This is a genomic window from Mycobacterium sp. E2989 (genome assembly GCF_001667595.1).
Classification (GTDB): domain Bacteria; phylum Actinomycetota; class Actinomycetes; order Mycobacteriales; family Mycobacteriaceae; genus Mycobacterium.
The window spans coordinates 1-55,575 of sequence record NZ_LZJX01000126.1; the positions used below are offsets into that span (position 1 = coordinate 1).

61 protein-coding genes (1 of these 61 only partly in view) are annotated in these 55,575 nt (G+C 68.5%); 30 read left to right on the forward strand and 31 right to left on the reverse strand.

Translation table 11 applies throughout. The annotated features are described in order from the left end of the window. Both A5680_RS22590 and A5680_RS22595 read right to left on the reverse strand, forming a co-directional pair. A partial coding sequence (locus A5680_RS22590) for an extracellular solute-binding protein (protein ID WP_067823405.1) occupies positions 1-822 on the reverse strand: 822 nt, incomplete at its 3' end. Between the two features lie 760 nt (positions 823-1,582). Then, positions 1,583-2,092 (reverse strand): MarR family winged helix-turn-helix transcriptional regulator, encoded by a 510-nt coding sequence (locus A5680_RS22595; protein ID WP_067823408.1) that lies wholly within the window; start codon positions 2,090-2,092, stop codon positions 1,583-1,585. A gap of 250 nt (positions 2,093-2,342) precedes the next feature. On the opposite strand from A5680_RS22595, the gene A5680_RS22600 reads away from it, so the two are divergent. From A5680_RS22600 to A5680_RS22635, 8 genes are read left to right on the forward strand one after another with little or no spacing between them, the layout of a single operon-like run. Beyond that, entirely contained in the window at positions 2,343-3,464 is a 1,122-nt protein-coding gene (locus A5680_RS22600) for a polyprenyl synthetase family protein (protein ID WP_067823642.1), read from the forward strand. Positions 3,465-3,492: 28 nt separating this feature from the next. Then, entirely contained in the window at positions 3,493-5,019 is a 1,527-nt protein-coding gene (gene crtI, locus A5680_RS22605) for a phytoene desaturase family protein (protein WP_067823645.1), read from the forward strand. After that, entirely contained in the window at positions 5,016-5,972 is a 957-nt protein-coding gene (locus tag A5680_RS22610; RefSeq protein ID WP_067823411.1) for a phytoene/squalene synthase family protein, read from the forward strand. The genes crtI and A5680_RS22610 overlap by 4 nt, the downstream gene beginning before the upstream one ends. Further along, on the forward strand, positions 5,969-6,292 hold the full coding sequence (locus A5680_RS22615; protein WP_067823414.1) for a lycopene cyclase domain-containing protein: 324 nt from the start codon (positions 5,969-5,971) through the stop codon (positions 6,290-6,292). The genes A5680_RS22610 and A5680_RS22615 overlap by 4 nt, the downstream gene beginning before the upstream one ends. Further along, positions 6,289-6,600, forward strand: a complete 312-nt coding sequence (locus tag A5680_RS22620) for a lycopene cyclase domain-containing protein (protein WP_067823417.1) — start codon at positions 6,289-6,291, stop codon at positions 6,598-6,600. Before A5680_RS22615 ends, A5680_RS22620 begins: the two co-directional genes overlap by 4 nt. Beyond that, a complete protein-coding gene (locus A5680_RS22625; protein ID WP_067823420.1) occupies positions 6,587-7,312 on the forward strand; it encodes a class I SAM-dependent methyltransferase in 726 nt (241 codons plus the stop codon). Before A5680_RS22620 ends, A5680_RS22625 begins: the two co-directional genes overlap by 14 nt. Continuing rightward, positions 7,309-8,838 carry an NAD(P)/FAD-dependent oxidoreductase gene (locus A5680_RS22630; protein WP_067823423.1) on the forward strand — a complete coding sequence of 510 codons (1,530 nt, stop codon included), beginning with the start codon at positions 7,309-7,311 and terminating at the stop codon, positions 8,836-8,838. Before A5680_RS22625 ends, A5680_RS22630 begins: the two co-directional genes overlap by 4 nt. Further along, a complete protein-coding gene (locus A5680_RS22635; protein WP_067823426.1) occupies positions 8,835-9,845 on the forward strand; it encodes a DUF5914 domain-containing protein in 1,011 nt (336 codons plus the stop codon). Before A5680_RS22630 ends, A5680_RS22635 begins: the two co-directional genes overlap by 4 nt. On the opposite strand, the gene A5680_RS22640 is transcribed toward A5680_RS22635, so the two are convergent. Next, a complete protein-coding gene (locus A5680_RS22640) occupies positions 9,821-10,051 on the reverse strand; it encodes a hypothetical protein (RefSeq protein WP_067823429.1) in 231 nt (76 codons plus the stop codon). The two genes, A5680_RS22635 and A5680_RS22640, sit on opposite strands and share 25 nt — an antisense overlap. Before the next feature lie 71 nt (positions 10,052-10,122). Here A5680_RS22640 and A5680_RS22645 point away from each other — a divergent pair, with 71 nt between their 5' ends. The 6 genes from A5680_RS22645 (at position 10,123) to A5680_RS22670 (ending at position 13,760) form a co-directional block, all read left to right on the forward strand. Then, positions 10,123-10,416 carry a lipopolysaccharide assembly LapA domain-containing protein gene (locus A5680_RS22645; RefSeq protein ID WP_067823432.1) on the forward strand — a complete coding sequence of 98 codons (294 nt, stop codon included), beginning with the start codon at positions 10,123-10,125 and terminating at the stop codon, positions 10,414-10,416. A 180-nt stretch (positions 10,417-10,596) separates the two neighbouring features. Next, on the forward strand, positions 10,597-11,019 hold the full coding sequence (locus tag A5680_RS22650; RefSeq protein WP_067823435.1) for a hypothetical protein: 423 nt from the start codon (positions 10,597-10,599) through the stop codon (positions 11,017-11,019). Between the two features lie 4 nt (positions 11,020-11,023). Next, a complete protein-coding gene (locus tag A5680_RS22655; RefSeq protein WP_067823648.1) occupies positions 11,024-12,472 on the forward strand; it encodes a DUF2867 domain-containing protein in 1,449 nt (482 codons plus the stop codon). 16 nt (positions 12,473-12,488) lie between these two features. After that, positions 12,489-12,704: a DUF2945 domain-containing protein gene (locus tag A5680_RS22660; protein ID WP_055403971.1), complete on the forward strand. Its 216-nt coding sequence runs from the start codon at positions 12,489-12,491 to the stop codon at positions 12,702-12,704. 19 nt (positions 12,705-12,723) lie between these two features. Then, positions 12,724-13,059 carry a DUF3140 domain-containing protein gene (locus A5680_RS22665; RefSeq protein ID WP_067823651.1) on the forward strand — a complete coding sequence of 112 codons (336 nt, stop codon included), beginning with the start codon at positions 12,724-12,726 and terminating at the stop codon, positions 13,057-13,059. 122 nt (positions 13,060-13,181) lie between these two features. After that, positions 13,182-13,760, forward strand: a complete 579-nt coding sequence (locus A5680_RS22670; protein ID WP_055403972.1) for a MarR family winged helix-turn-helix transcriptional regulator — start codon at positions 13,182-13,184, stop codon at positions 13,758-13,760. Here A5680_RS22670 and A5680_RS22675 read toward each other — a convergent pair. Together A5680_RS22675 and fni are read right to left on the reverse strand one after the other, a co-directional pair. Continuing rightward, positions 13,757-15,007, reverse strand: a complete 1,251-nt coding sequence (locus A5680_RS22675) for a glycosyltransferase (RefSeq protein WP_067823438.1) — start codon at positions 15,005-15,007, stop codon at positions 13,757-13,759. The two genes, A5680_RS22670 and A5680_RS22675, sit on opposite strands and share 4 nt — an antisense overlap. A 1-nt stretch (position 15,008) precedes the next feature. Then, entirely contained in the window at positions 15,009-16,040 is a 1,032-nt protein-coding gene (gene fni / locus A5680_RS22680) for a type 2 isopentenyl-diphosphate Delta-isomerase (protein WP_197281279.1), read from the reverse strand. A 162-nt stretch (positions 16,041-16,202) separates the two neighbouring features. Between fni and A5680_RS22685 the strand changes: the two genes are divergently transcribed. From A5680_RS22685 to A5680_RS22700, 4 genes are all read left to right on the forward strand, one after another. After that, a complete protein-coding gene (locus A5680_RS22685; RefSeq protein WP_067823441.1) occupies positions 16,203-18,293 on the forward strand; it encodes an MMPL family transporter in 2,091 nt (696 codons plus the stop codon). Next, entirely contained in the window at positions 18,290-18,769 is a 480-nt protein-coding gene (locus tag A5680_RS22690; protein WP_067823444.1) for a TspO/MBR family protein, read from the forward strand. The genes A5680_RS22685 and A5680_RS22690 overlap by 4 nt, the downstream gene beginning before the upstream one ends. A gap of 3 nt (positions 18,770-18,772) precedes the next feature. Continuing rightward, entirely contained in the window at positions 18,773-20,101 is a 1,329-nt protein-coding gene (locus tag A5680_RS22695; protein ID WP_067823447.1) for a deoxyribodipyrimidine photo-lyase, read from the forward strand. Positions 20,102-20,219: 118 nt separating this feature from the next. After that, complete coding sequence (locus A5680_RS22700) at positions 20,220-20,771, forward strand: DUF4333 domain-containing protein (RefSeq protein WP_067823450.1); 552 nt, start codon at positions 20,220-20,222, stop codon at positions 20,769-20,771. Positions 20,772-20,793: 22 nt separating this feature from the next. Here A5680_RS22700 and A5680_RS22705 read toward each other — a convergent pair whose 3' ends face one another. Then, positions 20,794-21,531 (reverse strand): acyltransferase, encoded by a 738-nt coding sequence (locus tag A5680_RS22705; protein WP_055403978.1) that lies wholly within the window; start codon positions 21,529-21,531, stop codon positions 20,794-20,796. 138 nt (positions 21,532-21,669) lie between these two features. Here A5680_RS22705 and A5680_RS22710 point away from each other — a divergent pair, with 138 nt between their 5' ends. Beyond that, positions 21,670-22,947 (forward strand): PQQ-binding-like beta-propeller repeat protein, encoded by a 1,278-nt coding sequence (locus A5680_RS22710; protein WP_197499832.1) that lies wholly within the window; start codon positions 21,670-21,672, stop codon positions 22,945-22,947. Beyond that, positions 22,862-23,356 carry a DUF6264 family protein gene (locus tag A5680_RS22715; RefSeq protein ID WP_231640304.1) on the forward strand — a complete coding sequence of 165 codons (495 nt, stop codon included), beginning with the start codon at positions 22,862-22,864 and terminating at the stop codon, positions 23,354-23,356. Before A5680_RS22710 ends, A5680_RS22715 begins: the two co-directional genes overlap by 86 nt. Here A5680_RS22715 and A5680_RS22720 read toward each other — a convergent pair. The 8 genes from A5680_RS22720 to ctaD form a co-directional block, all read right to left on the reverse strand. After that, positions 23,353-24,036, reverse strand: a complete 684-nt coding sequence (locus tag A5680_RS22720) for an esterase (RefSeq protein WP_067823456.1) — start codon at positions 24,034-24,036, stop codon at positions 23,353-23,355. The two genes, A5680_RS22715 and A5680_RS22720, sit on opposite strands and share 4 nt — an antisense overlap. Positions 24,037-24,105: 69 nt before the next feature. Beyond that, complete coding sequence (locus A5680_RS22725) at positions 24,106-25,302, reverse strand: class I SAM-dependent methyltransferase (RefSeq protein ID WP_197499833.1); 1,197 nt, start codon at positions 25,300-25,302, stop codon at positions 24,106-24,108. Beyond that, a complete protein-coding gene (locus tag A5680_RS22730) occupies positions 25,299-26,273 on the reverse strand; it encodes a class I SAM-dependent methyltransferase (RefSeq protein WP_067823463.1) in 975 nt (324 codons plus the stop codon). Before A5680_RS22730 ends, A5680_RS22725 begins: the two co-directional genes overlap by 4 nt. 10 nt (positions 26,274-26,283) lie before the next feature. Further along, positions 26,284-27,048 carry an enoyl-CoA hydratase gene (locus A5680_RS22735; protein ID WP_067823654.1) on the reverse strand — a complete coding sequence of 255 codons (765 nt, stop codon included), beginning with the start codon at positions 27,046-27,048 and terminating at the stop codon, positions 26,284-26,286. Further along, complete coding sequence (locus A5680_RS22740; protein ID WP_067823466.1) at positions 27,045-27,878, reverse strand: NUDIX hydrolase; 834 nt, start codon at positions 27,876-27,878, stop codon at positions 27,045-27,047. Before A5680_RS22740 ends, A5680_RS22735 begins: the two co-directional genes overlap by 4 nt. Beyond that, positions 27,875-28,720: an ABC transporter ATP-binding protein gene (locus A5680_RS22745; protein ID WP_067823468.1), complete on the reverse strand. Its 846-nt coding sequence runs from the start codon at positions 28,718-28,720 to the stop codon at positions 27,875-27,877. Before A5680_RS22745 ends, A5680_RS22740 begins: the two co-directional genes overlap by 4 nt. Positions 28,721-28,857: 137 nt before the next feature. After that, positions 28,858-30,096, reverse strand: coding sequence for a phosphoserine phosphatase SerB (serB, locus tag A5680_RS22750; RefSeq protein WP_055403986.1), 1,239 nt, complete (start codon positions 30,094-30,096; stop codon positions 28,858-28,860). 15 nt (positions 30,097-30,111) lie between these two features. Further along, the gene (gene ctaD, locus A5680_RS22755) at positions 30,112-31,872 is read right to left on the reverse strand and encodes a cytochrome c oxidase subunit I (protein WP_156675207.1); all 1,761 of its coding nucleotides are present in this window, start codon (positions 31,870-31,872) and stop codon (positions 30,112-30,114) included. Between the two features lie 203 nt (positions 31,873-32,075). On the opposite strand from ctaD, the gene A5680_RS22760 reads away from it, so the two are divergent. Both A5680_RS22760 and A5680_RS22765 read left to right on the forward strand, forming a co-directional pair. Next, complete coding sequence (locus A5680_RS22760; RefSeq protein WP_156675210.1) at positions 32,076-33,152, forward strand: iron-siderophore ABC transporter substrate-binding protein; 1,077 nt, start codon at positions 32,076-32,078, stop codon at positions 33,150-33,152. 115 nt (positions 33,153-33,267) lie between these two features. After that, entirely contained in the window at positions 33,268-34,308 is a 1,041-nt protein-coding gene (locus A5680_RS22765; protein WP_067823474.1) for an NAD(P)-dependent alcohol dehydrogenase, read from the forward strand. Here A5680_RS22765 and A5680_RS22770 read toward each other — a convergent pair. After that, on the reverse strand, positions 34,303-34,734 hold the full coding sequence (locus A5680_RS22770) for a DUF3349 domain-containing protein (RefSeq protein ID WP_067823477.1): 432 nt from the start codon (positions 34,732-34,734) through the stop codon (positions 34,303-34,305). The genes A5680_RS22765 and A5680_RS22770 overlap by 6 nt on opposite strands. Positions 34,735-34,886: 152 nt before the next feature. On the opposite strand from A5680_RS22770, the gene A5680_RS22775 reads away from it, so the two are divergent. Continuing rightward, on the forward strand, positions 34,887-35,456 hold the full coding sequence (locus A5680_RS22775) for a restriction endonuclease (RefSeq protein WP_082459906.1): 570 nt from the start codon (positions 34,887-34,889) through the stop codon (positions 35,454-35,456). Positions 35,457-35,523: 67 nt separating this feature from the next. On the opposite strand, the gene nrdF is transcribed toward A5680_RS22775, so the two are convergent. Continuing rightward, on the reverse strand, positions 35,524-36,498 hold the full coding sequence (nrdF, locus tag A5680_RS22780; RefSeq protein ID WP_197281278.1) for a class 1b ribonucleoside-diphosphate reductase subunit beta: 975 nt from the start codon (positions 36,496-36,498) through the stop codon (positions 35,524-35,526). A gap of 271 nt (positions 36,499-36,769) precedes the next feature. Between nrdF and A5680_RS22785 the strand changes: the two genes are divergently transcribed. Continuing rightward, complete coding sequence (locus A5680_RS22785) at positions 36,770-37,216, forward strand: SRPBCC family protein (RefSeq protein ID WP_055403991.1); 447 nt, start codon at positions 36,770-36,772, stop codon at positions 37,214-37,216. After that, positions 37,200-37,748 carry a TetR/AcrR family transcriptional regulator gene (locus tag A5680_RS22790; RefSeq protein WP_055403992.1) on the forward strand — a complete coding sequence of 183 codons (549 nt, stop codon included), beginning with the start codon at positions 37,200-37,202 and terminating at the stop codon, positions 37,746-37,748. Before A5680_RS22785 ends, A5680_RS22790 begins: the two co-directional genes overlap by 17 nt. Here A5680_RS22790 and A5680_RS22795 read toward each other — a convergent pair. Next, positions 37,723-38,292 carry a TetR/AcrR family transcriptional regulator gene (locus tag A5680_RS22795; RefSeq protein ID WP_067823481.1) on the reverse strand — a complete coding sequence of 190 codons (570 nt, stop codon included), beginning with the start codon at positions 38,290-38,292 and terminating at the stop codon, positions 37,723-37,725. The genes A5680_RS22790 and A5680_RS22795 overlap by 26 nt on opposite strands. 102 nt (positions 38,293-38,394) lie before the next feature. Between A5680_RS22795 and A5680_RS22800 the strand changes: the two genes are divergently transcribed. Next, positions 38,395-39,303: an SDR family oxidoreductase gene (locus A5680_RS22800; RefSeq protein WP_067823484.1), complete on the forward strand. Its 909-nt coding sequence runs from the start codon at positions 38,395-38,397 to the stop codon at positions 39,301-39,303. Here the strand turns inward: A5680_RS22800 and A5680_RS22805 are convergent. The 8 genes from A5680_RS22805 to A5680_RS22840 form a co-directional block, all read right to left on the reverse strand. Continuing rightward, positions 39,288-39,746: a universal stress protein gene (locus A5680_RS22805; RefSeq protein ID WP_055403355.1), complete on the reverse strand. Its 459-nt coding sequence runs from the start codon at positions 39,744-39,746 to the stop codon at positions 39,288-39,290. The genes A5680_RS22800 and A5680_RS22805 overlap by 16 nt on opposite strands. A gap of 38 nt (positions 39,747-39,784) precedes the next feature. Next, entirely contained in the window at positions 39,785-41,329 is a 1,545-nt protein-coding gene (locus A5680_RS22810; protein ID WP_067823658.1) for an NAD(P)/FAD-dependent oxidoreductase, read from the reverse strand. Positions 41,330-41,398: 69 nt separating this feature from the next. After that, positions 41,399-42,133: a TetR/AcrR family transcriptional regulator gene (locus A5680_RS22815; protein WP_067823662.1), complete on the reverse strand. Its 735-nt coding sequence runs from the start codon at positions 42,131-42,133 to the stop codon at positions 41,399-41,401. 57 nt (positions 42,134-42,190) lie between these two features. Continuing rightward, positions 42,191-42,712, reverse strand: a complete 522-nt coding sequence (locus A5680_RS22820; RefSeq protein ID WP_067823487.1) for a hypothetical protein — start codon at positions 42,710-42,712, stop codon at positions 42,191-42,193. Positions 42,713-42,734: 22 nt separating this feature from the next. Continuing rightward, positions 42,735-44,900 (reverse strand): class 1b ribonucleoside-diphosphate reductase subunit alpha, encoded by a 2,166-nt coding sequence (nrdE, locus tag A5680_RS22825; RefSeq protein WP_055403353.1) that lies wholly within the window; start codon positions 44,898-44,900, stop codon positions 42,735-42,737. Then, positions 44,870-45,322, reverse strand: coding sequence for a class Ib ribonucleoside-diphosphate reductase assembly flavoprotein NrdI (gene nrdI / locus A5680_RS22830; protein WP_055403352.1), 453 nt, complete (start codon positions 45,320-45,322; stop codon positions 44,870-44,872). Before nrdI ends, nrdE begins: the two co-directional genes overlap by 31 nt. A 44-nt stretch (positions 45,323-45,366) precedes the next feature. Beyond that, positions 45,367-45,606 carry a redoxin NrdH gene (locus tag A5680_RS22835; RefSeq protein ID WP_055403351.1) on the reverse strand — a complete coding sequence of 80 codons (240 nt, stop codon included), beginning with the start codon at positions 45,604-45,606 and terminating at the stop codon, positions 45,367-45,369. A 508-nt stretch (positions 45,607-46,114) separates the two neighbouring features. Then, complete coding sequence (locus tag A5680_RS22840; protein WP_231977683.1) at positions 46,115-46,675, reverse strand: NAD(P)H-dependent oxidoreductase; 561 nt, start codon at positions 46,673-46,675, stop codon at positions 46,115-46,117. Positions 46,676-46,768: 93 nt separating this feature from the next. Here A5680_RS22840 and A5680_RS22845 point away from each other — a divergent pair, with 93 nt between their 5' ends. Continuing rightward, complete coding sequence (locus A5680_RS22845) at positions 46,769-47,383, forward strand: TetR/AcrR family transcriptional regulator (protein WP_055403350.1); 615 nt, start codon at positions 46,769-46,771, stop codon at positions 47,381-47,383. Between the two features lie 3 nt (positions 47,384-47,386). After that, positions 47,387-48,430, forward strand: a complete 1,044-nt coding sequence (locus A5680_RS22850; RefSeq protein ID WP_067823490.1) for a DNA polymerase IV — start codon at positions 47,387-47,389, stop codon at positions 48,428-48,430. Here the strand turns inward: A5680_RS22850 and A5680_RS22855 are convergent. Further along, entirely contained in the window at positions 48,365-49,288 is a 924-nt protein-coding gene (locus A5680_RS22855) for an SDR family oxidoreductase (RefSeq protein ID WP_067823493.1), read from the reverse strand. The genes A5680_RS22850 and A5680_RS22855 overlap by 66 nt on opposite strands. 27 nt (positions 49,289-49,315) lie before the next feature. Then, positions 49,316-49,951: a TetR/AcrR family transcriptional regulator gene (locus A5680_RS22860; RefSeq protein WP_055403347.1), complete on the reverse strand. Its 636-nt coding sequence runs from the start codon at positions 49,949-49,951 to the stop codon at positions 49,316-49,318. Positions 49,952-50,065: 114 nt separating this feature from the next. Between A5680_RS22860 and A5680_RS22865 the strand changes: the two genes are divergently transcribed. Then, the gene (locus A5680_RS22865) at positions 50,066-51,547 is read left to right on the forward strand and encodes a cytochrome P450 (protein WP_067823496.1); all 1,482 of its coding nucleotides are present in this window, start codon (positions 50,066-50,068) and stop codon (positions 51,545-51,547) included. Positions 51,548-51,549: 2 nt separating this feature from the next. Here A5680_RS22865 and A5680_RS22870 read toward each other — a convergent pair whose 3' ends face one another. Continuing rightward, a complete protein-coding gene (locus tag A5680_RS22870; RefSeq protein ID WP_067823500.1) occupies positions 51,550-52,050 on the reverse strand; it encodes a homocitrate synthase in 501 nt (166 codons plus the stop codon). 291 nt (positions 52,051-52,341) lie between these two features. Between A5680_RS22870 and A5680_RS22875 the strand changes: the two genes are divergently transcribed. After that, positions 52,342-52,527 (forward strand): hypothetical protein, encoded by a 186-nt coding sequence (locus tag A5680_RS22875; RefSeq protein ID WP_055403359.1) that lies wholly within the window; start codon positions 52,342-52,344, stop codon positions 52,525-52,527. A gap of 46 nt (positions 52,528-52,573) precedes the next feature. Here the strand turns inward: A5680_RS22875 and A5680_RS22880 are convergent, their stop codons facing one another. The 3 genes from A5680_RS22880 to A5680_RS22890 form a co-directional block, all read right to left on the reverse strand. Next, on the reverse strand, positions 52,574-53,557 hold the full coding sequence (locus tag A5680_RS22880) for a sensor histidine kinase (protein ID WP_067823668.1): 984 nt from the start codon (positions 53,555-53,557) through the stop codon (positions 52,574-52,576). A gap of 107 nt (positions 53,558-53,664) precedes the next feature. Then, on the reverse strand, positions 53,665-55,095 hold the full coding sequence (locus A5680_RS22885; RefSeq protein WP_067823503.1) for a FadR/GntR family transcriptional regulator: 1,431 nt from the start codon (positions 55,093-55,095) through the stop codon (positions 53,665-53,667). Positions 55,096-55,128: 33 nt separating this feature from the next. Continuing rightward, positions 55,129-55,575, reverse strand: partial view of a thiolase family protein gene (locus A5680_RS22890; protein ID WP_067823506.1) — the end only. 747 nt of this gene lie beyond the right edge of the window; the window shows 447 of its 1,194 coding nt (coding positions 748-1,194); its start codon lies off the right edge, out of view — the gene reads right to left on this strand; the stop codon is at positions 55,129-55,131.

Here is a 55,575-nt window from a genome sequence, read left to right on the forward strand (position 1 = left end):
CTTGAAGGCGATCGCGGCGTCGAGGTGTTGACTCGTCGCGATGACGGCCAGCGGGTTCTCGATCTTGAACGTCTGCGACGGGGTGACGTGTTCGACCGGCTTGCCTTGCCGCTCAACGGCGATCGCCTCGTTCTCGTAGCTGATCAGCACGTCGCCACTGCCTTCCACGAAGACATCGGTGGCCAGCCGCCCCGAACTGGGCCGCAGCTTGACGTGTTCGTGAACCAGCTTGCTGATGAATTCGATGCCGGCTGCGGTATCCGTCCCGCCGCCGCTCTTGGCCGCGTACGGGGCAACCAGGTTCCATTTGGCCGAACCCGAGCTCAGCGGGCTGGGCGTGACCACCTCGATGCCGGGCCGCAGCAAGTCGTCCCAATCCCGAATATTCTTCGGATTCCCCTTGCGCACAACCAAAGTCACCACAGATCCGAACGGAATGCCTTTCCTGGCGTCTTTGTCCCAATCCGCGGAAACCTTGCCCGCCCTGACCAATCGGGTGATGTCAGGCTCGACCGAGAAGTTCACGACGTCGGCCGGTTTGCCTTCCACCACGCCGCGAGACTGGTCGGCCGAGGCGGCGTACGACGCGACCACCTGCACGCCCCTGCCCTCGGCCGAGCCGTTGAACGCGGAAATGATCTTGCTCCAACCGGGTTCGGGGACCGAGTAGGCGACCAGGGTGATCTTGGTGTTCGCGCCCGTCGGTCCGCCGCCGCCCACGGCATCGCTGGCACCCCCTCCACATGCGGTGACGAGCCCGATCAAACCGGCGAGGGCGGCGAGTCGCCGCCCGCGCCGGGCGCTGCTGGTGCTGCTGAACATTGATGGCCTTCCGGGGCGGAGCGTGATCCATGCGTCCCGTAGCTGCGGATGGGCGTCTCGACCGTCACCGGGGTGAAGTGATCCGGTCCGCGCGCGGGAGGGTCAGCAACGACAACAGCGCACGACCACCGAGCAAACATCCCGTGCGACGCGCATGGCCCGAAGCGTAACAATGCGCGGGTGGCTTCGCGGGTCGACAGGGGCGCCACGTGGCGGACGCGACCGCCATTAAGCCAGGCGACGTTTCGGGTGGCCGACGGCCCGTTTACCGACGCGTAACACCCACCCGGCGGCCGGACGGTTCAAAACGTGGACCCCGCCGGGCGTGCCTTCCAGCAACGCCAGCCCGCCGCAGCGTGCACGCGCAGCTCGGCGTGAACCCGAATTCGCAGGCAACACGATAAAGCCACAGCGTGAGGACGCCCCGGTGACCGCCGGACTCGCCGGGCGGGCCGGCCGAGCGCGCGGAGGCTCGACCGGCTGGCGGACGCGGGCGACGTCGCTCGGCGCGAACGCGGCGACGGCCGGGCCCCGATGGTTGCGGCGTCGTCCCTTGGGCGCGGACGCAAAAAAGTCACGATGATGGAAATGGACTTCAGACGTGCCAGCCGATCATGCGCGTTTGGTCCGACGGCTGTGGCGGCTGGTTCTGCGCGCGCCCCACCACCCTCACATCCGTTCGAGGGATTCGCGGACACTTTATTGGGCCGTGATTACCGGCGGGAGGCACCGCCCAACCGCCCGGCTCCAGGCGAAACGATCATGGCTCGGCGTCGCCCAGATCCCCTTGAAACCGGCGCATCGCGTCGATCAGCGCGCCGAGCACGCGATGCGCCGCGGCCAAATCGGTGTCGGGCAGCTCCTCGAGGGCAACATGGGTGTGTTCGCCGAGGGGACTGAAGAACGACCGGGCGGTGGCCAGACCGGATTCGCCGTGTCGCAAGACCACCTTTCGGCGGTCATCGGGGTGGGAATCCCGACGAATATGGCCGGAGTCGATCAGCCGATCCACCAGATAGGTGATGGCCGAACCGGACAGGCCCATCCGCTGGCTGAGGTCACCGGAGGTCATCGGACGTCCCGCGAGCTCCGCCACCGTGACGTACATCAGCGCGCGAAAGTCATTGGGCCGCAACCGGTGTGATGCCGCGAACTGCCGTCCGATCTGGTCTGATTCGGTTGATATCTCCCGCAGATCGGCGGTGATCAGCGACTCCAGCGCGTCGCGTCGGCGGCGCTGCTCATCAGCGTCCATAACGGTGTGCAGCATATCCCCGAACGCGGGGAAATTTCAGTTGGTTAATGGTTAATTACCTGAAACGCCTCCCCCGGCGGTCGCCCTAGGACTGGCGCAGCGCCATGCACTTCAGTAAGTTAATGTTTAAGTAACTGAAGGTGATGGGCGACCCGAGCGCGGACCGCGAGGCCGTTTTGCCGGTCCGAGCAGCGGGTATGACCGCGGTGTTTGGGCCGTCCTAACCTGGGAATGCCAGCCGTCCGGGAGGGAGCGCGTGGCCAAGATGGGTGCTTTGTCGTTGACAACCGCCAACGAGTCGCCGGCCCGCCCGGCGGAATGGGCCGGCACCGCCCCCTTCGAAGAGTGGCGTGCTGACGTGCGGCGGGGAGTTCTCGCCCACCTCGCCGACTTCCTCGAGCCGCGGCGATTCGAGCTGGGCGACACCCGCGTCGACGCCGCCGGCGAAATCTTGCTCGACTTCACCTCGGGCGGCAAGTGCCTGCGGTCGACCTTCGTGTACCTGGGATGGCTCTGCGGCGCCGCGCCCGGTGCCGCGGCGTTGCGCGCCGCCGCCAGTTTCGAGTTGCTGCACGTCTTTGCGCTGCTGCAAGACGACGTCATGGACGGTTCGGCCGAACGCCGGGGCCGCCCCGCGGCGCACCGGCAATTCGCCCAATGGCATCGCGAGCGCGGGCTATCCGGCTCGTCACGGCGGTTCGGCGAATCGGCCGCCATCCTGCTGGGCGACCTCTGCCTCATCTGGTCCGAGCAGATGCTGCGCGAGAGCGGCGTCGACGCCCGGGGTTTGCGCCGGGCGTGGCCCCGGTACGACACGATGCGCACCGAGTTGGCGGTGGGCCAGTTCGCCGACCTGACGAGCGACGTTCGGCACATGCCCACGCTGGAGGCCGTGCTGGATGTGGCGCGCCGAAAGTCGGGCAACTACACCGTGCGGCGGCCGCTGGAGATCGGCGCGACGATGTCCGATTGCGACGACCGGACGCTGACCCAGCTCGGCCGGTACGGCACCGCCGTCGGAGAGGCGTTCCAGCTGCGCGACGACGTGCTCGGCGTCTTCGGCTCGCCCTCGACCACCGGGAAGCCCTGTGCCGGAGATCTGTTGGAGCGCAAGGCAACCAGCGTCGTGGTGACCGCTCACCAGCTGGCCGATCCGCCGACCCGCGCCGAATTGACCGAACTGATGAACGGCCACATCCTTGGCGACGACGCGCTCGACCGATGGAAAGCGTTGATCGTCGCGACCGGGGCCCTGAACCTGATCGAGGAGATGATCAGCGACCGGGTCGCGGCCGCCCGCGAACACCTCGGCGACACCTCGATCGACGAGCCGGTCCGGGCCGCGCTGGACCACATGGCGACCGCCTGTACGGATCGTGCCGAATGAGCGCGATGAATTTGGGAGCATGGTAAAGATGCGGACCATCGAAGGACGCAGCGAGCACGTGGTGGTGGTCGGCGCCGGCCTGGCGGGACTGTCCGCCGCATTGCACCTGGCCGGCCGGGGCCGCACGGTCACCGTGGTCGAGCGCGAGCCCTGGCCCGGCGGGCGCGCCGGGCGGCTCGACATCGACGGCTACCGCATCGACACCGGGCCCACGGTCCTGACGATGCCGGACATCATCGACGACACTTTGGCGGCGGTGGGTCAAAGCTTGTCCGGCCGGTTGGAGCTGCTGCCGCTCGATCCGGCCTACCGGGCGGTGTTCGCCGACGGCAGCGCGCTCGACGTGCACACCGATCCGGAGCGGATGACGACCGCCATCGAAGAGTTCGCCGGCGTCGGTGAGGCAGCGGGCTACCGGCGGCTGCGCGAATGGCTCAAACGGTTGTACCGGATCGAGTTCGACGGGTTCATCGCCGCCAATTTCGATTCCCCGTTTTCGTTGCTCACACCGCAGTTGGCACGGCTGGTCGCGATCGGCGGTTTCCGCAAGTGGGATCGCGTGGTCAAGCGCCACCTCAGCGACGCCCGGCTGCAGCGGGTGTTCACCTTCCAGTCGCTGTACGCGGGCGTGGCGCCGCGAAACGCCCTGGCCGTCTACGCGGTCATCGCCTACATGGACACCGTCGCGGGGGTGTTCTTTCCGCGCGGCGGCGTCCGCGCGCTGCCCGATGCGTTGGCCGCGGCGGCGGCCGACGCCGGGGTCGAATTCCGCTACGGCGCCACGGTTACCGGGCTCGACCGCACCGCCGGGCGGGTGACGGCCGTGCGGACGGATCGCACGGATCCCATCGCCTGCGACGCGGTGGTCCTGACCACCGAGTTGCCGAAGACCTATGAACTGTTGGGACGCACACCGCGCCGACCCGTGCGGCTGCGGGCGGCACCGTCGGCGGTGGTTGCCCACCTGGGCTGCCGCCGCGCGGCGTCCGGGGCGGCGCACCATACGATCCTGTTCGGTGAATCCTGGGATCAGACCTTCACCGACATCATTCGCGATGGACGGCCGATGCGGGATCCGTCGCTGTTGGTCACCCGTCCCACGGCGAGCGACCCGACGCTCGCCCCGGACGGGCGCGACCTGCTTTACGTACTGGCCCCGGCGCCGAATCTGGATCGCGGCGCCATCGACTGGGGCGCTGTGGGCACCCCGTACGTCGACACCCTCATCGAGCATGTCTCCGCCCGGCTGCTGCCCGGGTTGGCCGACGACGCAACGGTTTTGGACGTCGTCACGCCGGCCGACTGGGCGCGCCAGGGCATGGCCGCGGGCAGCCCGTTCGCGCTGGCGCACACCTTCGGGCAGACGGGTCCATTCCGGCCGGCCAACATGGTCCGCGGCGTCGAGAACGCCGTGCTCGCCGGGTCGTCAACGGTGCCCGGCGTCGGCGTGCCCACCACGCTGATCTCGGGCCGGCTGGCCGCCGACCGCATCACCGGCCCCAATGCCGGCCGGGCCACGACGACGCACCACGACCTGAAAGCCGGGCTGACATGATCCGCAGCGAGTTGGACGCGGCCGGAATCGACGATCCGCGGCTGCGCGACGGGTACCGGCGCTGCCGGGAACTCAATGCCGCACACGGCCGCACCTTCTTTCTGGCCACCCGCCTGCTGGCGCCCGACCAACGACCGGCGGTGCACGCCCTCTACGGGTTCGCGCGGTACGCCGACGACATCCTCGACGACCTGAACCCGCAGCTGAGCACCGACGTTCGCGGCGCGCGCCTGCAGCAGCTGGCCGAGAAGTTCTTCGCCGGCGGAGACCATCTCGACGATCCCGTGCTCGCCGCGGTCACCCACACGGCCCGCCGGTATCGGATCGCGACCGAGTTGTTCGATGACTTCCTGGCGTCGATGCGGATGGACCTCACCATCACCGACTATCCCGACCGCGGTGCGCTCAACCTCTACATGCGCGGGTCCGCCGAAGCCATTGGGCTGCAGGTACTTCCGGTCCTCGGCACCGTCACGTCGGTCGAGGAGGCCGCGCCTTATGCCGCGGCGCTGGGCCGGGCGTTCCAGCTCACCAACTTCCTGCGCGATGTCGACGAAGACCTGCTGCGGCAGCGGGTCTACCTGCCGGCCGACGAACTCGCCGCCCACGGAGTCGATCGCGAGCTGCTGACCTGGTGCCATCAGCACCGCCGTACCGACCCACGGGTCCGCGAGGCGCTGGCGGCCCAGCACGAGATCGCCCGGGACACATACCGTTTCGCCGCGGAAGGCATCGCCACGCTCAGCCCGCGCTCACGGCCCTGCGTGGCGACCGCGGCGGCGCTGTACGCCGAAATCCTGGACCGCATCGAGGAAAGCGACTTCGCGGTGTTCGCCCACCGGGCCACGGTCGGCCGGGCCCGACGACTCCAGGTGGCCGGTGTGGGGCTGATACGGTCGTGGCGGGCGCGCAACAGTTCGCCCGGTGTTTCGGATGCCCCGGGGGCCGCATGACCGATCGCTGGCAATATCTGCTGGTTCTGGCGGCATGCCTGGCGATCACCGCGCCCCTGGAGATGTTCGGTCCCGGCGTCTACCGGCAGTGGCGGCGGCTCGCGAAGGCGGTCGCGCCGGTGACCGCGGTGTTCCTGCTCTGGGACGAGATCGCCATCGCCGCACACGTATGGACGTACGACGCCGCCTACATCACCGGCGTGAACATCCCGTTCCGGGTGCCGATCGAAGAGGTGCTGTTCTTCGTCGTCATCCCGATTTGCGCGCTGCTGACCTACAACGCCGTGAGCACCATCCTGGACCGGGTCCACCGCCGATGACCGGCCTGGGCTACACGGTGCCGGCCGTCGCGGCCGTATTGGCAGTCTGCGCATGGGAATTGGCGGTCCTGCGCACCGGCCTCTTCCGGCGACCGGCCTACTGGCTGTCGATGCTGATCATTCTCGGATTCCAGATTCCGGTCGATGGCTGGCTGACCAAGCTCAGCTCCCCGATCGTCCGCTACAACCCTCGCCAGATCACCGGCCTGCGCTTCCCGTTCGACATCCCGGTCGAGGACTTCTTGTTCGGCTTCGCGCTGGCCACCGCGGTGCTACTGCTCTGGGAACGCCAACGTGCGCGTCGGTGAAGCCCGGCCCACCCCCGGTGAATTGTCGGCCGCCTTCGACGCGGGGGCGACGGCATACGACCGGCTGGTGGGCTCCAGCCCCGGCTACCACGAACACCTGCTGCTGTCCGCGCGCCGCCTGCGAATCCCGGACCGCGGCAGGGGCTTACGGTTGCTCGACGCCGGGTGCGGCACCGGCGCGTCGACGGCGGCGCTGCTGGCCGTCGCCCCCGAGGCCGAGATCGTGGCCGTCGACGCGTCGCGGGGCATGCTCGATGCCGCGGCCGCGAAGGACTGGCCACCGTCGGTGCGGTTCGTGCACACCCCCGTCGAGCAGCTGGCGGAGCACGGCATCCGCGGGCCATTCGACGGCATCCTGGCCGCGTACCTGATCCGCAACCTCGCCGACCGGGACGGTCAATTGCGGAAGCTTCGGGCGCTGCTGCGGCCCGGCGCCACCCTGGCGGTGCACGAGTACTCGGTGCGCGATTCGCCGGTCGCCACCCGCATCTGGCACGCCGTGTGCTGGGGCATCATCATTCCCGCCGGGCGGTGGCGCACCGGGGACGCGACGTTGTACCGCTACCTGTGGCGCAGCGTGCTGCGGTTCGACGGCGCGGCGCGATTCCGCGAGCGCCTCGCCGATGCGGGCTTCACCGCGGTGCACAGCGAAACGATGCCCGGCTGGGAGGCCAACATCGTGCACACGTTCCTGGCGGACGCCCCGCTATGAACGTCACCGACCGCCGGCGCGAGACACGGTCGGCGCCAACCGGATTGCCCGACGCCGGCGCGCTGGCATCACGACCCCGGGTGGTCGTCGTGGGAGGCGGCATCGCGGGGCTGACCGCCGCCACCGGCCTGGCCGAACGCGGCGTCGCCGTCGAGGTGATCGAGCGGGAGGCCTACCTCGGCGGCCGGGTGGGCGGCTGGGCCGAGCACCAGGATGGCGCCACGCTGGCGATGAACCGCGGCTTCCACGCGTTCTTCCGCCAGTACTACAACCTGCGTGCCCTGCTCGGGCGCATCGATCCGCAGCTGCGGATGCTCACCGCCGTCGACGACTACCCCCTGATCGACGGCGCCGGCCGGCGCGACACCTTCCGGGGGCTGCCGCGCACCCCGCCGTGGAACGCGGTGGCCTTCGCCGCGCGCAGCCCCACCTTCCGGCTTCGCGACTTCCTGGCGATCGACGCCCGGGCTGCCGCGCCGCTGGCCGCGGTGTCGGTTCCGGACATCTACGATCGCCTCGACCACTTCGACGCGGCAACGTTCTTGAAGAGCATCCGATTCCCCGAGGCCGCAAGGCATCTGGCGTTCGAGGTGTTCTCGCGCAGCTTCTTCGCCGACCCGTCGAAGCTTTCGGCGGCCGAGTTGGCGACGATGTTCCACATTTACTTCCTGGGCTCCTCCGAGGGCCTGATCTTCGACGTGCCCACGTCGAACTACGACAGCGCCCTGTGGCAGCCGCTGCGGCGCTACCTCGAGGCTCGGGGCGTGCGCTTCCGGCTCGGGACCGGCGCCTCGCGCATCGACATCGAGACGGCGGGATCCTTCCGGGTGCAGACCGATTCGAGTGACGACGTGGAGGCCGACGCCGTGGTGCTGGCCACCGACGTGGCCGGCCTGCAGCGCGTCGTCGGTGCATCGACGGGGCTGGGCACCGATGACTGGCGCGCCCAGGTCGCGCAACTGCGCACGGCGCCGCCGTTCGCCGTGCATCGGTTGTGGCTCGATCGCCCGGTCGCGGACCGGCGACCGGCGTTCCTGGGCACGGCCGGTCACGAGCCGCTGGACAACATCAGCGTGCTCGAGCGTTACGAGCGCGAAGCCGCCGAGTGGGCGCGCGCGCACCGTGGATCGGTGGTCGAACTGCACTCCTACGCCCTCGATGCCGCGCCGTCGCGCGCGGCGGCGCTGCGCCAGCTGCACAAGGTGTACCCGGAAACCGCTGCGGCGCAGATCGTTTGCGAAAGGCTGCTGCACCGCAGCGATTGCCCGCTGTTCGCCCCCGGGTCCTATTCGGCCCGCCCCGCGGTGGTAACGCCGCAACCCGGGCTGTTGTTGGCCGGCGACGCCGTCCGCATCGACCTGCCGGTGGCGCTCATGGAGCGCGCCGCCACCACGGGTTGGTGCGCCGCCAACCATTTGCTGGGAGGATGGGGGCTGGCCGGGCACCCGTTGGTCACCGTACCCACCCGTGGCCGATCACCCCTGCTGCGATGGCTCGCCACCCGGGAAGGAGCCGCCCGACGATGAATATTCGCGAACAGCTACAGCAGCTGCGGCCCGCCGCGTGGCCCAAAGACTGGCCCCTGCAGGTGATCCCGCGCGCGCCGTGGGCCGAGCAACGCCCAACTTACCGGGAGGCGCAACCCGCGATCATCGAGGGGGCGCTGGAACGGGCCCGGCAACGGCCCACCGGAAACTGGTTCGCGTTCGCCGGCAGTGCCGACGTGCGGCCGGGGCGGCCGTTCGGCGCGCGGGTGGCCGGGGTCGAGATCGTCGCCTGGCGCGACGGCGACCACCGGCTCTGTGTGGGCCCCCGCAGTTGCCCGCACCTGGGGGCCGATCTGGCCACCGGGACAGTGCACGACGGCACCCTGATCTGCCGATGGCATGGGCTGGCCTTGGACGGCCACGGCCGCGAATTCGGTTGGAGCCCACTGCCAGGCCACGACGACGGGACCCTGGTCTGGGTGCGACTCGACAAAGCCGGCGGGGAGGCCCCGTTGCCGGAGCCCGTGATCCCGGCCCGGCCGGCCGGCGAGACGCTGGCCGCCGTTGCCCGCATGGCGGGGGTGTGCGAGCCCGACGACATCATCGCCAATCGGCTCGACCCGTGGCATGGCGCCTGGTTCCACCCGTACTCGTTCACGCGTCTCGAAGTGCTCACCACGCCAACCGAACACACCGATCGCTTCCTGGTGGCGGTGACGTTCCGGATGGGCCGCCTGGGCGTCCCCGTCATCGCGGAGTTCAGCTGCCCGGAGGCGCGCACCATCGTGATGCGCATCGTGGACGGCGAGGGAAGCGGAAGCACCGTCGAGACACATGCCACGCCAATGGGTTCGGGACCCGACGGACATCCCCGGACCGCCGTCCTGGAGGCGACCATCGCCCATTCGGACCGCCCCGGCTTCCGGCGTGCGTCACGCGTCGCCCCGCTGATCACGCCGCTGATGCGCCTCGCCGCAAGCAGACTGTGGCGCGACGATCTCGCGTATGCCGAACGCCGCTATCAGGTCCGCGCGGGGCTCGCCTGACCTGACTCCGTCGGCGGGCGCACCGCATCGGGCTGCGGCGCCCGGGACTTGCGGCGCCACATCGCCCACGTGCCCACCGACAGCACAATGGCCGACAGAACCAAGGCCGGCCACAGGGCGATCTGCGCGAGCCACAAATCCCGCTGTAGGCGCACGACTTTGCGCCGGCCGCGCCAGACGCGCTGGGGCATCTCTTTCACAGTCATCGCAGGCCACATACCCCACCATGGGCCGATTAAACGGGTTTGACAGCCGCCGCTGGGGGCTAGTCACCAGCATGAGCACTGAGTCGAGCGTTTCCCCCGAGCCGTCATCTCGATCCTTCACCCGACTAGCGGCGGCGTGGTGGGCGCTTGTCGTCGGCCTGTTGATCCTCATCGTTCTGCTCGTTTTCGTCGCGCAGAACACCGAATCGATAACGGTGCACTTCCTCGGTTTCCATTGGAACCTGCCGGTGGGTGTGGGCTACCTGTTGTCGGCGGTCGCGGGCGCGACCACGACGGTGCTAGTCGGCGCCGCCCGGATGATCCAGCTGCGCAGGGCCGCCAAGAAGCAGCTGCGTACGCTTTGATCCCCTCGCCCGCGCAAAGCAAAGCCCTTGCTTGACAAGCGCTCACGAGGGACCGCCCCTGGCGCAAACGCGTATTTGCCAGTAACTTAAATATTAAGTTAATTAACTTAATGGGCCCATTGCGGGGGATTCGGGCCTCGTTTCAGCGGGAATGCCACAGCCACGGATTGGGGAGGAACCATGGGCGACAACGGTGCAAGCGAAGCCGTCGCGCGGGCGGTGGGCAAGCTCACCGAGGCTCTGGAGACCGTCGAGCGCGCCCGGGGGCACCTTTACTCGTTCCACCAGCTGACCGGGCGCGCCGACCTGCAACTCGACGAAGCGGTCGCGCAGCTGCGCGACCTCGGACACTCCGATCTGGCGCAACACATCAGCCACGAATTGATCGGACGCAACGTGTTACCGGGCCGGTGGACGTTTCAGGTCGTCGACGACTACGACGACGGCTACTACCGGTGCTTCCAAGAAGTCGAGCACCTGGTGCGTAGCCGGCTCACCGGCGGCCGCCGACACCTCTACGAAGCGCAGCTGAAGGAGAGTCGGCGCACGCACGGCCACCCGGCCCACACCGCCGCCCCCACCGACCGCTCGGCGAAGGAGTGAATTGATGGATTGCGTCGTGTTCGGCGCCACGGGATACCTGGGCACGCGGCTCATCCCCCGGTTGCTCGAAAACGGGCACAGCGTGCGCGTTCTGGCGAGGGACCCCGCGAAGCTCGACGGGGTTTCCTGGCTCGATCGGGTGGAGGTCGTGCAGGGCGACGTCATCGATGCGGGCGCGGTGCGGCGGGCACTCGAGGGGCGCCAAGTCCTGTACTACCTGGTGCATTCGCTGATGCGACCCGACTTCGTCGACTTCGACGAGCGCGCCGCCCGCAACGTCGCCGAGTGCGCGGCCCAGGCGGGCCTGTCGCGCATCGTCTATGTCGGGGGCATCACGCCCGACGGGCAGGAGCTGTCCGATCATCTGGCGTCTCGCGCGCAGGTGGGCGAGCTGTTCCTGGCTTCGGGTGTGCCCGCCGTCGAATTGCGCGCCGCCGCCGTCATCGGGGCGGGCTCGGCCAGCTTCGAGATGCTGCGGTACCTCACCGAGCGGCTGCCGGTCATCGTCGCGCCGCGCTGGTTGCGCACCCGCGTCCAACCCATCGCCGTCCACGACGTGCTCTACTACCTGGTGCGCGCGGCGGAACTGCCCGCCGAGGTCAACCGGCCATTCGACATCGGCGGGCCCGACCGCTTCACCTACACCGAAATGATCCGCAAGTACGCCGTGATCGCGGGGTTGCCCAGGCGCCCCGCGGTGCCGGTGCCGTTGCTGACCCCGCGGCTGTCGGCGCCCTGGGTGGACCTGCTCACTCCCCTGCCCCGCCAGCTGGCCGTGTCGCTGATGGAGTCGCTGGAAAACGACGTGGTGTGCGCCGACCACGACATCGCCCGCTACATACCCGATCCCGACGGCGGGCTGACGCACTACGAGGAGGCCGTCGAACTCGCGCTGGCGCACGTGCGCGAAAAGGACCTGCGCACCCGGTGGTCCCGCGGCGACGCGAACGGCGCGCCTTCGCAGCCGCTGCCCACCGACCCGGAGTGGGCGGGTGGGTCGCTGTATGAGGATCTGCGCCAACGCGATGGCCGCACCGATGCCGAAACGCTTTGGCGGGCCATCCAAACCGCCGTCGCTCAGCGCAACTGGTCGGCGCTCCCGTTGGAATGGCCGCTGCGCGGCTGGATCAACGGGGCGCTGCGCATGGTCCGGCCGCGGCGCCACCCCCTCGACGGGCAGGAGCTGCATGAAGGCGAGGCCCTGGATTGGTGGCGCGTGGAGCGCATCGACGCGCCCCGGCGGCTTCGGCTGCGCGCCGACATCCCGCTACCGGGGCGATTATGGCTGGAGCTGTCCGCGACACCGGACGACAGAGGCGGCTCGCTGTACCGCCAGCGGGCGTTGTTCCAGCCGTATGGACTTGCGGGACAGCTTTTTTGGAACGCATCGGCACCCTACCGCGATGTGGTGTTCGGCGGCATCGCACGCGACGTCACGGCCACGGCGCATTGATGAACGGAGAAGCGACATGAGTGACCGGAAGTTTCACAAGGGCGACAAGGTCGAGTGGAAGAGCCACGGCAGCACCGTGCGGGGAACGGTCGAAGGCGAGATCACCTCGGACACCGAGGCCGCCGGACGCACCGTGCGCGCGTCCAAAGACGAACCTCAGTACAAGGTTCGCAGCGACAAGACCGGCGCGGACGCGGTGCACAAGCCGAGCGCGTTGCGCCCCGCGGACTGAACCGAACAGGCGATGGATGATGGCAGACGATGACGAGGCAACCACCTGGGATCGCTTCCGGGAAACGGTCAACATGACCCCGACCGAACTGGAGCACTGGCTTGCCACCGAGCAGTCGCGAAGTGTGGGCCAAAAGCGGGGCGGCGACGAGTCGACCGGTCACGCCAGCGGTCGGCGCATTGTCGACATACTCAGGGCCAAGCGGAGCGATCTCACCGGCGACGATTTCGCGCATATGCGCAAGGTGGTCGGTTATGCCAAGCGCCATTTGGCGCAACGCCCCACGGGCGATGTCGACGAGAGCGCTTGGCGGTACTCGCTGATGAATTGGGGCCACGACCCGACGAAGGAGTAACCCGCTCGGCGAATCACCGGCCGATCGGGCAGAAAATGCGAGACACTTGCCGGGGTACGTGGGTCGCGCGTAGCGATCGCCGATACGCTAGTCGGCGTATCTCGCAAGAAGGACACCGATAAGTGACCAAGCGCGGCGCCGTCGATCGGCGAATGAACCGAGCCGAACTCGAGAAATTGATGTCGGCCGACATGCGCGCACTCACGGCGCACTCGGACCGCATCGGCCGGCACTTCGCCCGTCAAAACGACGTCGGCGGCACCGACTTACACGCCTTGCTGCACATCATGGTTGCCGAAACGGCCGGAACACCGATGACGCCGGCGCAGCTGCGACAGCGCCTGGACGTGTCGCCCGCGGCCATCACCTATCTGGTGGACCGGATGATCGACTCCGGCCACCTCCGGCGCGAACCCGATCCCACCGACCGGCGCAAGACACTGCTGCGCTACGAGGAACCGGGCATGGCGTTGGCCCGCTCGTTTTTCACCCCGCTCGGGGCGGAATTGCACAAGGCCCTCGCCGACGTGCCCGACCGCGATCTGCTCGCGGCGCACCGGGTTTTCACGGCGATGACGGAGGCGATGGTCACCTTCGAGGAGCAACTCGGCGGAGCGGCCCGCAAGCCGCCCGAGAACGACACCAAACCGGCCAAAACCAGGCGCCGTGCCGTGTCCAAGACCGGCGATCGCCCGGCCTAGCGCACCGGCCGCCGGGCTGCGGGCCCCAGCACCCGCTGCTCGATCAGGTCGGCCCCGCGGGCAACACCCCCGGTTGCGGCGAATCCTTCGGCCACTCGCCGCGCGCCGTCCCGCATCGTCATCGCCGCGCGCACCTTCGCTGTCAACCGCGCCGGGCTGAGACGTTTGGCCGTCAGGCGGGTGCCGCAGCGAGCGACTTCCACCCGGCGGGCGACTTCGGCCTGGTCCCGCGCGAACGGCACGACGCAGACGGGCACGCCGCGGTCGAGGGCCTTCAGCGTCGTTCCCATCCCGCCGTGGGTGATGGCGCAGCCGGCCCGCTGCAGTACCGCACCGTGCGGGACGAAGCGGCATATGGTCGCGTTGGATGGTCGCGGCAGATCCGGGGGAATGCCCGCCGGGAAGGTCGCCACCACGTGGACGGGCTCATCGGCCAACGCGCGCAACGCAATTCGTCCCAGCTCGGCGTCGGACTGTCTGATCGACGAGGTGTTCACCAGCACCACCGGCCGCTCGATGGCACTCACCCAATCCGGCGTGACGGCCTCCGCGGGTTCGAATGCGCACGCGCCGATGTGGTGAACCAACCCGGCCCAGCCGGGATGCCGGTACTCGAAGGGCTCGCCGCCGACGGCCAGTAGCAGCGGCGCTCGCCGCAGGAAGCCGTCGACCGACGCGACGGGCGGCAGCCCCAGCTCGGCGCGAATGACGTTGACCCGCGGCAACATCGGCCGGTCGAACAGATGCCGCACGATCGGCCGCACGGAGGCGTCCCGCGCGTCGCCGAGCAGGCCCGGCAGCGGGCGCAGCCCCGGACCGAAGGGCGGCACGCCGCGAGACCGCAGGTACGGCGTGAACGGCGAGAAGACCAACCACGGGATGTCGCCGGCGTCGGCGGCCGACATCGCCCCCCAGCAGTTCGCGTCCACGATGATGACATCGGGTCGGACCGCATCCACCGCGCGCCGCAAATCCTGGACTTCGAGCACCGCACGACGGCAGAGCACGTCGATCGTTAACTTCAACACCCCCAGCGCGTTTCGCGCCCTCCAGTCTTCGCTGACGATCGCCTCGATGTCCGGGTCGACCGGACCGGCGTGGACGCCGACGGCGCACAGCGTCGGCACGCCCGCCGACATGGTGCGCGCGTGAACCTGGTGACCACGGCCGGCCAGCTCGGCCAGCAGCGCGCCGACCGGCAGCAGGTGACCCAGGGCCGGCGAGCCGTAGGCCAGTATCACCGCCATGTCAGGGCGACGGCGCGGGCGTGAGGTCGACGGAGCGCAGCCCCGAAAGGCTCGCGGCACCACAGCCGTGCAGACAGACCCGAAGCTCGTCGATGAACGGCTGCAGCCAATCGACCACTGCCCCAGCGGATTCGATCGCCGCGGGCAGCAGCGGTCGAGCCACGGCGACGACGTCGGCGCCCAGGGCGATCGCCTTGGCCGCGTCCATGCCGGTGCGAATGCCGCCGGAAGCCACCAATCCGATGTCCGGCAGCACCTCACGTACCTCGACGATCGCCCGCGCGGTCGGAATGCCCCAATCGGCCAGGTGCGGGTAACGAAGCTCGCCGTAGCGGACGAACTGCTCGACGCGTGACCACGAGGTTCCGCCGGCGCCCGCGACGTCGATGGCGGAAACCGGCAGGTCCCCGTCGGCCCCAACGAGTTCCGCGGCGGCCGCGCCGCCGATCCCGTGACCGACCTCCTTGAGCAGCACCGGGCAGTCGATCGCGTCGGCCGCATCCCGTAGCCTGTCCAGCGATCCGGAGAAGTCGGTGTCACCGTTGCGCTGCATCGCCTCCTGCAGCGGATTGGTGTGCACCGCAAGCGCATCGGCGCCCACCCGGTCGAGGGCCTTGGCGAGATCGGGCACGACGTCCTTGGTCAGCTGGGCCAGGCCGATGTTGCCGAACAACAAGACATCGGGGGCGACGTCGCGAACCGCGAAACTGGCCGCGGCCCGCTCCCCCATCGCGCTGTCCAGCATGATTCGTTGCGAGCCGAGCATCATCCCGATGCCGAGTTGCTGAGCGGCCGCCGCCAGATTCCGGTTGATCGTCCCGGACAGCTCGGCACCGCCGGTCATCGCACCGATCAGAAGCGGGGCCCGCAGGTTTCCACCGAGAAACTTCGTCGACAGGTCGATGTCCCCGAGGCTGGTCTGGGTCAGCGCGTTGTAGGGCAGTTGGTAGCGCTCCAACCCGGTGCTGACGTGCTCATAGTTCACCTGCTCGCCGAGGCAGACATCGATGTGCCGCCGCTTGCGAGTGGTCATCGGCGCCGGCTCGGACGTCACGGCCGGCACCTCGGCGCGGCTCACCCGCGCCCCCTCGCGTCCATAATGTCCATAGTGCCCCTTGTTGCGTACCGCCCAGCTTATGCGCGGCGATGCGAAATTTCAGTTGATTAATGTTTAACACACTGAAAGACTTCTCTCATGGTGTGGGATGGCGTCGCCGCGGCCGTAACCGGACGGCGCTCGTGGCTGTTCGCGCTGGGCGCCGCGCTCGCGGGCATCGTCTTCATCGTCCTGGTCGGCGCGAACGCCGCGGCCGGCCAGGCCCCGCTGTCGGTGCCGACCAGCTCGGATTCGGCCCGGGTCGACGCGATGGCCCGCCAATTCCCCGGTGGGGACCGGCTGCCACTGATCGTGGTGGTCAGCCGCGCCGACGGCGCCGCACTCCGCCCGGCCGACGTCGCCGCCGCCCAAGCGGCCCGCGATCGCGTGCAGGCCGCCGCGCAGCCGGGCGACGCCCCCGCACCGGCGCAGGTATCCGCCGATGGCAAGGCCGCCATCGGGGTGGTGCGCGTCTGCGCCGACCTGTCGGGGCTCGCGCTCGGCGACGCGGTCGCGAACCTGCGCAAGGCCGCGGCCACCGGCCTGCCGGCGGAGCTGCGCGCCCACGTCACCGGCGGCCCGGCGTTCGGCGCCGACATCGCCAGCGCGTTCACCAACGCCAACGTGACCCTGCTCGCGGTGACGGCGTCGGTGGTGGCCCTGCTGCTGATCGCCACGTACCGCTCACCGGTGCTGTGGCTGCTGCCGCTGCTGGTGGTCGGGTTCGCCGACCGGGTCGCGGCCGCGGTGGGCACCGCCGTGGCGCCGCTGACCGGTCTCAGTTTCGACGGCGCCACGTCCGGGATCACCAGCGTGCTGGTCTTCGGGGCGGGCACGAACTATGCGCTGCTGCTGATCTCCCGGTACCGGCAGGAGCTGCGACGCCACGACGCGCATCGAGACGCCCTGCGCCGCGCGGTGCGGATGGCCGGGCCGGCGATCGTCGCCAGCAACGCCACCGTGGTGCTGGCGTTGCTCACCCTGCTGTTCGCCTCGACGCCCAGCACGCGCAGCCTGGGCGCGCTGGCGGCGTGCGGGCTGGTGGTCGCCGCGGTGTCCGCGCTGGTGATCCTGCCGCCGTTGCTCGCGCTGTGCGGCCGGCGATTGTTCTGGCCCTTCGTTCCGCGCGCCGAGGATAGCCCGGCCCCGGATTCCGGCGCCTGGCAACGCGTCGGCGAGTGGGTGAACCGGCGACCGGCGCTCGTCGCGACGGTCGCCATCGCGGGCCTGGCGGCGCTGGCCACCGGCCTGCTGGGCACCCGGATCGGCCTGTCGCAGACCGAACAGTTCCGGGTTCACGCCGACTCGGTGACCGGCTATGAGGTTGTGGCAGCGCATTTTCCGGCGGGCCTGGCCAACCCCACGGTGGTGATAGCCCCCGACGCCTCGCCGGTGCCGCAGGCCATCGCGTCGACCCCGGGCGTGGTGTCGGTGACCGAGTCGGGCCGCTCGTCGTCCGGGCTGACCAGGTGGTCAGTGGTGATCGACGCGCCGCCGTCCTCCGAGCGTGCGTTCACAATCATTGCCGCGCTGCGTGATACGACGAAGTCCGCCAGCCCCGCGGCGCTGGTCGGCGGGGCCGATGCGCAGGCGCTCGACGTCCGCGACGCGGCCACTCATGACCGGCACCTGCTCATCCCGGCGATCCTCGCGGTCATCCTGGTCGTCCTCTACGTCCTGCTGCGGTCGGCGCTCGCTCCCCCCACGCTGCTCGCCGCGACCATCCTCGGCGCGCTGGCCGCGCTCGGCATGGGCGGCTGGGCCAGCAGCCACGTCTTCGGTTTTCCGGCGCTGGACAACAGCACGCCCTTGTTCGCCTTCCTGTTCCTGGCCGCCCTCGGCGTGGACTACACCATTTTTCTGGTCACCCGCGCCCGCGAGGAGTCCGCACAGCGCGGTGCCCGCGCCGGCATGGTCGCCGCGGTATCGGCCACCGGTGGCGTCATCACCAGTGCGGGAATCGTTTTGGCGGCCGTCTTCTGCGTGCTCGGCGTGCTGCCGTTGATCGTACTGACCCAGCTGGGGATCATCGTCGGCCTGGGCATCCTGCTGGACACCTTCGTGGTCCGCACGCTGGTGATTCCCGCGCTGTTCGCCCTCATCGGTGATCGCATCTGGTGGCCCAGCCAACCACAACCCGCCAAAGTCCTTGCACCACAAATCAACCGACACGAACGGAGCACCGCGTGAACAGGTCAACTTTGGCGGCGACGGGTCTCGCCGTCGCCGCCGCCGCCGTATCGGGAAGCATCGCCAGCCCGACCAGCGTCTCCACCTGGTATGCGCGGCTGCGCAAGCCGCCGTACCAGCCCCCCAGCGCCGCCTTCCCCGTGGCGTGGACCACCCTCTACGGCGACATCGCGGTCACCTCCGCGGAAACCATCGACGCGTTTCGGGCGTCGGGCCAACACGACAAGGCGCGCCGCTACGCGACCGCGCTCGGGGTGAACCTCATCCTGAACGCCTCATGGAGTTGGCTCTTCTTCCGATTCCACAAACTGGGCGCCTCGGCGGTCGGTGCGGCCGTGCTGACGGCCAGCAGCGCCGACCTTGCGCGCCGGGCCGCGCAGGCCGACCCGCGGACCGGGCTGGCCCTGTCGGCGTACCCGCTCTGGTGTTCGTTCGCCACCGTCCTGGCCACCCACATTTGGCGACTCAACCGCTGAATCATGCCGACGCTCCTATGGTTTCGTCGCGACTTGCGGTTGGGTGACCATCCGGCGCTCAACGCCGCGGCCGGCGACGGGGAAACGCTCGCCTGCTTCGTGCTCGACCCCAGGCTCGAGGCGTCGTCGGGCCGGCGCCGCCTGAAGTTCCTGGGCGACTCGCTGCGCCAACTGCGCGACGACCTCGACGGCCGGTTACTGGTGGCACGCGGCCGGCCCGACGAGCTGATCCCGCGCATCGCCGCGGAGATCGGCGCGTCGGCGGTGCACGTTTCCGAAGACTTCGCGCCGTACGGTAAGCGCCGTGACGAACGGGTGCGTGCGGCGCTGGATTCCGTGCCCCTGATAGCAACGGGATCGCCGTACCTCGTGTCACCGGGCCGGGTCACCAAGAAGGACGGCACGCCCTATCAGGTGTTCACCCCGTTTCTGCGCCAATGGCGCGAATTCGGCTGGCGGGCACCGGCCAAGACGAGCGCCGAGTCCGCGCGCTGGCTCGATCCGGCGCAACTGCGGATCAAGCGATGCGAAATCCCCGATCCGGGCACCGCGCTCGACGTGGCCGCCGGGGAGGCCGCGGCCCTCAAGCAGTGGAAGTCATTCGTGGCCAACGGATTGCAGCACTATGACGAGGACCGCAACCGGCCCGACTTGCACGGCACCAGCCGGATGTCGGCGTACCTGAAGTTCGGCACCATCCATCCGCGCACCATGGTCGCCGATCTCGACCTTCGTCACGGCGGCGCCCAGGCTTACCTGCGCGAGTTGGCGTTTCGCGACTTCTACGCCGACGTGCTGCATCACTGGCCGGCCAGCGCCTGGCGCAATTGGAACCGGCAGTTCGACGGAATCCGCACCGACACCGACGCCGAAGCGACACGCCGCTTCGAGTCGTGGAAGGCCGGCGAAACCGGGTTTCCACTGGTCGACGCCGGGATGCGTCAACTGCGCGAGACCGGCTACATGCACAACCGGGTGCGGATGATCGTCGCATCGTTTCTGGTCAAGGACCTGCACCTGCCGTGGCAATGGGGTGCCGAGTGGTTCCTCGATCAGCTCGTCGACGGCGACATGGCCAACAATCAGCACGGGTGGCAGTGGTGCGCGGGCTGCGGCACCGATGCGGCGCCGTACTTTCGGGTGTTCAACCCGACCACCCAGGGCGAGAAGTTCGACCCGTCCGGGGAGTACATCCGGCGCTGGGTGCCCGAGTTGCGCTCGGTCGACGATGCGCACCTGCGCAAAAGCGAACGGCCGGCGGGCTACCCGCTTCCGATCGTCGATCACGGCGCCGAGCGCGCCGAAGCGCTGCGTCGCTACCAGAGCATCTGATCGCGGCTCCGCGGCGAATTGTCGCTTGCGTGAATGTTTGCTCAATCGCCTACGCGAAGCCGTTTTTGCGTGCGATTATCAGCCGATTCGTCGTTGTTGAGCCGCTCGGGAGGCGCTGATGTCACACCCCATCGTTCGGACGTTGCTGATCTCCGGTGCCGCAGCGGGATTGCTGGCGGGCGTGAACGCCTGTTCGTGCTCCGTCGGCTCCTCGCACTCGGTCAGCAAGAGCGATGTCGCGGGCCAGATCACCTCGAAGTTGACCGACGCCGCGGGCAACAAGCCCGATTCGGTGAACTGCCCGAATGATCTGCCCGCCAAGGTTGGGGCGCAACTGAATTGCGAGATGAAGGTCAAGAACCAGACGTTCAACGTCAATGTGACCGTGACGAGCGTGAACGGCAGCGACGTCAAGTTCGACATGGTCGAGACGGTCGACAAGAACCAGGTCGCCAGCATCATCAGCAACAAGCTGGCCCAGCAGGTCGGCAGGAAGCCCGACTCGGTGACCTGCCCCGACAACCTGAAGGGCGTTCAGGGCGCGACGCTGCGGTGCCAACTCGTCGACGGCACCGACAAATACGGCATCGCGGTGACTGTCACCGACGTGGACGCGGGCGACGTCAACTTCGACTTCAAGGTGGACGACCACCCCGAACCCGCGAGCTAGCGGTGCTGGCCGCAGGTCACAACTAGCGAGCGGCCTTCTTTCGCTCGATGTCGGCCAGCGCCGCCGCCAGCTCGGCCCGCTGCGCGGCCGAACTCTCCCAGGCCAGCTGACGGTTCTTGACCACCTTGGCCGGCGCACCGACCGCGATCGAGTAGTCGGGGATGACCCCGCGGACCACCGCGTGTGAGCCCAGCACGCAGCCCCGGCCGATCGCCGTGCCGCGCAGCACCGTCACCTTCACCCCCACCCAGGTGTCCGGCCCGATCCGCACCGGCGACTTCACGATGCCCTGGTCTTTGATCGGCAGGTTGATGTTGTCCATGCGGTGATCGAAGTCGCAGACGTAGCACCAGTCGGCCATCAGCACCGAGTCGCCGAGCTCGATGTCGAGGTAGGCGTTGATGACGTTGTCGCGGCCCAACACCACCTTGTCGCCGAACCGCAGCGAGCCTTCGTGGGCACGGATGGTGTTCTTGTCGCCGATGTGCACCCACCGGCCGATCTCCAGCTGCGCCAGTTCGGGCGTCGCGTGGATCTCCACGCCCTTGCCCAAGAACACCATCCCGCGGGTGATGATGTGCGGGTTGGCGAGCTTGAACTTGAGCAGCCGCCAGTAGCGCACCAGGTACCACGGCGTGTACGCGCGGTTGCGCAGCACCCATTTCAGCGAGGCCAGCGTGAGGAACTTGGCCTGGCGCGGGTCCCGCAGGTTCGATCCACGCCAGCGGCGGTGGACCGGTGCACCCCACATGCTCGTCACAGCCGGACAGCCTAACGCGGGCAATCACCGGCACGCGAACCGCCACGGGTTACCCTCACCTGTACTCGATCGCTGCCCGCGGCGCGGAAGGATTTGGACTTCGAGGTGCTTGCCCGACAACTTCGGCGCTGGTCGTCTGTGGTGTTCGCGGCCGCGCTGTCCGGCGGGCTCGCCGGTTGCGGCAACACCGATTCGTGGGTGGACGCGGCGCCGTCGCAGGGCTGGCCCGCGCAATACGCCGACGCGGCCAACAGCAGCTACACGCCCACCGGCGGCGCCACCAAGCTGTCGTTGCGGTGGGCGCGCTCGGTCAAGGGCAGCCTGGCGGCGGGCCCGGCGCTCAGCGCGCGCGGCTACCTGGCCCTCAACGCGCAGACCCCGGCCGGGTGCTCGCTGATGGAATGGGAGAACGACAACAACGGCCGGCAGCGCTGGTGCGTGCGGCTGTTCCAGGGCGGCGGCTTCGCGGGTCCCCTGTTCGACGGGTTCGACAACGTCTACGTCGGTCAGCCGGGCGCCTTCCTCTCCTTCCCGGTCACGCAGTGGACGCGCTGGCGACAGCCGGTGATCGGAATGCCTTTGACGCCAAGGTTTCTCGGTCACGGGCAGCTGCTCGCCGCGACGCACCTGGGCCAGGTGCTGGTCTTCGAGGCGCACCGCGGCGCGGTGGCCGGCAGCCCGATGGATCTGGTGGAGGGCGTCGATCCCACCGACGCGACGCGGGGCCTGGCGGATTGCGCGCCGGCCCGGCAGGGCTGCCCGGTGGCCGCCGCGCCGGCCTTCTCCGCGGCCAGCCAGATGGCGGTGCTGGGCGTGTGGCAGCCGGGCGCGCCGACCGCCGGGCTGGTCGGGCTGAAGTATCACCCCGGCCAGACGCCGCTGCTGTCGCGGGAGTGGACCAGCGACGCCGTCGCCGGCGGTGTCATCGCCAGCCCGGTGTTGTCCGCCGACGGGTCGACCGTCTACGTCAACGGCCGCGACGAACGACTGTGGGCGCTGCATGCCGCCGACGGGAAAGTGAAGTGGTCGGTGCCGCTGGGATTTCTGGCGCAGACGCCGCCCGCGGTCACGCCCGAGGGCCTCGTCGTGTCGGGCGGCGGCCCCGACACCCGGTTGGCCGCGTTCAAGGACGCGGGCGATCACGCCGATGCGGCGTGGCGGCGCGACGACGTCGTCCCGCTGTCGTCGTCGAGCCTGGCCGGTGCGGGCGTCGGCTACAGCGTGGTCAGCGGCCCGGCGGCGAACGGCGCACCCGGCATGTCCCTACTGGTGTTCGACCCCGGCACGGGCCACACCCAGGGCAGCTATCCCCTTCCGGCGGCCACCGGCTATCCCGTCGGGATCGCGGTCGGCGCCGACCGCCGCGTGGTGGCCGCGACCAGCGACGGCCAGGTCTACGGCTTCGCGCCCGAGTAGGGGCGGCCATACTGGGCCCATGCCCACCGACGACGACGAGATGCAGGCCGCCATCAACGCCTACTCCCAAAAGGGGCAGCGCAATCCGACGGCCGACCGCATCGCCACCGTGCTGCTGCTCGCCACCCAGGCTTTCCTGGTCGCGGTCACCGTTGGCCTACTGGGCCTGTTCGTCATGGGCACCGACCCGTGCGGCACCCAAAAGTGCGGCGACCCGGCGTGGATCGACCGCGCGATGGTGTTGGGGATCGGCGGCGGCGTCGTCCTCGTCGTCATTGCGCTGGTCGTCGCGATCCGCCGCCTGGCCAAGCGCCGGACCGCCTTCTTCGTCCCGCTGCTCGGCTGCGTCGCGCAGGTGGCGCTGGCGGTCGGCGCCGCGGCGATGGAGACGTTGGCCGGCCCGGTTTAGACCGCCAGCGGCGGGACGGCGTTGCGCGGCACCCGCGCCTGAACCGGCCCGGCAAAGGCCGGCAGGATCTCACCGGGCGCGAAGTAGAAGATCAGCTCGTCGTCGGTGATGGCGAAGTTTTGATAGTGCGTCGGGTCGTGCCCGGTCGACGGCAGAATCGCTGCGCCCAACGGGGTTTGGTGTTCAAGGTCGCGCTGCACGATCGGAAAGACGCTGTCCAGCGGCGTGGTGCCCGGCGCGAACAAGGTGTCGAAGGTGATGGGCTGCTTCGTGCCGAGGTTGTAGTTGAACGCCTTGTACCAGATCGACGGGTGCGCCCCGCCGAGGTCCTGGAAGAACTTGAGCACCACGCTGCGGGTGTTGTGCGGCGGCTGGCCGGAACTGCGTTGCTCGGTGGTGGCCTCCAGCTGGTAGGGCTGATCGCGCGACCCGGAACTCTGGGCGACGTTGACGAAACCGTCCCGGTTCTGCGTGACGTAGTCGATCAGCGCCTGCTCGTCGGGATAGTCGGCGGGAAACGCCAGGTTGAGCGTGTAGGTGGGACCGGTGGCGCGCACGCGGCACATCTGACCGTCCTCGAGGGTGCCGCCGACGCCGGCACACGACGGTGGCGCGGCGGCCGCCGGCCAACCCAACAGGGCCGCCGATGCGAGCACCACGGCCGCTATCAGAAAACGCATTCTTCCGTTGTCCTTGCAGGTTAGGCGGGGCTGGACGCCTGGCAGAGCGTCGCACCAGCCTACCGGGCGCTATCGCGAGGGACGGCAGACGAACGCCGCCGCGCGGCCGCCGGCCCGCGGCCCGATGCGGGTGATGACCACCGACAGGGCCCGGCCACCGCGCAGCCGCATCCGGCGCCGCAGCGCGTCGGGGTCGACCGGCACGCCACGCACCAGAACCTCCAGCGTCCCGCAGTCCAGCGCCGACAACGCCTGGCGCAGCCGCCGCTCGTCGAACGCCAGTTGCTCGAGCACCTCGAAGCCCCGGACCCCGGGCGGCAGCTCATCGCCCGACAGGTAGGCGATGTCGGGGTCGAGTTGCCACAGCCCGTGGCGCGCGCCGTAGTGGCGCACCAGCCCCGCCCGAACCACCGCGCCGTCGGGGTCGACGATCCATCGCCCCACCGGTCGCACCGGGCAGTCGTCGGAGTCGGTGTCGGTGATCTGCTCGCCGCGATCGAGGACCGTTGCCCGCCGGCGGACGCCCCGCTGCGCCAGTCCGGCCGACCACAGGCACGCTTCCCGCACCGAGCCGCGATGGGATGTCACCTCGATCTCGCCGTCGAAGCCGAGGCGGTCCACTTCTTCGAAATCTATTCCGGGAGAACATTTTACGACGAGGTCGCGGCTTCGGTAGGTGTCGACCAAGGCGCCCAGGCCCGGCCGGTAGTCGTCGATGCGGAAGCGGCGCCGCCCGCCGGCACGGCGCGCCGGGTCTACGAGCACCGCGGTGCCGCGGGTCACCGGCGCCAGCGCGTCGGCGCGGCAGAGCGGGGCCGCCTCCCCCAGGTTGTGCCGCGCCATCGCCAGCCGGACCCAGTCGAGGTCGCTGCCCACCGCACGAACGCCGGCGCACCGCAGTGCGGCCAACTCGGTGCCGATCGAACAGGTCGCGTCGTGCACGACGACACCGGCCTCGGCGAGCCGGCGGGCCCGATGCATCGCCACCGGGGCCGCGGTCGCCTGCTGCAGCGCCTCGTCGGTGAACAACCAATTCGAGACCTCGGCGCCCAGCTCACCGAGCTTCTCGGCGGCGCGGCGGCGCAGCAGCGTCGTCTCCACCAACACGGCCGTCCGGTCGCCGAAGCGGGCTCGCGTGGCGGCTATGTCGGCGACCCGGGTCGCGTCGGTCAGCGCGAGTGCGGAGACGGCGGCCAGCGCGGCGGCACCCGGTTGCGACCGCAGATAACGGACGTCCTCGGCGCCGAAAACCAGGCCGTCACTCAGGAGGGCTTGACCCCGGTGATCATCACGTTGTAGAACCAGCCCTTCGGCGCCAGGTGCCGCATGACGTTGGCGTCCAGCCAACTCAGCGCCTTCCAGCTGTTGAACGCGAACTTCGCCCAGCCCCAGCCCAGTCGCCCCGGCGGCACCGCGCATTCGAACGTGCGCAGCGGCCAGCCCAGCATGGCGGCGGTGAATTCCACGGTGGCCGTTTGCACTTCGGTCGCACCGGCGTTGCCGGCCAACCGCTCCAGGTCGCCCGGCGTGAACGTGTGCAGGTCGACGACGGCCTCCAGCGCCGCGGCGCGCGAGGATTCGTCGAGCTCGGCCTGCGGCCGCCGCCAGCCGTCCAGACCGGGCAGCTTGGTGACGTTCGTCGCGACGCGCCAGGTCAGGGTGGACAACGTGCGGGCGTAGGTGTCGCCGACCGTGGTCGGCTCGCCGGCGAACACGAACCGGCCGCCGGGCCGCAGCACCCGGACCACCTCCCGCAGCGCGAGCTCGACGTCGGGGATGTGGTGCAGCACGGCGTGCCCGACCACCAGGTCAAAGGTGTTGTCGGCGTAAGGAATTCCCTCGGCGTCCGCGACCCGGCCGTCGATGTCCAGTCCCAGCGACTGGCCGTTGCGGGTGGCGACCTTGACCATCCCGGGTGACAGGTCGGTGACCGACCCGCGCCGGGCCACCCCGGACTGGATCAGGTTGAGCAGGAAAAAGCCGGTGCCGCAGCCCAATTCGAGGGCCCGGTCGTAGGGCAGCTCGCGCAGGACCTCGTCGGGCACGATCGCGTCGAAGCAGTCCCGGGCATAATCCACGCAGCGCTGGTCATACGAGATCGACCACTTCTCGTCGTAGGACTCGGCTTCCCAATCGTGGTAGAGCACCTGGGCCAGCTTGCTGTCGTGCCTGGCCGCCTCCACCTGCTCGGCCGTGGCATGGGGGTTGGGCACGGCGTCGGTCGAACTCGTCGTCATGCAGGGCAGCCTAACGGGCGGCGGATCCGGAGTCCTCTTCGCCGGTCTGACCAGCGCCGAACACCTCGACGTAACGGCGCCGCTCGGCCGCGCCCCGATCACCGGGATCCAGCTCGAACACGTCGTTGATGCCCGCCTTCGCGGCGGCCAGCGCGGCCCGGGGGCCCTCGAGGAAGCGGCGCGCCCACCCCGCCGCCGCGTCGTACACGTCGTCGGGGGCCACCATCTCGTCGATCAGGCCCAGCGCCAGCGCCTCCTCGGCGTCGAAGAACCGGCCGCTGAACACCAGTTCCTTGGCCTTGCTCGCCCCGGCCGCGCGGGTCAGGCGGGCCATCCCGTCGCCACCCGGGACGAGGCCGGCCAGGATCTCGGTCGCGCCGAACTTCACATTGTCGCCGCTGACGCGCCAGTCGGCGGCCAGGGCCAGCGTGAGCCCGGCGCCCAGGGCGTACCCGGTGATTGCGGCGACGGTCGGCTTGGGGATGCCCGCCACGGCCTCGATGGCCTGCTGGCGGGCCCGGGCCGCCGTCTCGGCCTCCGGCGCGGTCAGCGTGCGCAGCTCGGGCATGTCGTCACCGGCGGAGAAGATCTCGTGGCCGCCGAACAAGATGACGGCCGCCACGTCGTCGCGCTCCCCCAGCTCGGCGGCCGCGGCCACGATCTCCCGGTAGACCTGGCGGGTCATCGCGTTCGTCGGCGGGCGCGACAGCAGCAGCATGGCCAGCCCGGCGTCCTGCGAGCCGTCGCTGACCACCGTGCTGACGAACTCGCTCAATGCCGCCACCCCATCCCGCCGGCCTCGCGCGCCTGGTGGTAGCGGTCGGAGTCGAAGAACTCGAACACCCAGTTGTCGCCCTGGATCTCCAGGTGCGGCTGCACCGGCACGATCTGCCGCTCGACGGACAGCACCTCCGCGACGGTCCGGCCGGCGAGCGAGTCCAGCTGGGTCCACGTCGGCGGCAGCAGGAAGCATCGGCCGGCCGAGAAGTCTTCGATGGCCGCCTGGGGCGTCGTCCAGCCGGCACGGTCGGATTCGGTGTTCTCGCCGTCGGCCCGCTGCCCCTCGGGCAGGGCGCCCACAAAGAAGTAGGTGTCGTAGCGGCGGGTGCGCTCGGCTTCCGGGGTGACCCAGTTGGCCCACGGCCGCAGCAGATCCGAACGCAGCTCGAGGTTCTCGCGGCGCAGAAAGTCCGCGAACGACAGCGTCCCGTCGGCCAGCGCGCGGCGGGCGTCGGCGTACACCGACGCGTCCCCCACGATCCCGTCCGGGTCGCCGGCCGGCCCCGCGAACAGCACTCCGGATTCCTCGAAGGTCTCCCTGGCCGCCGCGCACACCAGCGCCTCGGCCAGGTCGGGCTCGATGCCGAAACGCTCCGCCCACCACTGCGGCGGCGGGCCGGCCCACGCGATGTCGGCGTTGCGGTCCCGGTCGTCGACGCCGCCGCCGGGGAACACCATCGTGCCCGCGGCGAACTCCATCTTGGCGTGGCGGCGCATCAGGAAGACGGCTAGCCCGGTTCCCGAGCCCGCCGGGTCGTCGCGGACGAGCATCACGGTCGCCGCCGGGCGCGGGACCAGTGGGGCCTCTTCGGTCGGTGAGGTCATAGCTGCCTCCGGTGCGCTGCGCGGGTGCGGACGCGGCGGGCGAAATAGCGCCCGTCGACGACGTCGAGGGCGATCGACTGGCCGAACGCGGTGGACAGGTTCTCGCCGGTCAGCACGTCGGTCAGCAACCCCGCGGCGACCACCTGTCCCTCGGACAGCAGCATGCAGTGGCTGAAACCCGGGGGGATCTCCTCGACGTGGTGGGTGACCAGCACCAGCGCGGGAGCGTCGGGGTCGGCCGCCAGGTCGGCCAGCCGCGCCACCAACTCCTCGCGGCCGCCCAGGTCCAGGCCCGCGGCGGGCTCGTCGAGCAGCAGCAGCTCGGGGTCCGTCATCAGCGCGCGGGCGATCAACACCCGCTTGCGTTCGCCTTCCGACAGCGTTCCGTAGGTGCGGTCCGCGAGGTGCTCGGCGCCGAGGCTCTCCAGCATGTCGATGGCCCGGCGGTAGTCGACGTCCTCGTAGCGCTCCCGCCACCGGCCCAGCACCGCGTAGCCGGCCGACACGACCAAGTCGCGCACCACCTCGTCGGTCGGCACGCGCTGCGCGAGCGCCGACGAGCTGAGCCCGATCCGGGACCGCAACTCCGACACGTCCACCCGGCCCAGCCGCTCGCCGAGCACGAAGGCCACGCCCGACGAGGGGTGTTCGGCCGCCGCGGCGATGCGCAGCAGGGATGTCTTGCCGGCCCCGTTGGGGCCGATGATGACCCAGCGCTCGTCGAGTTCGACCGCCCAATCCACCGGCCCGACGAGGGAGTTGCCGCCGCGCCGCAGCGACACGTTCCTGAAATCGATCAGCAGATCGGGGTCGGCTGCCTCGTTCGTTTGGTCGGCGGGCACCCGCTCATCGTGCCGTACCGCGGCCGTCCGATCCCTGCCGGGTCGCCGCTCCGGCGACCAGACGCAAAATCGCACGAAAGTGGCTGAGATCACGCGAGTTTCTGTCTGCTCGCGGCGACGCCGCGCCGGGGCTATCGCTACCCCTCGGGCGGGATTTCCACCCGGCGCACCTCGCCGGTCACCGCGTCGGCGGCCTCGATTTCGCCGCGCGTGACGCCCAACAGGAAAAGCACGGTGTCCAGGTACGGGTGGCTCAGCGAGGCGTCGGCCACCTCCCGCAACGCCGGCTTGGCGTTGAAGGCCACCCCGAGCCCCGCCGCGGCCAGCATGTCGATGTCGTTGGCGCCGTCGCCGACGGCGACGGTCTGGGCCATCGGCACCCCGGCCCGCTCCGCGAAGTCGCGCAGCGCGGTGGCCTTGCCGGCGCGGTCGATGATCGGGCCGACGACGCGCCCGGTGAGTTTGCCGTCGACGATCTCCAGCTCGTTGGCCGCGACGTAGTCCAGCATCAGCTCCTCGGCCAACGGCTCGATGATGCCCCGGAAGCCGCCGGAAACCACGCCGCAGTGAAAACCCAAGCGCCGCAACGTCCGCAGAGTCGTCCGCGCGCCGGGCATCAACTCGAGTTGTTCGGCGACCTCGTCGATCACGCTGGCCGGCAGCCCCGCCAGGGTGGCCACCCGCTGTTCGAGGGACTGCGCGAAATCCAGCTCGCCCCGCATGGCGGCCTCGGTGATGGCGGCGACCTTCCCCTCGGCGCCCGCCCGGGCGGCCAGCATCTCGATGACCTCGCCCTGCACCAGCGTCGAGTCCACGTCGAACACGATCAGCCGCTTGGCCCGCCGCTCCAGGGTGTAGTCCTCGACGGCGACGTCGATGCGCTCCTCGGCCGACACCTGGTTCAGGGCGGTCCGCAGCGCGGCGTCCGATCCCGGGGGCACCGAGACCCGCAGCTCGAGGCCGGTCACCGGGTAGTCGGAGACCCCGCGAATCAGGTCGATGTTCACGCCGAGGCCGGCGGACACCCGCGCCACCGCGCCGAACGCGCCGGCGGTGATGGGCCGGCCCAGCACGAAGATGGTGTGGGTCGAGGGATCCCGGATGATCGGCACGTCCTCGCTGCGCTCGATGGTGACGTCGAGGCCCACCCCGCGAATCGCCGATTCGACGTCACGGCGCAAGTCGGCGCCGTCGGCGACGTCGGCGGGGCAGCACACCAGCACGCCGAGCGTCAGGCGGTGCCGGATCACCACCTGTTCGACGTTGAGCAACTCGACGCCATGCCGGGAGAGGGCCTCGAAGAGGGCCGAGGTGACGCCCGGTTGGTCCACGCCGGTGACGGTGATCAGTACCGACACCTTCGGTGGTGAATTCACCTGCGGCTACCGCCGCTACTGTTCAGGCGTCGAGCGATCGGGCTCGGTCCGCGGACCGAAGCCCTTCGGTGACTCGAGGGCCGTGGCGTGGCGCCCGACGTGCGCCTCGGCGCGCAGCCGCTCCACCATGTGCGGGTAGTGCAGCTCGAAAGCCGGGCGCTCCGAACGGATCCGGGGCAGTTCGGTGAAGTTGTGCCGCGGCGGCGGGCAGCTGGTGGCCCATTCCAGGGAGTTGCCGTAGCCCCAGGGGTCGTCGACGGTCACGACCTCGCCGTAGCGCCAGCTCTTGAAGACGTTCCAGACGAACGGGAACATCGACGCGCCCAGGATGAAGGCGCCGACCGTCGAGGCGATGTTGTAGGGCTGGAAGCCGTCCGAGGGCAGGTAGTCGGCGTAGCGGCGCGGCATCCCCATGTCGCCCAGCCAGTGCTGCACCAGGAAGGTGGTGTGGAAGCCGATGAAGGTCAACCAGAAGTGCAGCTTGCCCAGCCGCTCGTCCAGCAGCCGACCGGTCATCTTCGGGAACCAGAAGTACACACCGGCGAACGTGGCGAACACGATCGTCCCGAACAGCACGTAGTGGAAGTGCGCGACCACGAAGTAGGTGTCGGTGACGTGGAAGTCCAGCGGCGGGCTCGCCAGCATCACCCCGGTCAGACCGCCCAGCAGGAAGGTGACCAAAAAGCCCACCGAGAACAGCATGGGGGTCTCAAAGGTGATTTGCCCCTTCCACATCGTGCCGATCCAGTTGAAGAACTTGATCCCGGTCGGCACGGCGATCAGATAGGTCATGAACGAAAAGAACGGCAGCAGAACGGCTCCGGTGGCGAACATGTGGTGCGCCCACACCGCGACCGACAACGCGGCGATGGACAGCGTCGCGTAAACCAGTGTGGTGTAACCGAATACCGGCTTGCGGGAGAACACCGGGATGATCTCGGTGATGATGCCGAAGAACGGCAGCGCGATGATGTACACCTCGGGATGGCCGAAGAACCAGAACAGGTGCTGCCACAGCAAAACCCCGCCGTTGGCCGCGTCGTAGACATGGGCCCCTAGATGTCGATCGGCGGCCAGCCCGAACAGCGCGGCGGTCAGGATCGGGAACGCGATCAGGATCAGGATCGACGTCACCAGGATGTTCCAGGTGAAGATCGGCATCCGGAACATCGTCATGCCGGGCGCGCGCATGCACACCACGGTGGTGATCATGTTGACCGCACCCAGGATGGTGCCCAGACCGGCGACGATCAGGCCGGTGATCCACAGGTCCCCGCCGGCTCCCGGCGAGTGGACCGCGTCCGACAGCGGCGTGTAGGCCGTCCAGCCGAAGTCCGCGGCGCCGCCCGGGACGATGAAGCCGGCCGACGCGGTCAGACCGCCGAAGAGGAACAGCCAGAACGAGAAGGCGTTCAGCCGCGGGAACGCCACGTCGGGCGCGCCGATCTGCAGCGGCAGCACCAGGTTGGCGAAGCCGAACACCACCGGGGTGGCGTACAGCAGCAGCATGATCGTGCCGTGCATGGTGAACAGCTGGTTGTACTGCTCATTCGACAGGAACTGCAGTCCCGGCGCGGCCAGCTCGGTGCGCATCAACAGGGCCATCAGTCCGCCGATGAAGAAAAAGACGAAGCAAGTGACCGTGTACATGATGCCGATCATCTTGTGATCGGTGGTCGTTACCAGTTTGTAGACGAGGTTCCCTTTGGGACCGGTCCGGTCTGGGTACGGACGAACGGCCTCGAATTCTCCCAAGGGGGGCGCTTCGGCTGTCAACAGCTTCTCCAAACAGTAGGACAGGGGCCCAAAAAACAGAGCTGACTCGAATCTTAACCGCCGATCATGGCGACGTCAGGGCTGGTCCTACAAACTGTCGTAAATGGGTCGGCGGGGCGGCGTGTCGGTTCGGCGCGCCGGGGGCACCGGCGGCGGGTGTTAGCGTCTGACGCGTGCTTTTCGGCGTGACCCGACCCGCGTACCTGCGCGCGGCCGCCGCGCTGGCGGCCGCCGTCGCCGTCGCGTGCAGCGGTTGCGGATCCGGCAAACCGGGCGGCAAGGCGTCCACCCCCTCTCTGGTCACCCCCACCACCCAGATCGCGGGTGCCGGCGTGCTCGGAAACGACCGCCGCCCGGACGAATCGTGCGCCCGGGACGCCGCGGCGCCCGATCCGGGGCCGAAGACGCGGCAGGCCCACAACGCCGCCGGCGTCAATCCCGACGTGGTGCAGGTGCCAGCCGAGCCGCAGCGCATCGTGGTGCTGTCCGGCGACCAGCTCGACACGCTGTGCGCGCTGGGCCTGCAGTCGCGGGTGGTCGGCGCGGCGCTGCCGGACGGGTCCTCGAGCCAGCCCGCCTACCTGGGCAGCGCGGTGCGCGGCGTCGCGGGCGTCGGGACCCGCAGCAACCCGGACCTGGCCGGGATCGCGGCGGCCCACCCCGACCTGATCCTCGGTTCGCAGGGGCTGACGCCGAAGCTGTATTCGCAGCTGGCCGCGATCGCCCCGACGGTGTTCACCGCGGCGCCGGGCGCGGCATGGGAAGACAACGCGCGGGGCGTGGGCGCCGCGACGGCGCGCGGCGGCGCGGCCGACGCCCTGCTCACCGGTTTCTCGCAGCGGGCCGGCGACATCGGCGCTCGGCACGACGCCTCCCATTTCCAGGCCTCCATCGTGCAGCTGACCATCGACACGGTCCGGATCTACGGCACCAACAACTTCCCGGCCAGCGTGCTCGGCGCCGTCGGGGTGGACCGGCCGGCAGCCCAACGGTTCACCGACAAGCCGTACATCGAGATCGGCGCCAGCGACGCCGACCTGGCCAAGAACCCGGACTTCTCCGCCGCCGACGCCGACGTCGTCTACGTGTCGTGCTCGTCACCGGCGGCCGCCCAGCGCGCCGCGACCCTGCTGGACAGCAACCCTTGGCGCAAGCTGTCGGCCAACCACGACAACCGCGTCTACATCGTCAACGACGAGATCTGGCAAACCGGCGAGGGCCTGATCGCGGCCCGCGGCATCGTCGACGACCTGCGACTGGTCAACGCGCCCATCAATTAGCGCGCCGGCGAGCGGGTACCCGCACTCCTGATGTGATCCCTAGCGCCTCCGGTGGCCCGGGAACATTACCTTAGCTAAACTTTTTCCGACGGAACCATTTCGAAGAGGGATATTCATGAGCACTGTTTCGGCCTACGCCGCGACCTCGGCTACCGAACCGCTGACCAAAACCACCATCGAGCGCCGTGAACCCGGCCCGCACGACGTGGCTATCGACATCAAGTTCGCCGGCATCTGCCACTCCGACATCCACACGGCCAAGGGCGAGTGGGGCGTGCCGAACTACCCGGTGGTCGTGGGCCACGAGATCGCCGGCGTGGTGAGCGCGGTGGGCTCAGAGGTCACCAAGTACCAGGTCGGCGACCACGTCGGCGTCGGCTGCATGGTGAACTCCTGCGGTCACTGCAGCAGCTGCCAGAACGGCCTCGAGCAGTACTGCAAGAACGGCGCGACCTTCACCTACAACTCCACCGACAAGGACGGCACGCCGACGCAGGGCGGCTACAGCCAGGCGATCGTCGTCGACGAGAACTTCGTCCTCCGCATCCCCGACTCGCTGCCGCTGGACAAGGCCGCTCCGCTGCTGTGCGCCGGGATCACGCTGTTCTCGCCGCTGCGGCACTGGAAGGCCGGCGAGGGCACCCGGCTGGCGATCATCGGCCTCGGCGGCCTGGGCCACATGGGCGTCAAGCTCGGTGCGGCGATGGGCGCCGAGGTGACGGTGCTGTCGCAGTCGCTGAAGAAGATGGAGGACGGGATGCGGCTGGGCGCCAAGCACTACTACGCGACCGCCGACCGCGAGACCTTCAAGAAGTTGCGCGGCAGCTTCGACCTGATGCTCAACACCGTGTCGGCGAACCTGAACCTGAACGACTACCTCAGCCTGCTCGACGTCGACGGCACCCTCGTCGAGCTGGGCATCCCGGAGCACCCGATGGAGGTGGGGGCGTTCGCGCTGGCGCTGGCCCGGCGCAGCCTTTCCGGGTCCAACATCGGTGGGATCGCCGAAACCCAGGAGATGCTGGACTTCTGCGCCGAGCACGATGTGACGCCCGAAATCGAGCTGATCGACCCGGATTACATCAACGAGGCGTACGAGCGCGTCCTGGCGAGCGACGTGCGCTACCGCTTCGTCATCGACATCTCGAAGCTATGACGCGACCTCCGAGGCCTCTTCGGCCTCGGAGCCTCGGGCCGCGATCTCGGCGGCCTCGGCGAATTCGTCGTCGGGAACGACCTCGCTGACGTCGATGCCGGCCAGCGGCCATCCGGCCGCGGCCAGCGTGGCGGCCACCCGGATGATGTTTTCCTTGCCGGCGTCGAATTGCGTCATGTCCGAGATGAATTCGGCGATCTCGTCGCGCTCGATCGCGTGATCGATCGTCTCCGGGGAGCCTTCCTTCGCGGTGATGCCACGCACCACTTCGCGGATCTGGTCGTCGGTCAGCGGCGTGCTGCGCAGCAGGGCCATCAGCGGCACGCGGTCCGGGCCGGGGACGCCGTCGGGGTAGCCGACCTGCAGCCACCGGATGACGGAACGTAAGAAGTGGTGGCGGTGGTCCGAGGATGCGGTTTTCGTCACCAGGACAGTGTCAGGGCACGGGCAGCACCGGCGCTACCGGCCCGTCGCTCCGTCCGCACAATTCATACGCCGTTCACTGCCCGAACATGTCGGCCCCGGGCGCGGCGGCGGGCGGTGTTGTCGGCGCCGGTCCTTACCATCGAGGCGTGCTCATGGCGCTCGTCGTCCTCCCCCTGGCGGGTGCGCTGGTCGTCGGCGTCCTCGAGCACAGCCCCGGAATGGGATTCGCGACGTTCTACCTGCTGCTGCTGGTCGAGGCGCTGTTCGGCTGGGCGACGCGGCGTCGCTGGCCGCGCGGGGGGCGCGCCGACGCCACCCTGCGGGCGGTCGACGCCATGGACGGCGTCGAGTTCGAGGGCTACGTGGCCGCCCGCCTGCGCCGGGCGGGCTGGCGGGTCACGTTCACCCCGGCGGTCGGGGACTACGGCGTCGACCTGATCGCCGAAAAGGACGGCCACTCGGTGGCGGTTCAATGCAAGCGCTACGGCAAAGCGGTCGGCGTCGCCGCCGTCCAGCAGGTGGTCTCCGGGGCCCGCCACCACGGATGCGCCCGCAGCGTCGTGGTGAGCAATCGCGAATTCACCAGGGCCGCAAAGCAATTGGCAAACACCCACGGTTGCCAATTGATCGGCCGCAAGGTCCTACGGGCCTGGGTGCCGCCGCCCGCCGGAAGCGCCAAGGGTCCCGCGGGAAGAAAATCGGCCCAGCCGGTGTCTGAATAGAGGATCGGGCCGGCCCCAGTCCCTCCCCCCGACGTGTGCGGCCGGCCCGATTCCTGAGCTAGCGAGCCTAGAAGTCCCAGTCCTCGTCCTCGGTGACGACGGCCTTGCCGATCACGTAGCTCGAGCCCGAGCCGGAGAAGAAGTCGTGGTTCTCGTCGGCGTTGGGCGACAGCGCCGACAGGATCGCCGGGTTGACGTCGGTCTCGTCGCGGGGGAACAGCGCTTCGTAGCCGAGGTTCATCAGCGCCTTATTGGCGTTGTAGCGCAGGAACTTCTTGACGTCCTCGGTCAGCCCGACCTGGTCGTAGAGGTCCTGGGTGTACTCCACCTCGTTGTCGTAGAGCTCGAACAGCAGCTCGTAGGTGTAGTCCTTGAGCTCGGTGCGCTTGTCCTCGTCGACCAGCGCCAGCCCACGCTGGTACTTGTAGCCGATGTAGTAACCGTGCACGGCCTCGTCGCGGATGATCAGCCGGATCATGTCGGCGGTGTTGGTCAGCTTGGCCCGGCTCGACCAGTACATCGGCAGGTAGAAGCCCGAATAGAACAGAAAGCTCTCCAGCAGCGTCGAGGCCACCTTGCGCTTGAGCGGCTCGTCGCCCTTGTAGTACTGCATGACGATCTCGGCCTTGCGCTGCAGGTTCGGGTTCTCCTCCGACCAGCGGAACGCGTCGTCGATCTCGGCCGTCGAGCACAGGGTGGAGAAGATGTTGCTGTAGCTGCGCGCGTGCACCGACTCCATGAACGCGATGTTGGTGTAGACGGCTTCCTCGTGCGGGGTCAGCGCGTCTGGGATCAGGCTGACCGCGCCGACCGTGCCCTGGATGGTGTCCAGCAGCGTCAGCCCGGTGAATACCCGCATGGTCAGCTGCTTCTCACCCGGGGTCAGCGTCGCCCACGACGGGAGGTCGTTGGACACCGGCACCTTCTCGGGCAGCCAGAAGTTTCCGGTCAGCCGGTCCCAGACCTCGGCGTCCTTCTCGTCCTGCAGCCGGTTCCAGTTGATCGCCGAAACGCGGTCAATCAGCTTCATGTTTTCGGTCACCAGAACCCCACTTCACACGCGGTTTTTGCCTGCAGTCGACTAGAACTCAAACACTACCCCTGGGGTACGACAAGGGAGCGGAACACAAGACGTTGTGTTTGCGTGTCGTGCGTCGGCCGCTTCGTCGAGCGTGCACTGACGGCGAAGAACCGGCGAAATCTGCGCCGCCAGTTCACGCTCGGTGGCCCCGCCGTCGGTCCGATCCGTCTTCGGCCCGCCCCGGCGCGGTGAAGGCCTTGACCGGCAGCGCTTTGGATGTACCATTTGGTACATGTTTACCGAAGACAGTGTCGAGATCGATGCACCGCCGCAGCTCGTGTGGGATGTCTTCAGCGACGTCGAGCGCTGGCCCGAGTGGACCGCGTCGGTGACGTCGCTGGTCGGACGGGACGGCCACGCGCTCGAGGTCGGCAGGCGGTTCGCGATCAAGCAGCCCGGCATGGCGAAGCTGATCTGGAAAGTCACCGAGATCGATCCGGGCGCCTCCTGGACCTGGGTGCAACGCTCCCCCGGCGTCCTGGTGAGCGCCCGGCACTACGTGACCGGATTGCCCGGCGGCCGCACCCTGGTGCGCCAGCAGCTGGATCAGCGCGGCGTGCTCGGCGCGCTGGTCGGTCGGCTGATGGTCAATAAGACCAAGCGATTCCTCGAGCTCGAGGCTCAGGGACTCAAGGCCCGGTCTGAGCAGCTCAGCCGCGCCGATGGCACGCACTCCTGACGCGCAGCGGCGCCGCGAACTACTGGAAACGCTGTTCGAGGAGTTCGCCGCGAACGGCATCGGCAACCGTTCGTTGCGCGAGGTGGCCGCCGCGGTCGGCACCAGTCATCGGATGTTGTTGCACCACTTCGGGTCTCGCGAAGACCTGTTGATCGCGATCGTCGAGGAGGCCGAGCGCCGCCAGATGGCATTGGTGCCCGGGTTACCCATGGACCCGGCCGAGGGCTTCGCCGCGATGTGGGCCGACCTTCGCCGCCCCGAGCTGCGCCAGTTGGAGCGCCTCTTCTTCGAGTGCTATTCGCGCGCCGCCCAGGGCGAAAAGCCGTTCACGCGAATGATTCCCGGCGCGGTCGATGGCTGGCTGCGTGAGGTCGAGTCGGCCGCCGCCGGCGTGCCCTACGACGGCGCGATGGCACGGCTCGGGCTGGCGGTCACGCGTGGCTTGCTGTTGGACCTGGTGGCCACCGACGACGAAGCCGGCGTGGACGCGGCCGCGCAGGCGTTCATCACGCTCTTGGCAACACCGAGATGAGGGTGTCCACAAGCTCCTCGGCGTTGGTGTGCCACTTGTCCAGATCCATGTGCCCGCTCAAATCCAAACCCGTGATCCCGTGGGCACTGGTCAACAGCAGCGCGCCGTAACGCCGCGCCTGCTCGGGACCGGTGATGCGGCCCACGATGTCGAGGAACAGATCCTGCGCGCGTTCGGCCGCCCGCATCGCGTCGGTCGGGTCCCCCGGCGGCGGGGTGAACATCAGCCGATACAGATGCGGCCGGGCACGGCCGAGCCCGATCAGCGAAAGCAGGCCGGAGCGCAACGACTCCTCGGGCGCATCGTCACTGGCCACCAAAACCTCGAGCAGATCCCCCAAATCGCTCAGCGCGTTGGTGGCCACGACGGCGAGTAGCGATTCCTTGTCGGCGAAGTGGCGATACGCCGCGGACCGCGATACACCGGCCCGCGCCCCCACCTCCCGCAGCGTCACCGCCTCGACCCCGCCGAGGTCCAGCAGGGCACCCGCGGCCTCGAGCAGCGAACGGCGGGTGGCCGCGGCGCTTTCCGCGCGTGTCGTCACCCGCCGAGCATAAGCCCGGGTTTGAGTTGACAATGTCAACTTGAAGGCCTAGCTTCAGTTGACAACGTCAACTCAAGTGCCGCACCCCGGACGGAGACCACCATGAATTCCTCCAATCGCATCGATCGCCGGGAGCTGATCGTCGTCACGGGCGCCTCCACGGGCATGGGCGCGGCGACCGCGAAGGAGTTGGCGCGCAGGGGTTTCCACGTCCTTGCCGGTGTCCGTCGCGACGCCGACGCCGACGCGCTGCGCGCCGAAGGCATCGAACCGCTCATCCTCGACATCACCGTCGAGCCGGACGTGGCCGCGCTGGCCGATCGTGTCGCGAATGATCCGCTGCGTCGCCCCCTTCGCGCGCTCGTCAACAACGCCGGCATCGCGATCAACGCTCCGGTCGAGACGTTGCCGATGGCGCAGTGGCGCAAGCAATTCGAGGTCAACCTGTTCGGACACATCGCGATGACGCAGGCGCTGCTGCCGGCCCTGTTAGCCAGCAAAGGCACCGTCGTGAACATAAGTTCCGTCGGCGGCAAGGTCGTCTTGCCGACCTACGGCGCATACGCCGGTTCCAAGTTCGCTCTCGAGGCGGTCAGCGACGCCCTGCGCCGCGAGATCGGCCATCTCGGCGTCAGGGTCGTCGTCGTCGAACCCGGCGCGGTCAAAACCGAAATGGCCGAGCGGGGAATCGCCACCGCGGAGGCACTGATGGCCGACATGACCCCTGTCCAGCTCGCGCGTTACGACGCGCTCGCGGGAGCCGTCACCGCCCAAGCCCGATCGTTCGGCGAGGACGGCGTCCCGGCTGAACACGCCGCCAAGGTGATCGTGAAGGCCGCCACCGCATCTCGCCCCCGCACCCGCTACACCATCGGACGCGACGCCGCGATCCTGGTGCGCGTCAGCCGGCTGGTCTCCGACCGGGTCTTGGATCGCATTGTGCGCCTGAGCCTTCGGTCCTTTGCAAAAGGCGCGCAGTCGAGCGACTTCGCCGATCAGTCGATGGTGTAGACGATCAGCACGTCGGTCTTGGCCCGGCGGGAGACTTCGGATGGGACCGATCCCAGCAGTCGCCCGGCGACGCTGCTGAGCCCGACGTTGCCGACCACGAGCAGGTCGGCCTCGATCTCCTCGGCGAGCTGCACCAGCGCATTGATGGGCGGACCGACGATCGGCTTCTCCTCCACGTCCGTGGCCCCGGCCTGGTGCGCCCGTTCCCTGGCGTTCTGCAGGATCGCGAAGAAAGGGGCCTCGCCCACCGTCCGGTAGTCCTGACCGTGGTCGCTTCCCGGTGGGATGGCGTAGCGGCCCTTTTCCACGGGCACGGGGAGATGCGCGGTCGCGACGATCAATTTCGCGCCGTGATGCGCAGCGATCGCGGCGGCTCGGTCCACCGCACGCAGCGAGGAATCCGAGCCATCGGTGCCGACCACGACGATCTGATAGGCGCTCATTGCCCTCCCAGTGTAAGGCCCGGTAGGCCAGGTGATGCCTACCCGGCGGGGCTCAGATTCTTTTGATCGGTTGTCCCGAAGAACCGGTACTCCTCCGGCTTGACCCCGCGGGTGGCCCGCCAGTACTGCCACGTGTAGCCGCCCCACAGCACCGTGTTCCTGCCGTGCTCGTCGAGATACCAGCTGGCGCAGCCGCCGGTGTTCCACACGGACTGCGAAAGCTTTTGTTGCAGTTCATCATTGAAGCGGTCCTGCGCGGCACGGGTGGGCGCCAGCGCCTGCGCGCCCCTCTTGTCGCAGGTCTTGATCGCGTCGGCGACGTAGTGGATCTGCGATTCGATCATGAACACCACGGAGTTGTGCCCGAGCCCGGTGTTGGGTCCGAGTAGGAAGAACAGGTTCGGTACGTCGGCGACGGTGATGCCGCGGTGCGCGCCGATGCCCTCGCGGTTCCAGCGGTCGACCAGGTCCTCGCCGTGCCGACCCTTGACCTGGACGTAGGTGTAGGAGTCGGTGACGTGGAAGCCGGTGGCGTAGACGATGACGTCCGCCTGGTGTTCCCGGCCGTCGGCGGTGACGATCCCGTCGGGCGTGATGCGGCTGATGGGATCGGTGATCAGTTGGGTCTTGGGGTCCGCGACCGCGCCGTAATAGGTGGAGGAGTTCAGGATTCGCTTGCACCCGATGCGGTAATGCGGCGTCAGTTTGCGGCGCAGCTCGCGGTCCTTCACCGAGCGGCGAATGTTGTATTTGCAGTAGGCCTCGATGAACTTCAGCGCGTTGGGCCGCTTGGTCATCCCGAAGGCCAGCGCCTCCTGGGCCCAGTAGATCCCCAGACGCGTCAGCGCGCGCAGCCCGGGGACGTTTTGCATGGCCCGCCGCAGGGCCGGCGGGATATCGGGGTTGGACCGCGGCACCACCCACGGCGGGGTGCGCTGGTAGAGCTGCAACTCGGCGACCTGCCCGACGATCTCGGGCACGATCTGGATCGCGCTGGCGCCGGTGCCGACGATCGCGACACGCTTGCCGGTCAGGTCGACGCTGTGGTCCCATTCCGCGGAATGGAAAGCGGGACCGGCGAATTCGTGCCGACCCTCGATTTCGGGGAACGACGGGATGTGCAGCGCGCCCGCGCCGGAGATGAGGAACTGGGCGACGTACTCACGGCCGTCGGCGGTGAACACATGCCAACGGTTCTCGTCGTCGTCCCAGTGAGCACGGTCCACCAGGGAGTTGAACACGATGTAGCGGCGCAGCCCGTACTTGTCGGTGACGCCCTTGAGGTAGTCCCAGATCTCAGGCTGGTAGGAGAACGGGTTCTTCCAGTCCGGCTTGGGCTCGAATGAGAACGAATACAGGTGCGACGGGATATCGCAGGCGCAGCCGGGGTAGCTGTTGTCGCGCCAGGTCCCCCCGATGTCGCCGGCCTTTTCCAGGATGACGAAGTCTTGCCCACTGAAGCCCTGCTTTTGCAGGGCGATCGCCATGCCGAGGCCGGAGAAGCCGGTCCCGATGATGATGGCTCGCGTGTGGACGGGCTGGTGTGCGGTTGTCGGCTCGTCTTGTGTCACGACGTCGGTCACGGTGGATCGGTCTTCCTGTTGGTTCACGAAAAATACCCGGTACCCAGGGTATCGGATGCTGTCAACGCCTCAGCTCGCCGCCGGATTGCTGGGCACCACGCTGTGTACCGGCCGGTCGGGATCCATCGAGATGCCGAGCGCCTCGGCGGTGCCGACGATGACCCCCACCATGATCGTCGTCAGGTGGGCGACAAACTGCTCGCGCGGCATGCGCCGGGCGCTTTGCGGGTCGGGACCCAGCCACCATTCGGTGGCCGAGGCGGCCGAGCCGAAGGCCGCGTGCGCGGCCAGCTCGAACGCCGCGTGGTCGAGTTCCATTTCGCGCAGCTCGTCGTCGAACAGGTCGGCCATCGCCAACGTGATCCCCCGGCCCTCGTTGAGGATCTGCGGGCTGGCCGCCGAGCGGCCCTGGATGAACACCCGCAGCACGTTGGGGTGCTGGTCGACCAGGCCCACGTATTCCTCGACGCTGCGACGGATCACCTCGCGCGCCGAGTCGGTCTTGAGGTTCACCGCAGGGAAGATCGCCGTCCAGAGCATGTCGCGCAGGCGTTCACCGATGGCCTGGAACAAGTCGGACTTGTCGTGGAAATGGCGGTAGATCTTCGGCTTGGCCGTGCCGGCCTCCTCGGCGATCTCCCGCACGCTCAGGTCCGGGCCCAGCCGGTCGATGGCGCGGAAGGCCGCGTCCACGATTTCGCCGCGCACCTTCTTGCGGTGTTCGCGCCAACGCTCGCTGCGCGCGTCGACCTTGACCCCCGGCGGCTTCACGCCGGGGTGAGGTGGTCGGGAGGGTCGAGGCATTTTCACCACATCAAGCACCATACCGCGTAGGCCCCGCTGACCTGGGCAGACTCCGCCTCACCAGCGCAGCATCGGAAACGGCCGGCGTGGGTGAGAGGCAGCGTAGCCGAGCAGGCCGCGTGCCAGGAAGGCGTGGAATTTCAGGTACGGCAGTTCCGTCACCACGCCGTTGACGAGGGATCGCGGCAGGGGCCCGCGCAGGAGCCCACGACTGACGTCGACGCGGTCGGCGATGCGAAACGTTTCGATCATCGGGTCCGCAACGGCGCGCAGCTTGTGGTGACAGGTGACCATCGTGCGCGCGTCGCCGACTTCGGCGATGCCGAACTCGCCGGCCAGGCTCGACGCGAGGTCGGCCGAGGGCTCCAAGTAATCGAAGGTGCCCGCCGTCCAGATGCCCAGGTCGTGCACCGCCCACGCGAGCGCCGCCCAGTCGGGCAACGGGGCACCGCGAAGCGCTTGGTGATAGGTCAGTCCCCGATAGACGTGATTTCGGTAGACGGGAAGGTCGGCCCCCAGCGCGTCCTCGTAACGCCGCAGCGCGGCGTCGACGATCGGATGGGCGGTGACCGCGCTCACCGGAGACTTCCCTCGTGCGCTCCTACAGCATGCAGGAGACGCAGCCCTCGACCTCGGTGCCCTCGAGCGCCATCTGCCGCAGCCGGATGTAGTAGAGCGTCTTGATGCCCTTGCGCCAGGCGTAGATCTGCGCCTTGTTCACGTCGCGGGTGGTGGCGGTGTCCTTGAAGAACAGCGTCAGGCTCAGCCCCTGGTCCACGTGCTGGGTGGCCGCGGCGTAGGTGTCGATGACCTTCTCATAGCCGATCTCGTAGGCGTCCTGGAAGTACTCCAGGTTGTCGTTGGTCATGTAGGGCGCCGGGTAGTAGACGCGGCCGATCTTGCCTTCCTTGCGGATCTCCACCTTGCTGGCGATCGGGTGGATCGAGCTGGTCGAGTGGTTGATGTAGGAGATCGACCCCGTCGGCGGGACGGCCTGCAGGTTCTGGTTGTAGATGCCGTGCTCGCGCACCGACTCCTTCAGCCGCTTCCAGTCGTCCTGGGTGGGTATGCGAATGTCCGCGTCGGCGAAGAGCTGACGCACCTTGTCGGTCTGCGGCTCCCACACCTGGTCGATGTACTTGTCGAAGAACTCACCCGAGGCGTACTTCGACCGCTCGAAACCGCCGAAGGCCCTACCCCGTTCGATCGCGATGCGATTCGACGCCCGCAGCGCGTGGTACAGCACGCAGTAGAAGTAGATGTTGGTGAAGTCGATGCCTTCCTCGGACCCGTAGAAGATGCGCTCGCGCGCCAGATAGCCGTGCAGGTTCATCTGCCCCAGCCCGATCGCGTGGGACTCGTTGTTGCCCTGCTCGATCGAGGGCACCGAGGTGATGTGCGTCTGGTCGCTCACCGCGGTCAGCGCGCGGATCGCCACCTCGATGGTCTGCGCGAAGTCTGGCGAATCCATCGCCTTGGCGATGTTCAGCGAACCGAGGTTGCACGAAATGTCCTTGCCCACCTTGGAATACGACAGGTCGTCATTGAACTCCGACGGCGTGGACACCTGCAGGATCTCCGAGCACAGGTTCGAGTGCGTGATCTTGCCCTCGATCGGGTTGGCCCGGTTCACCGTGTCCTCGAACATGATGTAGGGGTAACCGGACTCGAACTGCAACTCGGCCAGGGTCTGGAAGAACTCCCGCGCCTTGATCTTCGTCTTGCGGATGCGCGCGTCGTCGACCATCTCGTAGTACTTCTCGGTCACCGAGATGTCGGCGAACGGCACGCCGTAGACCCGCTCGACGTCGTACGGCGAGAACAGGTACATGTCCTCGTTCTTCTTGGCGAGCTCGAAGGTGATGTCGGGAATCACGACGCCCAGCGAGAGCGTCTTGATCCGGATCTTCTCGTCGGCGTTCTCCCGCTTGGTGTCCAGGAAACGGTAGATGTCCGGGTGGTGCGCGTGCAGGTACACCGCGCCGGCGCCCTGGCGCGCGCCCAGCTGGTTGGCGTAGGAGAACGAATCCTCCAGCAGCTTCATGATCGGGATGACGCCCGAGGACTGGTTCTCGATGTTCTTGATCGGTGCCCCGTGCTCGCGAATGTTGCTCAGCAGCAACGCAACCCCACCGCCGCGCTTGGACAGCTGCAGCGCGGAGTTGATCGAGCGGCCGATCGACTCCATGTTGTCCTCGATGCGCAGCAGGAAGCAGCTCACCGGCTCGCCGCGCTGCTTCTTGCCCGAGTTCAGAAACGTCGGGGTGGCCGGCTGGAACCGCCCGTCGATGATCTCGTCGACCAGCTTCTCGGCCAGCCCGGTGTCGCCGGCGGCCAGCGTCAACGCCACCATCACCACGCGGTCCTCGAAGCGCTCCAGGTAGCGCTTGCCGTCGAACGTCTTCAGCGTGTAGGAGGTGTAGTACTTGAACGCGCCGAGGAACGTCGGGAACCGGAACTTCTTGGCGTAGGCGCGGTCCAGCAGCTCCTTGACGAAGTTGCGCGAGTACTGGTCGAGAACCTCACGCTCGTAATAGTTCTCGCGGATCAGGTAGTCGAGCTTCTCATCCTGGTTGTGGAAGAAGACGGTGTTCTGGTTGACGTGCTGCAGGAAGTACTGCCGCGCCGCCAGCACGTCTTTGTCGAACTGGATCTTGCCGTCTGCGTCGTACAGATTCAGCATGGCGTTCAGCGCGTGGTAGTCCGTTTCACCGGGCAACGCGTGCGCGCCGGAGGTTACAGGCTCTGCAGTGACGGTTGGTGGCACGTCTGTTCCTTCCAGAAGTCAGCCAGGCCCGCGCGAACGGCGTCCACGTCGTCCGGGGTTCCCATCAGTTCGAAGCGGTAAAGGTAGGGCACGCCGCATTTGCGCGAGATCACGTTGCCCGCGTAGGCGAATTCGGCGCCGAAGTTGTTGTTGCCCGCGGCGATGACGCCGCGGATCAACGACCGGTTCTGCTCGTTGTTCAAGAATGCGATGACCTGCTTGGGCACGTAGCCACCGGCGTTGAGGTCCGGGGTGGCGCGGCCGCCGCCGTACGTGGGCAGGATCAGCACGTACGGCTCGTCGACCTCGATGCGGCCATGCAGCGGTATCCGCGTGGCGGGAACACCCAGCTTCTGCACGAAGCGGTGGGTGTTCTCCGACACGGAGGAGAAATAGACCAGGTTGCGTTGCGTGCTATCCATGGCACCGCAACCTCCTTCGTTACCTAACGTCCGTCGCTAAACACTCAAGCGCTGAGCGCCGCCTCCGACAGGGCCTTGATGCGGTCCGGCCGGAAACCCGACCAGTGGTCGTTGCCGGCCACCACCACGGGGGCCTGCAGGTAGCCAAGCGCCATCACGTAGTCGCGCGCCTCGTTGTCCAGCGTGATGTCGACCTTCTCGTAGCCGATGCCCTGCTTGTCGAGGGCCTTGAACGTGGCGCTGCACTGCACGCATGCCGGCTTGGTGTACACGGTGATGCTCATGGAAGCCGCTCCTTTGCGGAAGGTGGGACCTGTAACGGACTGGCAACTACTCGGTACTACGTCTTCGCTGTGTTACAGCGGGCCGTCAAGCCCCCTCATTCCCGTCCTGCGGCCGCCCAGCGTCGAATGACCTGGTGAGCCGATTTCGGGTGGTGAACCAGGCCCCGGTCGGCCTGGTGAACCTGGGATCTGCCGGTGCTCGAAACACTACACCTAGTGGCTGACAAGATGTCGAGATACAACATGTTCGGAATAACATTTCTGAAATTCGCTGGTCGTAGGGCCTCCGCAAGACACGCGCCCGGCGTGTCGCAGGTCACATTTCCACCGAAGGCGCCCATGCGAATGGTTGTATCACCGGACACCGACAACTCCCGGCGGCGCCGGTGCGTCCCGACCGCCCCGGACCGCCACCAGCAAAGCCGCCAGCCGTGGGCTGGCGGCTTCTGCTATGCGATTGCGGCAACCTGGCTGGTCGCCCGGCGGGCGGCTTGTCGACTTCCGCCAATCAGCCGACTTCGGCGGCCAGCTTTCCGATGACATCGCGCACATTGCCCGAGAGCTCGGCGTGCTCCGCGGGCGCCTTGCCCTCCAGGGTCTTGAACGGCACCGAGAGTTTGAGCGAGTCGACCACCCGGGCCCCGGCGATCCCGAACGACTTACGGGTCTCGTCGTGCGCCCACACGCCGCCGTACTGGCCGAAGGATCCCCCGATGACGGCCAGCGGCTTGCCCTTCAGCGCGCCGTTGCCGAACGGGCGGGACAGCCAGTCGATCGCGTTCTTGATGACGGCCGGGATACTGCCGTTGTATTCCGGGGTGACCACGAGCGCGGCGTCAGACTGGGCCGCGGCGGTGCGCAGCGCCGTCACCGGGCCCAGCGGCGGCGCGTCGGCGTTCATCGCGTCGTCGATTTCCTCGTTGTAGAACGGCAGCTCCCCCAGCCCGTCGAACACCGTCACGGTGACACCGTCGGGAGCGATGTCCGCCGCCAACTCCGCGATCTGACGATTGATCGACGCGGAGCGCAGGCTCCCCACTAGCGCCAAAACCTTGATGTTGTCCGCCACCGTCGTAGTTTCCCTTCGCTTGTTGGTTTCCATCCTCGCACGCTGCAACCGGACTATGGTCCGTTTCTATTCCCGCCGCGTTAAAGTACTGGGGTGAGCACTATCGAGCGGCTCGGCGACATGCCCGTCTGGGCACCCCAAGCGCCCGTGCCGGAACGGGGTGACGCGGCGCGCAACCGCGCCCTCCTCGTGGACGCGGCCCGGCGCCTGGTCGCCGAGCGCGGCGCCGACGCGGTCACCATGGACGACGTCGCCGCCGCCGCCGGCGTCGGCAAGGGCACCTTGTTTCGCCGGTTCGGCAGCCGCGCCGGCCTGATGATGGTGCTGCTCGACGAGGACGAGCGAGCCAGCCAGCAGGCTTTCATCTTCGGGCCGCCACCGCTGGGACCCGACGCCACGCCGATGGAGCGGCTGGTGGCCTTCGGCCGGGAACGGATCGGCTTCGCCCACGCCCATCGCGACCTGCTGGCCGAGGCCCACCGCGATCCGCAGACGCGCTACAGCGCGCCCGTCTTGGTGCACCACACCCATATCCGGGTGTTGCTGCAGGCGGCGAACACCACCGGTGATCTCGACGTCCAGACCGACGCCCTGCTGGCCCTGCTGCACGTCAACTATGTGGAACATCAGCTCAACGAGGGCGGTCATACCCTTCAATCCCTGGGCGACGCGTGGGAAAGCCTGGCGCGCAAGCTTTGTGGGCGATAGCCGATGACCGAGCCGACGCCCAGCTGGGTCCTGCACGTCGACCTCGATCAGTTTCTGGCATCGGTGGAGTTGCGCCGCCACCCCGAGCTGACCGGGCTGCCGGTCATCGTCGGCGGCAGCGGCGATCCGACCGAACCGCGCAAGGTGGTCACCTGCGCCTCGTATGAGGCCCGGGAATTCGGCGTGCACGCGGGGATGCCGTTGCGGACGGCCGCGCGCCGCTGCCCCGAGGCGACGTTTCTGCCGTCGGACGCGCCCGCCTACGACGCGGCGTCCGACGAGGTGATGGGGTTGCTGCGCGACCTGGGACACCCGGTCGAGGTGTGGGGCTGGGACGAGGCGTACGTCGGGGTGACGGGCGCCGATCCGGCCGAAGTGGCCGAACAGATCCGAACCGTCATCTCGTCGGAAACTCACTTGTCCTGCTCGGTGGGAATCAGTGACAACAAACAGCGCGCCAAGGTCGCGACCGGCTTCGCCAAACCCGCGGGCATCTTCGCGCTCACCGACGCGAATTGGATGACCCTGATGGCGGACCGCCCGGTCGACGCGCTTTGGGGCGTGGGCCCCAAGACGGCGAAAAAGCTTGCAGCGCTGGGGATATCGACGGTGTGGGAGCTCGCGCACAGCGATGCCGAGGTGCTGACCGCAACGTTCGGCCCACGCACCGGCCTCTGGCTGCTGCTACTGGCCAAGGGCGGCGGTGACGCGCGAGTCAGCGCCGAGCCGTGGCTCCCGCGCTCGCGCAGCCACGTCGTCACCTTCCCGCGTGACCTCACCGACCGCGCCGAAATGGATTCGGCCATCACGCAATTGGCCGAACAGGCGCTGGCGGACGTGCTCGCGTCGGGCCGGATCGTGACCCGGGTCGCGGTCACCGTGCGAACCGCGACCTTCTACACCCGCACCAAGATTCGCAAGCTGGACGCACTGACCACCGATCGCGACACCATCGTCGCCGCGGCGCTGCGCGTCCTGGACCTATTCGAGCTCGACCGCCCGATTCGGCTGCTCGGGGTGCGCCTCGAGCTGGCCATGCCGGGCTAGCGGCGCGGGGGCGGGCCGCAACGCGCGGCTGAACACCACGTTGACCTGGCGCATGGCCACGCTGTAGGGCCACCACGCCAGCCGCTTGAACGCGTACAGCGCCCGGATGTCGGGCGAGGTGTAGATCAGGTAGCGGTTCTTGGCGACGCCGGCCAAGATCTTCGCGGCGGCCTTCTCCGGCGAGACGGCGTGGCCGCTGAACCGGTTCACCCAGCGGGCCACCTTCGGATCTTCGCGGTCCACGCCGGCGATCTCCACGGTTTGCACCAGAGGCGTGTTCACCGCGCCCGGCACCACGACCGAGACCCCGATGCGGTGGCGGGCCAGATCGAAGCGCAACACCTCCGACAGCCCGCGCAAGCCGTACTTGCTCGCGCTGTAGGCGGCATGCCACGGCAGCGCGACCAACCCGGCCGCCGAGGACACGTTCACCAGGTGCCCGCCGTTGCGGGCCGCCACCATCGCCGGGACGAACGTCTCGATGACGTGGATCGGACCCATCAGGTTGATCGCGATCATCTTGCTCCACTGCTCGTGCGTCAGCCGATCGACGGTTCCCCAGGCGGACACTCCGGCGATGTTGAGCACGACGTCCATGCTCGGGTGGTCGCGGTGGATGTCGGCGGCGAAGGCCGCCACCTCGCCGTAGTCGGCGATGTCGAGGGCCCGATGCGCGGGGACTCGCGCGCCGAGCGCGCGGGCGTCGGCCACCGTCGACTCCAGGCCGTCGCGGTCGCGGTCGGTCAGATACAGTTCGGCGCCCTGCGCCGCCAGCCGCAGCGCGGTGGCGCGGCCGATGCCGCTGGCCGCGCCGGTGACCAGGCACCGTTTGCCTGCGAAGTACCCCTGCTGCCCCATTGCCGTGACGATACCGGCGGTAACGGTCTACGGGCGCCCGGCCCACAGCGCGTGCAGCCACAACCGCTCGAGCACGCGCACGCGACGGTCGAGATCGCTGTCGCGGCCGGCCAGGATGGGATCGCCGGTCAGCATCAGCGCGGTGGTGCCGGCCAGGGTGCGGATCAGGGTGGGCAGGTCGTCGCTGATCGGGTGGGCGGTCCCGGCCTTCATCTCGGCCTCGACGATGGCGACGATCTGGCCCAGCACCACCTCGAATTGCTGGTCCATCAGGTTGCGGATCTCGACGTCGGTGTTGCGGGCCTCGTTGCAGGCGGTCATCACCGGGTCGTTGTGCGCGTACACCGCAGCCGCGCTGCCGACCATGCGTTTGGCGAACTGCTCCGGCGACTCGCCCGGCTGGCGGGGTGCGAAATCCTGCGTGAGCTCCTCGAGTTCCGCGGCGGCCTCGGCCATCAGCTGGGCGAGCACGGCGTACTTGGAGTCGAAGTAGAAGTAGAAGCCGGACCGGGCCACCCCGGCCCGAAGGCTGATGGTGCTGACCGACAGCTCCGCGAATGGCTTTTCCTGCAGCATTTCCCGCACGGCCTGCAGGATCGCCTGGCGCTGTTTGTCACCGCGCCGCTGCCCGCCCGGCTCACCGGTGGCGGGGTGGATGCTCATTCCCTGACCTTGCACCACGCCGATCAAAAAGCAAACTTGACAGCCGTCAAGTTTTTCCCGAAGGTTAGGGGACAGTGACGGCTGTCACGTGGGAGGGACCGCAAAGGAGCGTCTATGACCGCCACCATCAGCACCCCGCAATACCTGCTGGACCAGGCGCGCCGCCGGTTCACGCCGTCGGTCAACAACTTTCCCGGGATGGGCGCGGTAGAGCGCAAGCTGCGCACCGTCCAGTTTCCCGAGCACGTGCTGGCCGAACCGCCGCCGGGCAGCGGGCTCAAAGCGGTGGTGGGTGACGCGGGGCTGCCGGTCATCGGGCACATCATCGAGATGCTGCGCGGCGGCCCGGATTACCTGATGTTCCTGTACGAGACCAAAGGCCCGCTCGTCTTCGGCGACTCGCCGTTGCTGCCATTCGTCGCGGCGCTCGGCCCGGACGCCGCCCAGGAGCTCTACTCGAACCGCAACAAGGATTACTCCCAGCAGGGCTGGACCCCGGTGATCGGCGCCTTCTTCAAGCGCGGCCTGATGCTCCTGGACTTCGAAGAGCACCTGTTCCACCGGCGGATCATGCAGGAGGCGTTCATCCGGTCCCGGCTCGCCGGATACGTCGAGCACATGGACCAGGTGGTGTCGCAGGTCATCGCCGACGACTGGGTGATCGACGACCCTCGCTTCCTGCTCTACCCCGCGATGAAGGAGCTGACCCTCGACATCGCGTCGATGGTGTTCATGGGCCACGAGCCGGGCACCGACCGCGAGTTGGTGACCAAGGTGAACAAAGCCTTCACGATGACCGTCCGCGCCGGCAACGCGATCATCCGCAACCCGATCCCGCCGTTCACGTGGTGGCGCGGAATCAGGGCCCGGCAACTGCTGGAGAACTACTTCGACGAACGCGTCAAGGAGCGCCGCGGCAAGGAAGGCAGCGACCTGCTGACCGTGTTGTGTCAGACCGAGGACGAGGACGGCAACCGCTTCTCCGACGAGGACATCGTCAACCACATGATCTTCTTGATGATGGCCGCCCACGACACCTCCACCACCACCGCGACGAACATGGCTTACCAGCTCGCCGCGAATCCGCTGTGGCAACAACGCTGCCGCGACGAGTCGGACCGCCTCGGTGATGGGCCGCTCGACATCGAGTCGCTGGAGAAGCTCGAATCGCTGGATCTGGTGATGAACGAGTCGATCCGGCTGGTTACGCCGGTGCAGTGGGCGATGCGCCGAACGGTGCGCGACACCGAACTGCTGGGCCACTACCTACCGAAGGGCACCAACGTCACCGCGTTTCCGGGGGTGAACCATCTGCTCCCGGAGATCTGGACCGACCCCCTGAAGTTCGACCCGGAACGGTTCACCGAGCCCCGCAACGAACACAAGCGCCACCGGTACGCGTGGACTCCGTTCGGCGGCGGCGCGCACAAGTGCATCGGAATGGTGTTCGGCCAGTTGGAGATCAAGACGATCATGCATCGGCTGCTGCGTCGCTACCGGCTCGAGCTGCCCCGTCCGGGTTACGAGTCGAAGTGGGACTACCGCACCATCCCCATTCCGATGGACGGCATGCCGATCGTGCTGCGCCCGCTCTGAGATCAGCCGATCAACCGGTTCGCGCAGGCGATCATCGCGCGCAGGGCCGACTCCGTCGGATCGTCGGAGAAACCCACGGCCCACTCGTCGCGGGCGCCGTCGCCGCCGCGGACGAACGTCGCGGTGCGCCCACCGGATTGCATCTGATGAAAGTTGAGGATTTCCACCGGGATTCCGCGCTCGTGCAGCATCGCGCCGAGGGCCGCGATGGGACCGCACGCCGCGGCGGTCGAGGTTGCGATGCGGTCACCCACGGCGATGACGGCCCGGAAGTTGCGGGCGTGCGGACCCACCCGCCGGTCGGTGTCGGTGCACTCCCACGTGCCCAGCCGGACGGGTCCCGCCGGGCCGTACGTCGCGACGAATCGCTCCCAGGTCATCGCGCCCGCCCGCTCCCGCAGACCCCGGGGCAGCGCGGCGCCGAACTGCCGGGCGAACCACACCGTGGCGAGGCATTGGCTGGCTGAAATGCTGGAGGGGTCGAGCCGCTCGGGGATAGTCATGTGCCGGTCTTCTTCGGTCGAATCCAGTGACCGACGGCGGTAGCTTCCGACCCACAGCGGGGGGTCGGTCTAGGTCAGACCCCGCTGCGGGTGCTAGCTACTACCACGCGATCGAGAAGACGCACGAGGCCCGACATTAGCCGCACACCCGCCTGACGTGCAAGTTCCGCGGATAAAACAAGTCGGCAAAACGTTGGTTTACGCGTGTGCAACAGGGGGTATGAAGCGGAGGCGACAGTCATTCAACGGCTGTGCAATTACCCCTTACACATGGATGAAAGAAGGCTCATCATGAAGGCGAAGGGCACCAGGAAAAACCTCAAAGCTGCCGCGGCGGCCGCCGGGGTCGCCGCGGTGTTACTACTCCCGACCGGATGCGCGTCGGCCGCGGCCGGCAGCGGCGGCCTTGTCGGCGGCACCACCGGTGGCACGGTCGGCGGGATCGTGGGCGGCATTACTGGCGGCCTCGGCCTTTAACTGATTACGTCGAGCAGCCCTCGGGTCTCCCGGGGGCTGCTTGCGTTCAACCCGTCGGCCCCGCCGACGCGTCGAAGCGGAGATACGCCTGGATGGTCGTGCCGCTGGGGGTGGTGTAGGTGCGCACCAGATCCGAAATGGCGTTGACCAGGTACAGGCCCCGGCTGGCGGGGCCGCAGGGACCCGGGTCCAGCCGGCCGACCAACGGATCGTCGAAGCATCCGGTGTCCCGCGCCTCGCACACCAGATAACCGTCGTCGCGCCAGAAGGCGAGCTGGCAGGCGCCGTCGGTGTACATCAAGCTGTTGCTGGCCAGCTCGGTGGCCACCAATTGCAGGTCCTCGATCCCGTCCTGGGACAACCCGATCCAGCCGGCGTAGTCGACCGCGAAGGACCGCGCGGGGCTGAGGTCCGTGGACTTGCTGACCGTGTAGGTCACGGCGCCCGGGTTGGCGGGCAGCGGCCGGTTGCAGCGCCGCAGGGCGGCGTCGGGGGCGTAGTCGGGGCTGCGTTGCAGCGCACCACCGCGCAGAAGCAGGGGATGCGTGGCCCGGGCGTCGGCCAGCACCTCGTCGGCAAGCCGGCTCCCGTCGTAGAGACATAGATTGGTCGCCTGGTAGCCGTCCATCGCCCCGTTGACCAACGCCTCGTGTTCCACGCAGGCGACCAATTCCTCGCCGCTGCGGCCGGGCCAGGCGAGTTGACTGACGATCCGCACCCGCCGGTCGGGATGGTCGTCGACGAAGGCGCCCTCCATCGCCATGAACCGGCTCGGGTTGCGGGCCTCCTCGGTGACGTCGACCGTCTGCACTTCATGCGGCAAGCCGCCGTCGGCCGCCATCGCGTCGTGCAGCAACGCCAGCTTGTCGGACGGCACCGCGACCAGTACCGCCTCGCCGGCCGCCAACCCGTCGCCGATGAAGCGGGTCACCGCATCCAGATACTCCTGCTGGGATTGGTAAATAAGCGCGGAGTGGACGAAGCCGATCTGGGTGCCCGCCATCACTCCGGCACTCTCACTTTCGATCACGAATGCCAACCCCCTGCTGGACCGGCCGTTAACTTTCTCCCTCCTCAGTACCCCCGAGAAGCCTTCGATATACCGAGCTACAGATCACATCCCGGACTCAGTACGTGTCACAGCCACCAGGAGGCGGCGGCATCCAGATGACGGCGAACGCGATAGCGGGCCAGGCTCTCGTCGCCCGCCTCGATCGCGTCCGCGATCCGCAGGTGCGCGTGGTGGACCGCAAGGACGTCGGCCCAGGTCGGCGGCGCCTGCCCGGTGCTCGACCAGTGCCGGCGGAACAGCTCGACGATGATGCGCAGGAACAGGTCGAGCAGCGTGTTGCCGGCCAGCTGGGCCAGTCCGATGTGGAACCGGAACTCTTCGGCCGCCGCGGCGCCCAGATCGCCGGGTGTTTCGGAGACCTCGGACCGGTGGGCGGTCAGGAACGCGGCCACCTCGGATTCGCCGCGCCGCTTGACCACCTTGGCGACGTTGTCGATCTCGATGGCGTCCCGGACGCAGCGCAGGTCTTCCCGGCTCGGATCGCGGTACTGCAGGTACAAGGCGACGGTGTCGATGCTGGCTTGCGCCTGGGGTTGAGCGATGACGAGGCCACCGCCCGGTCCGCGGCGCATGTGCGCGATCGAGTGGTATTCGAGCAGCCGGACCGCCTCGCGAAACACCGCCCGGCTCACCCGGTATCGCTCCAGTAGGGCCGCCTCCGTGCCGAGGACGGAACCGACCCGCCAGCCGTCGGCGGCGATGTCGTCGCCGATCGTGACCGCCAGCATCTCCGCGAGTTTGCCGCGGGGCGCCTCAATGTTCAGCGGCCGCCGCTTGCGCCGCCGGCTCGCGGTGCCGGGGTGATGGTGCTGCAGCCAGGCCGTCACGGCCTCGACGTGGCGTTCGGACAGCGTTTTTGCCCGCGCCGGGTCGCCGGAGGTGACGGCCTCGACGATCTCGGAGTGATCGACGTGCATCCGGTCGACCGCCTCGATGGCCTCGGTGGCCGTGTTTGTTCGCGACTGCAGGGCGTAGCGGGTGGTGAGCCGCATCAGCACGTCGATAAACAGTTGCAGCACCGGGTTTTTCGATTGCTCGGCCAGGGCGATGTGGAACTCGTCGCGCGGCGTCGGCAGCCCCGGCTGCCATTCTTCTTCGCCCCGCAACACCGCCCGCAGCCGCGCGATGCCCGCCTCGTCGATCCGCTCCGCGGCCAGCGACGCGGCCAACGGTTCGAGCACCAAGCGCGCGTTGAGCAGGTCACCCAGCGTGGTGCCCAGATACTCGAGATAGATGACGACGGCGCGAGTGGCGGGGCCCGCGTCGGGCTCGCAGATGATCAGCCCGCCGCCCGGCCCACGCCGCATCCGTGCCACCTGATGGTGTTCGACCAGCCGGACAGCCTCCCGCAGCACCGAGCGGCTAACCCCGAATCGCTCCTGCAAGGCGTGTTCGGAACCCAGCGATTCCCCGGTGGCCCAGCCGCGGCGGACGATGTCGGCCTCGAGCTCGCGCGCGATCTTCGACGCCAGCTTGTTCGCCAGGCCGGTGCTCATGTCAGGACCAATAACGTATCGGCGCAACAATTTTCAGCATGTGAGCAACATGCAGCCGGCGACGGGCCCGCCTCCCACGGACACCACGCCGACCTCCGGGCGACGCGAAACCTGCCGCTCCCCCGCCTCGCCGCGCAACTGCAGACACCCCTCGTGCAGCGCCCAGTAGCCGTGCATGCGCCCGGCCGACAGCTGACCGCCGTAGGTGTTCAGGGGCAGCAACCCGTCGCGGGCGATCCGCGCGCCACCCTCGACGAAGGGCCCCGCCTCGCCGTCGCCGCAGACTCCCAGGGCCTCCAGCCATGCGAGGGTCAGATAGGTGAACCCGTCGTACAGCTCGGCGACCTCGAGATCCGACGGCTTGAGGTCGGTGCGCGACCACATCTGCGCCGCCGCGTCCGACATCGCCATCTTCGGGTAGTCGTCCCGGTGAAACCAGCCGCCGGCGCCGTCGGACCCACCGATCGCCTCCACCGCGAC

Excerpts from the sequence above, each read along its gene's own strand:
- A5680_RS22650 (WP_067823435.1), top strand. The coding sequence starts at position 10,597 with ATGGGCGACAACGGTGCAAGCGAAGCCGTCGCGCGGGCGGTGGGCAAG.
- A5680_RS22875 (WP_055403359.1), top strand. The coding sequence starts at position 52,342 with ATGAAGGCGAAGGGCACCAGGAAAAACCTCAAAGCTGCCGCGGCGGCC.
- A5680_RS22640 (WP_067823429.1), bottom strand. The coding sequence starts at position 10,051 with ATGACTGTGAAAGAGATGCCCCAGCGCGTCTGGCGCGGCCGGCGCAAA.
- A5680_RS22805 (WP_055403355.1), bottom strand. The coding sequence starts at position 39,746 with ATGAGCGCCTATCAGATCGTCGTGGTCGGCACCGATGGCTCGGATTCC.
- nrdI (WP_055403352.1), bottom strand. The coding sequence starts at position 45,322 with ATGGATAGCACGCAACGCAACCTGGTCTATTTCTCCTCCGTGTCGGAG.
- A5680_RS22855 (WP_067823493.1), bottom strand. The coding sequence starts at position 49,288 with ATGGGGCAGCAGGGGTACTTCGCAGGCAAACGGTGCCTGGTCACCGGC.
- A5680_RS22790 (WP_055403992.1), top strand. The coding sequence starts at position 37,200 with ATGGCACGCACTCCTGACGCGCAGCGGCGCCGCGAACTACTGGAAACG.
- A5680_RS22620 (WP_067823417.1), top strand. The coding sequence starts at position 6,289 with ATGACCGGCCTGGGCTACACGGTGCCGGCCGTCGCGGCCGTATTGGCA.
- crtI (WP_067823645.1), top strand. The coding sequence starts at position 3,493 with ATGCGGACCATCGAAGGACGCAGCGAGCACGTGGTGGTGGTCGGCGCC.
- A5680_RS22600 (WP_067823642.1), top strand. The coding sequence starts at position 2,343 with ATGGGTGCTTTGTCGTTGACAACCGCCAACGAGTCGCCGGCCCGCCCG.
- A5680_RS22720 (WP_067823456.1), bottom strand. The coding sequence starts at position 24,036 with ATGCGTTTTCTGATAGCGGCCGTGGTGCTCGCATCGGCGGCCCTGTTG.
- A5680_RS22675 (WP_067823438.1), bottom strand. The coding sequence starts at position 15,007 with ATGGCGGTGATACTGGCCTACGGCTCGCCGGCCCTGGGTCACCTGCTG.
- A5680_RS22610 (WP_067823411.1), top strand. The coding sequence starts at position 5,016 with ATGATCCGCAGCGAGTTGGACGCGGCCGGAATCGACGATCCGCGGCTG.
- A5680_RS22800 (WP_067823484.1), top strand. The coding sequence starts at position 38,395 with ATGAATTCCTCCAATCGCATCGATCGCCGGGAGCTGATCGTCGTCACG.
- A5680_RS22730 (WP_067823463.1), bottom strand. The coding sequence starts at position 26,273 with ATGACGACGAGTTCGACCGACGCCGTGCCCAACCCCCATGCCACGGCC.
- A5680_RS22665 (WP_067823651.1), top strand. The coding sequence starts at position 12,724 with ATGGCAGACGATGACGAGGCAACCACCTGGGATCGCTTCCGGGAAACG.
- A5680_RS22655 (WP_067823648.1), top strand. The coding sequence starts at position 11,024 with ATGGATTGCGTCGTGTTCGGCGCCACGGGATACCTGGGCACGCGGCTC.
- A5680_RS22860 (WP_055403347.1), bottom strand. The coding sequence starts at position 49,951 with ATGAGCATCCACCCCGCCACCGGTGAGCCGGGCGGGCAGCGGCGCGGT.
- A5680_RS22630 (WP_067823423.1), top strand. The coding sequence starts at position 7,309 with ATGAACGTCACCGACCGCCGGCGCGAGACACGGTCGGCGCCAACCGGA.
- A5680_RS22885 (WP_067823503.1), bottom strand. The coding sequence starts at position 55,095 with ATGAGCACCGGCCTGGCGAACAAGCTGGCGTCGAAGATCGCGCGCGAG.
- A5680_RS22865 (WP_067823496.1), top strand. The coding sequence starts at position 50,066 with ATGACCGCCACCATCAGCACCCCGCAATACCTGCTGGACCAGGCGCGC.
- A5680_RS22775 (WP_082459906.1), top strand. The coding sequence starts at position 34,887 with ATGGCGCTCGTCGTCCTCCCCCTGGCGGGTGCGCTGGTCGTCGGCGTC.
- A5680_RS22645 (WP_067823432.1), top strand. The coding sequence starts at position 10,123 with ATGAGCACTGAGTCGAGCGTTTCCCCCGAGCCGTCATCTCGATCCTTC.
- A5680_RS22660 (WP_055403971.1), top strand. The coding sequence starts at position 12,489 with ATGAGTGACCGGAAGTTTCACAAGGGCGACAAGGTCGAGTGGAAGAGC.
- A5680_RS22740 (WP_067823466.1), bottom strand. The coding sequence starts at position 27,878 with ATGACCTCACCGACCGAAGAGGCCCCACTGGTCCCGCGCCCGGCGGCG.
- A5680_RS22700 (WP_067823450.1), top strand. The coding sequence starts at position 20,220 with ATGTCACACCCCATCGTTCGGACGTTGCTGATCTCCGGTGCCGCAGCG.
- A5680_RS22835 (WP_055403351.1), bottom strand. The coding sequence starts at position 45,606 with ATGAGCATCACCGTGTACACCAAGCCGGCATGCGTGCAGTGCAGCGCC.
- A5680_RS22685 (WP_067823441.1), top strand. The coding sequence starts at position 16,203 with ATGGTGTGGGATGGCGTCGCCGCGGCCGTAACCGGACGGCGCTCGTGG.
- A5680_RS22695 (WP_067823447.1), top strand. The coding sequence starts at position 18,773 with ATGCCGACGCTCCTATGGTTTCGTCGCGACTTGCGGTTGGGTGACCAT.
- A5680_RS22870 (WP_067823500.1), bottom strand. The coding sequence starts at position 52,050 with ATGACTATCCCCGAGCGGCTCGACCCCTCCAGCATTTCAGCCAGCCAA.
- fni (WP_197281279.1), bottom strand. The coding sequence starts at position 16,040 with ATGACCACTCGCAAGCGGCGGCACATCGATGTCTGCCTCGGCGAGCAG.
- A5680_RS22785 (WP_055403991.1), top strand. The coding sequence starts at position 36,770 with ATGTTTACCGAAGACAGTGTCGAGATCGATGCACCGCCGCAGCTCGTG.
- A5680_RS22815 (WP_067823662.1), bottom strand. The coding sequence starts at position 42,133 with ATGCCTCGACCCTCCCGACCACCTCACCCCGGCGTGAAGCCGCCGGGG.
- A5680_RS22635 (WP_067823426.1), top strand. The coding sequence starts at position 8,835 with ATGAATATTCGCGAACAGCTACAGCAGCTGCGGCCCGCCGCGTGGCCC.
- A5680_RS22850 (WP_067823490.1), top strand. The coding sequence starts at position 47,387 with ATGACCGAGCCGACGCCCAGCTGGGTCCTGCACGTCGACCTCGATCAG.
- A5680_RS22765 (WP_067823474.1), top strand. The coding sequence starts at position 33,268 with ATGAGCACTGTTTCGGCCTACGCCGCGACCTCGGCTACCGAACCGCTG.
- A5680_RS22615 (WP_067823414.1), top strand. The coding sequence starts at position 5,969 with ATGACCGATCGCTGGCAATATCTGCTGGTTCTGGCGGCATGCCTGGCG.
- A5680_RS22595 (WP_067823408.1), bottom strand. The coding sequence starts at position 2,092 with ATGCTGCACACCGTTATGGACGCTGATGAGCAGCGCCGCCGACGCGAC.